This window comes from Leptospira yasudae (assembly GCF_003545925.1).
In the GTDB taxonomy this organism is placed as follows: Bacteria; Spirochaetota; Leptospiria; order Leptospirales; family Leptospiraceae; genus Leptospira; species Leptospira yasudae.
This window is the reverse complement of the sequence record NZ_QHCU01000005.1, coordinates 57,672-115,342: the sequence shown is the minus strand read 5'-3', so window position 1 is coordinate 115,342 and position 57,671 is coordinate 57,672. Positions and strand designations below refer to the sequence as shown.

Sequence of the window (57,671 nt, the reverse complement as noted above, 5' to 3'; positions counted from 1 at the left end):
GCTTGTAAAACTCTCTCGGAGATTCTTCTACGAAAACGTAATTTTTACCTTCCACCGTAATGATGGAAGTGAACGGAACGATGACCGTGTCGCCTTTACGGTCTTCCGGAAAACGGACCGTCGCAAACATACCGGGTTTTAAAACATAGTTTTCGTTTCGAATGAGAATTCTTACTTTAACCGTTCTGGTCATCGGATCCACATTATCACCGAGAGCCTCCGCGGTTCCAACCCAGTTCGCTTCGGGAAAGCTTGAGAATTTGAGTTTTACTTTTTTTCCTTTTTTCAAACTTTGAAGTTGCGATTCCGGAACGTCGCAGATGATCCAAGCGCTCTGAGCTCCGGCTCCTCTGAGTTCGTTCGGATTTAAACCGACCGCTCTCAGTTTTCCTTCGAACTCAGCGAGTTCGGCCGCGTCGTTTTCGGCGTTGGTTTCCGCTTCGATCAAATCCTTTTCCGTAGCGACTCTGTGTTTGAACATATCTTTGATCCGTTCGAGATTCTTTCTCGAACGATTCAAACTATTCTTCGAATGTATGTAGCCGACATAGAGATCGTTCAGATCCGCGGATTCAAAAAGTATGATTTTTTCACTGCCCGACATAGAAGGAGAAGTCGATGCGATCAAACGTGCGGGAGCTTCCACCTCGACGAACTCGCCTTCTTTTCCGATTTGAGAAGTTTTGATGATTTCAAGACCGGGACTGTTCTCCTTAAACTCGATCCATTCCCCTTTGTCATGAACGATCGCTTTGCTTGGAGGCAAGATCGATTGTTTATTTTTTTTGGACAATGCCAAAATCGCGATGGAAACGATTGCGATAACTGCGGCCGCTCCGGTGATTAAAAGTGTTCTTCTGGTAAAATGTATCTTCATGTCTGTTTCCTCACTTTTCTTCCGCGGCCGGTTGGTTGAGTTTCGGGATGAGAACTCCCTGCCCCACGGAGAAATTTACTCCTTCGATCGCATCCATTCGATCGGTCTGCAGTTTCAGCATTTCCACGACGCTGGAACGATAGGTTTCGAAAAAATCCGTAAATTCCAAAATCGTAATATAACGTTTTTCGTAACTGAGAATCATGTCCTTGGAAAGATCCGTGTATTCTCTGGTATACGTGTTTCTGAACTTCTTATAAAGTTCGTCCTTGAGTCTTGCGGTTTCGATCGAAACGGCGACGTCGTTTTCCACTTCCAACAACGTGTTTTTGAGTTCTTGTTTTCTGGAAAGAATGGCTTTTTCGGAAGCTTTGATGTTTCCCTGATTTCTATCGAAGATCGGAATGTTCAACTGAGCGGTGATCCCCCAATAGTTCTGGAACGCGGTTCCCCCTCTGTTGTACATCGGACCGAATGCGAGATCGGGAATCGCGTTCGCGTGCTGCAATTCCAAGTTCGCCTCTTCGAAACGAAGCGCCTGAATCGCTTTCTTCAGATCCGGTCTTTTGTTGCGGGCCACTTCCAAAAGTTCTTCCCTTCTGAGTTTGCCCGGTTCTAGGCTATCGAGTTGATTCTCCGCGATCATCGGAACGATTTTGATGTCCGTGCTTCGGAAGGAATCGTCGTTTAACAAAACTCGTAGGTCCGCTTCCTTTTCCAAAATTCGAATATTCAATTCTTCTCTTTCTTTTTTAAGAAAGAAATACAGGGCTTTCAGACGAAGCACTTCCGCCTGCAGAATCGCCCTTCTTTTATAACCCATTTCCGCGGAAGTGACGGTTCTTCCCAACGCTTCCAGACTTTGATCGTAAAAAGAGATCGCCTGTCTGTAGTAGTAGATCGCGTAGAACTGTCTTCTCAGTTTGCTGATAAGTTCGCGCGCGAGATCGTAGAATTCCTGTTCTCCCATTCTCGCGTTAAGTTCCGCCACGCGAACCCGTTTGCCGATTTTACCGCCGAGCAAAAACAGCTGCTGAATCTGAACGACGGTTTGTCCGGAACGGGTAAAGTCGAAATAACGCTGCGTAGGTTCCGCAAAAATACTCTGATCGATAAAGATGTTCGGGTTCGCATAGAGTCCCGCTTGTTCGATTCCTGCTTTACGGGCGTCGATGTTAAAGCGCGAAGCGAGCAAGAGTAAGTTGTTTCTCCAGAGTTTTTCCTCCGCAGTCTTTAAATCCAAGGTTCTTTCCTTGTCCGGTAAAACCTCGGGAAGTTCGCGTTGGATCGGATTTGAGGATTGGCCCGGCGATTCGGGAATACCCAATCCCGGTTCGGACCCGGTCGCTGAAGGCGCAGTGCCTTCGGACAGAATCGGAACCATCCATAAAAGAAGTAAGAACGTGAAAATCTTTCTCATAGGGTTTCCAGGTTTATTTGTTTACGTAGCGGTGTACGGTTCTCCGTGATCGTTTTCTTTGTCTTTCGCTTGGAATTGGTGCTAAGCACCAAAACGACAAAATACAGTCCTAGCTTTTTAGGTTAAAACCGGGCTTGGTTGAATTCGATTAAACGACGGGAGGCGGTAAGTTTAGAAGTAAAGAAGATAATAAATAGCTAAAGTGATTTTTAGGAGCGATGAACTTTCGAGAAACGTAATGAACTTCGCTCTTGGTAAGTTCGAAAGAACCCGAAAAAACGAGATCCAAGAAGTCATAACGTCCTCTCAGACAAATCGCGAGATCTCTCGCTTCGATTCCGGATTGAAACTCGGTGTGAGTTTTGTGATGAGACTGTGTGTGGATTTTTTTGGCAAGGGAAGAATGGATTTCTCCGCCCCGCACGTCCAGAAAGGCAAGGTCAAAGGTTCCATCTTCCTCGCACGGCAGTACGATAACCGCCGTTAAAAGCAGAATTAGAATCCGATGGATCCACTGGACCTTCATTTGAGTCCACGATTTAAAGGATAGACGTGGCTTACAAACGTTTTTCGGTATTCAATGCCTAAAAAAAGGGCACCAATTGATTCTTTTGGGGTCTAAACTACCTTACGGTGCAACGTGTTCTACACGAACTACCGTACCATTGCGCAACAAAACACGAATCTCTTGATCCGGTCTTGCACCCGGTTTAAACCGGCTGATCGGTCTCGTATAGATAAACGCCTCGATGCTGTTGGTACGGAACTGAACCTGGTCCGGATTTCCTAAGAATTCCTTCACAAAGATCCGATTTTGTCCCTGTAACGTGTCTTTGATCTCGGAACGAAGACGAAGATTCTTTTCAATTTCAGGATCAAGCGCCGGTTCCGCAGTTTGATTCTGTTCGGTTGCGTTTGCGGAAGAATCCGCCGTTTGACCGGAACCGAGAAGTTGTTTGAGAACGAGCTTCTCGCATTTTTCCTTATCGCCGAAGGTTTCCATACAATCCGCGTAGATCTGCTTTGCGGAACCTTTCGGCGGAGGCGTTGTCACACAGAAAGCGAACATTCCCGTCGCGAGAAGAAATGCTCCGGCTTTCCATGCGGCGTGGAAACAACGAAATTTCACCGTTTTCTTCTCCGGCTGGTCTTTCTTTCAGTGCCGCCGCCCGAGCTGGTCGTTACGGTTACCCCCGCTCCGTTGGAACGAACGGTTTTTCCTCCGGTAAGTTCTTCGAACCCTCCGGTAATTTCCTGACCGACTTTTTTATATTCCTTTCTTTCTTCCGGAGGTTTGGAGTTTTCCGAAACTTCCACGCGGAAGAGAAAGTTTACGACTTCGTTTTTGAGATTCTCGATCGCAACGTCGAACATTCTAAAACCTTGAAGTTTATATTCCACGAGAGGATTTCGTTCGCTGTAACCCACGGTCCAAATTCCTTCGCGGAGATGATCCATGGAATAGAGATGTTCCTTCCAACGGTGATCGAGAATATCCAGGAAAATATTTCTTTCCAAAAGTTTCCAAATATCCGGTCCGATCGACTGCGCTCTTCCTTCGTAACGCGCTTTTGCGGCCGCGTTCACTTTTTCGAACAACGCGAGTTGAGGATTTTTGGTCTTCTTAAAATCGTCTTCGCTGATCGCAACGTCCAGATCCAGACCGTCGAGCCATTCTTTCAAAGAATCGAGGTTCCAAGCGGAAGGATTGTTTCCGTCGCAGTGAGTTACGATTTGATTCTCCACCGCTTCTTCGATAAACGTAAGAAGCAAACCGGAGATGTCCTCGTTTTCGAGAACCTCGTTTCTCATTTTGTAGATCACGATTCTCTGACGGTTCATCACGTCGTCGTATTCGAGAAGGTGTTTCCGAATGTCGAAGTTATGACCTTCCACCCTCTTCTGCGCTCTTGCGATCGCGTTGCTCACCATCTTGCTTTCGATCTCTTGACCTTCGGGCATGTTCGCCCATTTCATCAGACCGGAAATCCGATCCGATCCGAAGATCCGCATGAGATCGTCCTGCAGAGAAAGATAAAAACGGCTGGAACCCGGATCACCTTGACGACCCGAACGACCGCGGAGCTGATTATCGATCCGTCTCGCTTCGTGTCTTTCGGTTCCGAGAATGTGAAGACCGCCCGCGGCCAAAACTTCCTCATGGTTCGCTTTCCAGATCTGAACCGATTGTAGAATTTCGGACGCACGTTTTTGTTTTGCGGAAGAATCCATCTTCTGCGCCAGGCCTTCGGCCTTGCTTAAATCCTGTTTGAGAACGGCTTCCTTGAATTGGCGCACGAGATCGTCGTCGTCCTTCCAAGATTCCAAACTTTCTTTATAAAGCTGCGCTCCGCCGAGAACGATGTCTGTTCCTCTTCCCGCCATGTTGGTCGCGATCGTAACGGCGCCCGGCTTTCCGGCGTTCGCAACGATCTCCGCTTCGCGTTCGTGAAACTTCGCGTTTAAGACGTTGTGCTGGATTCCAGCAGCGGCGAGCATCCTCGAAAGCACTTCCGACTTTTCGATGGAAATCGTTCCCACGAGAACCGGTTGTTTTTTCGCGCGGAGATCTCGGATCTCTGCGAGAATCGCGTCGAACTTTTCCTTTTCGGTTCTGTAAACGCGATCGGGAGAATCCTTTCTCTGCACGGTCACGTTAGGCGGAATCACGATAACGTCGAGGTTGTAGATCTTTCTGAATTCCTCCGCTTCCGTATCGGCCGTTCCCGTCATACCCGCGAGTTTGTCGTACATTCTAAAATAGTTCTGGAATGTGATCGAAGCGAGAGTCTGCGATTCTTTCGCGATGGTGACGTTTTCCTTCGCTTCGAGAGCTTGGTGAAGACCGTCCGAATAACGACGTCCCGCCATCAAACGACCGGTGAACTCGTCCACGATGATGACTTCTCCGCCTTGAACGACGTAGTCCACGTCCTTTTGAAAGATCTTGTGCGCCTTCAAAGCCTGGTGAACGTGATGTACGAGATCCACGTTTTCGGGAGCGTATAAGTTTTCGATCCCGAGAATCTCTTCCACGTGGGAAACTCCCTTCTCCGAAAGAAGCACGTTACGCGCCTTTTCGTCGACTTCGAAATCCTCTCCTTCGATTAGCTTAGGAATGATTTTGTTGATGCGAACGTATTTGTCCGTGGTTTCGTCCGAAGAACCGGAAATGATGAGAGGGGTTCTCGCTTCGTCGATCAGGATCGAGTCCACCTCGTCCACGATCGCAAAGAAATGGGATCTTTGAACCTTGTGATCCTTGTGAGAAACCATGTTGTCTCTCAGATAATCAAAACCGAATTCGTTGTTGGTTCCGTATGTTATGTCCGCGGAATAAGCGATCTTTCTTTGTTCGTGATCCATGTCGTGCTGAATCACGCCGACTGTAATACCGAGGAAGTCGTAGATCGGCTTCATCCAGTTCGCGTCCCGCTTTGCGAGATAGTCGTTCACGGTCACCACGTGAACGCCTTTACCCGCAAGTGCGTTGAGATAAACAGCGAGCGTGGAAGTTAAGGTCTTCCCTTCTCCCGTTTTCATCTCCGCAATGTTGCCTCCGTGAAGAGCGATCCCGCCCATCATCTGAACGTCGAAGTGTCTCATCCCCATCGTGCGCAGAGACGCTTCTCTTACCGTGGCAAAGGCTTCGGGAAGAATGGAGTCCAAGGATTCTCCCTTGGAAAGTCGTTCGCGAAAACGAACCGTTTGAGAGGAAAGTTCGGAGTCGTTCATCCCCTTCATTCTTTCTTCCAAAGAATTGATTTCCGAAACGATCGGGATGAGTTTTTTTAAATCTCTTTCGAATTTGCTTCCAAGAATAATTCGGAGAATGCTTTGAATCATATCAATTTTCCGTTTGAGTCGTATTTTAAAATGGCGTTGCCGATTCCGGTTTCACAGATCCAGAATCGCGTCGAAAATTTTGCGACCGGACGTTTCCATCTGAGACCTCAGATGTTCCGTTTCCGGTCCGGGCACCCAGCCCGCCGAGCGGATAAAATCCGCATGAACCCCTTGCCAAACCTTGAGCATAGGAGCCGTCACTTCCAAGTGACACTGAATCCCGAAGATCCGATCCTGATACGAGAACATCTGGTTCGAATACATCTCGCTCTTGAGAAGATGTTTCGCTCCCTGAGGGATCGAAAACACGTCCTCGTGCAGATGAAACGCGGGAAAGGAAGAAGTTCCGTTTAAAACGGAATGCGGTTCTTGGATTTGAACGTCGTAAAAACCGATCTCCGGTCCTTTCTCTCCGCGTTTGACTTCCCCGCCGAGCGCCTTGGAAATAATCTGCGATCCGAGACAGATTCCGATGACCTTTCGATTGGGCATCAATGCCGCATAACGCACCAGATTGAACCAAGGCTCGAAGAAGTGCGCGAGTTCCGGATCGGCGACGGATTGAGGACCGCCTAACAAAACGATCACGTCGAACACGAGATGCGCGTCCGGAAGGGGTTGAACCCTCGGGTCGTATGCGTTGTGATAGGTGACTCTATAATTTCTTTCTTTTAAAGAATCGAGAATGATCCCCGGACCCTCGCAGTCTTTGAAGCGTACGATTAAACTTCTCATGAAGATCCGGCCATCCTTTTGAAAAAGAGCAGTTTCTGATCGACGGAAAGTCTTTGAGGATTCGCCTCTTCGCTGATCGGCCCGATAAAGTTATAATAGAGAACGAATGGTTTCGTTTTAAACAGTAGCGTTTCCGGAGTTCCCGTGATGATGGAGCCGGTTCGGCTTACGCGAAAGGGTTTCTTCATCAAAAGAGTCGGGACTTGAATTCCGTATTTCTGGATTTCTTCCTTCACCAGAGGCACGGCCTTGGTTAAGAGTTCTTCTTCCGACATCGTTTCCGGTTCGTCGAAAAAGAGAGCCGGGTCCACCGCCATATAGAATTGGATCTTCGGATCCTTTTGCATTTCCTGATACAGATAATTCAGCGCGGGAATTTCTTTGATACAAGGCACGCAGTTCGGACCGTAGACGTTTAGGACCAAACGCGGAGCTGCGACTTCGGAAAGTCGGACGGTCTTTCCGTCCAGGGTAACTCCCTGAAAGTCCTGAACTCCGAGATTCGGTTGTTCCGACGGGGCGCAAAAGCTGGAAAAAAGACTAAAAAGTACAAAAAGGAAAATGCGGTTCATCAATGATACATAACTTCCGGTGAAACGAGAAAAAACAGGACGGAAAACGGGTTCCGAATTCATGGATAATACCAGAGGAAAGCTTTCCGTTGGTAAATTCAAGGACAAAAGTTGGAACCCCCGCCCCTGTGTGAGTTCCCACAAACTTTAAATTCAAAGCATCAAAAGTGAATTCCGGCCTGGGTCCAATGAGACATAATTCTCACCGTTTCCAAAGAATTTTTCTAGGCTCTCCAAAAAGAAGTTTCCTCGAAATCGCGCGGATAAGCGGTTGACATCCCTCTCTCCCCTAGTTTCATGGTATTTTGAAGCTTCTTTCCAATCTACCAGGGAATCCGAATGAACCAAAATCCTGAATTTGACATCGTAACTCTTATCGAATTAGCAAAACGCAACAAATATGAAAGAGCAGTTGCCGGATTCCATACGTTGGACCGGATCGAAAGACTCGAACTGCCCAAAAAAATCAAAAGCAGAAAATTAGCCGTTCAGGCGATGTTCGCACTCGCAAGCGAAGAAGTGCAATACCAATACTTCACCAGAGAAGAAAGAATTCAGCTGGATCAAGAAGCCAATCTCAGCAACGCATCCTACTCTAAATTCAACGGACTTTTCGAAGCTCCGCAAGCGCCGATCGCGGAAGAAGACACCGAAGAGGATTTCATTCCGGAAGAAGCGCCTCGTCCGATCCTCGACGGAGATGAAGACGAAGATTCTCTCGACAGCGACGACGATGAGGACGAAGAAGATGACGAGGATGAGGAAGACGAGGACGATGATGATGACGACCTCGAAGACGACGAGGATGAAGAAGAGGAAGAAGAATCCGAAAAGGAAGAGGACTAAGAGGTTCCTTCGCCTATCTACCGTCTCGTTTCCAATCCAAACGGCACCTTAAACTTAGAGGAAACCCGATCGGGTTTCCTTTTTCATTCCCGCTTCAACCCTACTTCCGAAGGAGAAAGAATCTCCGAACAAATTCCCATCCCTGCTTCCCAGCGCGAAACAGTTCTGATCTTCGGATTCGGTTTGGGCTATCACGTGGAATCCTTTCTCAAACGGGTTCCCGAACCGGTAAACGTTCTGATCCTGGAACCCGTCGTCGCATTAAAACCGATCGCAGAAAAATTCTCGGAACGGATTTCCAAGTCTTACGAAGCGGAAGGCCACAAGATTCGGATGATCTTCGGACTTGAGGAATTCTTATCCAAACCCTTGTCCTCTTGGCTTTTCGAAGGGGTGGACAAAGTGACCCCGTTCTTACACCCCGTTTATTCCCGTAAGTTTCAGGATTTGGCGCTGAGTTTTCTGGATTCTCTCAAACAAACCTCCCAAAGCCGGATTTCGCAAAACCAGGCCGCCAAGGATTACTTCCAAAAAATCTGGACCCGCAACTTTGTGCGGAATCTTTCGAGTATATTCAAGAATTCGAATTCTTCCTCGATCGTCGCGGGAGCAAAGAAGGATTTCTTTCGGGATAAGACTCTTTTGTTCACCGGAGCGAGCCCTTCCCTGGAAGACGAAACCAATTGGATCCGAGAACACCGAAATCGATTTCATCTTCTCGCGAGCGACACGTCCCTCGGCTGGCTTTTGGGTTCGGGGATTTTTCCGGACGCGGTGTTGAGCATCGATTCCTCGCGCGGAACCATATTCCATTTTCGGAATATTCTTCCTCCCGAAATTCCGATCCTGACCTGGCTCGGAGGTTCGTCGTATTTGTTCGATCTTCCCAATCCGAAATGGATTTATTTTTCCACCCATCCTCTCGACCAAATTCTCCGTTCTCTCTTTTTTGCGGAAGCGCCTCTGTTGGAAAACCCGTCCTTGAACATGGCGGGGATTGCAGTGTCGTTCGCCAAACAACTTTCTTACGGAAGAATTCTTCTGAAAGGAGTGGACTTTCAACGAAGCGGAGGAAGAACGCATTGCCGTTCCAGCGGATACGAAGCGTTCGACCGATTCTTTCTTTCTCGCAAAGTAGGTTTGTCTCGTCTTCGTTTTCAAAAAACGAAATCCTGGGAACGAAGATTCTCCATTTTGGAACTGCTAAAAAAAGAATCCCCGGAACTTTTTGAGTCCGATTTCGTGTCTGATTCTTCGGCACAGGAAAGCGGATCGATTGCGGACGGTTTGATTGCGGAGAACCCGAAAAAAATCGACTCGGATCAGTGGATTCGATTTTGCATCGCACAGCCGGATTTAGGCGGAAAGAACTATTTCTCGGCCCGGATTCTCAGCATTCCGCTCGTGTGAATCCCCGTTTTGCCGGAATAGTTATTCTCTCGAAATGGATATAACCTCTTGACATTTCCGCGGAAACCGACGCAATTCTCTTTCTGAAGAGACTTTCCGATTCGGGAACGGAGATTATGAATAAAGGTTATATCATTTGTGTCGATGATGAAGTATCGGTACTGGAAACGATCCAGCAGCAGCTTCGAAACGAATTCGGTGACAGCCACGAAATCGAAACCGCGAGCAGCGCGGAAGACGGTTTGGCTCTGATGGAGGAAATCCAAAACTCGGGGTATGTGATCGAAGTGGTGATCGCCGATCAGGTGATGCCCGGCATGAAAGGTTCCCAGTTTTTGGAAGAAGTCCACAAACGGCTTCCCGATTCGATCAAGATCATGCTCACCGGCCAAGCAGGTCTCGATTCCGCGATCCACGCGATCAACTACGGAGGTTTAAGCCGTTATGTGGAAAAACCTTGGAACATCGAAGAACTCACGGGAGACATTCGGTTTTTAATCGAAAAGTTCCGCCAAAATTTAGAGAACCAACACTTAATCAATGAACTCAACAGAAAAATCAAAGAGCTGGAAGAACAGAACCAAAAACTCCAGCACGAAACCTGAAACAACGATCCGTATCTTCGTGAAATACATTCTATTTTTTGCATATTCGATTCTTATTATCTGTGCGGGAACTGCGATCGTTTCCGCTCCTCAACAGACAAAACCCCAAAAACTCTCCGAAGAACAGCTCGTAAAGAAGAAGGAAATCCTTCTTCAGGTTTTGAAATTCGGTACCACGAAAGAAAGAGCCATGGCTCTTCGAGAACTCGAGGATTTTCCACCCGAACATTCCGGCGCCTTGATCGATCAGCTCGGTAAAATTCTGGATAAGGACCCGGATTGGATGATGAGGGTCTACGCGATTCGAACCGTCGCCGAACTGAAACTCACGCAATACGGGGAATCGATTCTCAAGCTGTTAAAAAGCGAACAAGCGGACGTTCAGCGCGAATCGATCTACGCTACTAAAAAATTGAAACTCGAAAAGGCCGCACCGATTCTTTTTGAAATCCTGAAAACCCAAGACTTTACCAAAAATTCCAATCTTACCGTGGGACTTTTGGACGCTCTCGGAGAATTTCCTCCGCAAGACGACGCTTCTTCCTTTTTGCTCGCGCGTTTGGGCGAAAGTTTTAACGATCCGGAAATCCGCGCGCAGATCGCCCTCTTCTTCGGAAAGAGCAAGGATAAAAAGGCGGAAGGTCAGCTTCTCGAGATCTATAAGGATTCGAAAGAACCGATCACTCTGCGAAGCTTTTCCGTAAGTTCATTAGGAAAGATGAAATCGATTTCCTCCATGCCTACCATCAAGGAAGAATTGGAAAAAATTCGAAACCTGAAGAGCAAGAACGAAGTCAAGGACTTTCAACCGCTGAAGATCCATTCCGTCACGGCTCTCGTCTCCATGGGCGACAAGGATATATTAGAAGAATTGTATGCGTATGCGAGAGACGACGATCCGGTCGTTCGACTCAGAGCGATCAAACATCTAACGGACACGGGAGACATGTCCGTTCTGGAAATTTTAGAATACAAGGCGCAAAGAGATCCGAGCGAAAAGGTCAAAAAAGCCGCCAAAGCCGCGATCGAAAAATTGAAAAAAGGAGAATCCGGCGGCGACGTTGATATCAAAGAATCCGATTCTCCGAAGTTCAAACCGGGAAACAAGGAAAGACCGATTCGTTCGGGAGATTCTTCCCCGTTACCCGGAACCTCGAACTCCTCTCCTGAAAGCGGAACCTCTCCTTCTTCCGGAGGCGGAGGCGGAAACGCACCTTCTTCGGGATCGAGCGGAGGCAAATCCGAATCCGAAGATTTAGAGGACTAACCTTGTCTTCCCTTCTTAGCGGAACAAAGACTCTTTGGTTTTTTTTGTTCTGCCTTTGGATCTGGTTCGATCCGATCGCCGCGCAGGAAGTTCATCGTGCGGCCGCCACGTATCGAGCCTCGATCCCCTACTCCGAACCCCGTGTCGCGGACATTAAGGAATCCTTATCTTCTTCCTCGCCCGAGTTTCCCGAAACGTTCAAGCTTTTCTTTCAGGAACTCAAAGGAAATTACGCCGTCTTTTATGATTGGAACGGTGAAACGGTATATTACAAATATCGAATCAATAAATTCGACAAATCGAGATTGCGACAAGTTCGTAAACTCGCGGAAGGAGCCGCCTACGAAGTGCGCGGCAAATGGGAGGGATTGATCGTATTCCAAGTTTCGACGATTCCACTTTTCAAAAAAGCGAATGCGGTCAGCTTAGAGGAAAAAAAGGATCGGTTCTCGATTCCCGTTTACGATCTTGTGGAATTCAGGGAACTCGCTCTGGATGAAATCATTTATTGAAAGACTTCTGAAGTTCAGGTCTCATGCGAAGAATTCATTCGTTGTGTGGATTCTTCTTTTATTATTCTCCGCCTTGTCGCATCGAGAATTGAGTGCGCTCGATCCGTTGGATCCGAATCTTTCGTATCTCAAGGAATCGACTCCGTTCGTTGCGGATCTCGTCAAGATCCGCTTTCCGGAAAAGTGCGAAGTCAGACGGTTGGGAACGCAGAATCACTGGAAAATAATCCCGAGACAGGGAAGAGCTTGGATGATGATTCTCCGCGAATGGGAAGGAACGGTTTCCAAGGAAGAAGCGCTTTCCGCTTTACTGAAAGAATTATTTCCCGAATCGAAGGATATTCCCGTTCCCGATTTACGCGGAATCAAAATCGTCGCGGGTGAAAGAAAAGAAATCGTATCGGGCAACCCTCTCACGGTTCGTTATTATCTCTTGGAACAAAAAGGAAAAATCGTTTCCATCTATCTCGGATTCGATTCCGACAATCAAACGATTTCGGATTACTTCCAAACTCCGAAAAACTTTCTCCGCACTCTCTCGGATTCTTTTTGATCCCTTCCTAGAAATTCACATGAAGAACGGGACTTCCCGGAAAAACCGGAAACACTCCGGGCCTATCGCTTCAGTTGGTTAGAGCGGCAGACTCATAATCTGCGGGTCGAAGGTTCAGAAAAACTCAGCGGATGCCTCTCTATGGATCGGCATCCATCTTCTGGGCCCAAGCGAGTGAAACTTCCATCCACTTAAATCTAATTTACAAATCCAAATCTTTGAATTCACTTTTCTGTAGAAATTCACTTGAAGAATGAGACTTCTTAGAAAAACTGGAGACTCTCAGGGCCTATAGCTCAGTTGGTTAGAGCGGCAGACTCATAATCTGCGGGTCGAAGGTTCAGAAAAACTCAGCGGATGCCTCTCTATGGATCGGCATCCATCTTCTGGGTCCAAGCGAGTGAAACTTCCATTTACCTAAATCTAATTTACAAATCCAAATCGTTGAATTCACTTTTCTGTAGAAATTCACTTGAAGAATGAGACTTCTTAGAAAAACTGGAGACTCTCAGGGCCTATAGCTCAGTTGGTTAGAGCGGCAGACTCATAATCTGCGGGTCGAAGGTTCAAGTCCTTCTGGGCCCAAACGAGTAAAACTTTCCTTAAAACAAAATCCAATCCGCAACTAGAACAAAGTCACCCAGTTGAACTTGAAGATTTCTTGCGAGAGTATTTTGAGCTTTTGTTGCGACCCATAGGGAGCGTAACAAACGCGAAGCGAATCCAGGATGGATGAGCCCGCAAGAAAGACGCCGTGATAGATTCTGACCCGTCGGGAAGAATCTGCTGAGTTTCTGTCTCGCAAGGATGCGAGACTGCGTAACGGCAAGTCCTTCACTTTACTTTACTTTGATACAAGCTACCCGTTTATTAGGCTCAACAAATCTGTAATTAACCAATCTCGAAAAATAGCAATCGCAGATTGACCGATAGAAACGAATCTTTTATTCAATCAAATTTTTTCTACAGGTTGTGGACGATTATTTCGCAAATAAAAGAAAGGAATGTGGGAGTCCCCACAAAATATTAAAGTAGGAACTCCTACAAAGTATAAACTCACAAGGTGGTAGGGATCAAAGCGGAAATACTTCAATGCAACATTTATAACATGAATTTCAAAATTACGGAATTATTTTACGTTGCTTTACAGATTGGAGCGAAGAGCCCTATCCGCAGAGGCGGAACCGCCCAATTTCGCGATCCATAGAAAGGAATTTATGAGTTTAGGGTTATTCCGCAAGTTTTAGGACACGTTGTAAATAACTCGTCAGATTATCCAGCGGTCGGACTTTCCGATCATTTTATATATTCTAGTTTCATGGAATCAAAATTACTCAACTCTCACTTTCTCAAAGAAGTCGATAAATATAAATACGATCTTAAAAAAATCGAAAAGTATTTGAAAGAGGGTGCTGACGTTGGATGCACAACCGGAGAATTCGGAGGTCGATCCGATTGGGACAACACTGCGCTTCACATCGCGGTTAAAAAAGAGAAGTTGGAAATCATTCATCTACTTTTAGAACACGGAGCCGATATCAACGCAAAAAATAGAGAAGGATACACACCTATCTATAAGATTCCTTGGAAACGAAAAGAAGGACTTGTTCTATTCCAATTTTTGCAGGTGCGAGGAGCAGATCTACACACAAAAACCAATTCAAAAATCTCCCTAGTTCATTACTCGGCTCTTCAAGATCACGTTCCTATTCTCAAGCTCCTACTGGAAAACGGATTAGATCCAAACCAACAAACCGATCAAGGCGAAACTCCTTTGCATTGGACCATAAACGACCACTGCTTTCAAAGCGCTCAATTTCTATTGAATTGTGGAGTCGCAATCAACACACAAAATCAGGATGGACGAACCGTTCTCCACGAAGCTGCGCTTAGAGAATATGATAAACTCATAAAGTTATTTTTAGAATTCGGTGCAGATCCCAAACTTAAAGATAATAAAGACAATCAAGCTCGAGATCTCGCCAAAAAAGAAAAAACGATTCGGTTGCTTGATGGAAACATTTCCAATACGGAAGATCCAAAACTCAATTACATGATTGAAAAGTTTTTAGCCGAGCAAAAGGAATCATTCAACTCAATTCGGATCGAAATTCGGAAAAATCTTCAAAAAGAATTTTCCCAGATCAATCGAAAAAATCTAATCCAATCCGTGACCAAACCTCTCTCCGACTTAAAATCGAAATGGGAACGTTTGTATCCGGACGCATTAGTGATCGTTTTTGAATGGGCCGGAAACGCACAGATACCCTTTTCCGCTTATGCGCTTCCGAGAGGATATACTCAGTTTGAAGTAACTCCGGATTCGATCGTTTTTAGAAGAGAGATCGACAACCAGGATTCAGATCAATCTTTCGAAGATGAGGACATGGATGATTATCAGGACGAAGAGAATCCTTTCGGGGATCCTGTTTTTGAGGAGTACGAAACCGGAATCGACTTTTCTGACGCATTCGAAGGAATCGAGGAAATTTTAAATTTAACAGATCGCAATGAATATTGGATCGTCAAAAATCTTTATAACTCTTTTTTAGCGTTTCTTTTAAAGGAAACATTCTCTCAGATTTTTGAACCGGATTCCTTTTGGTTTCTATTCGGCGTTGAACACGACCAAAAACCGTTTCTATTATTTCAGTCTGATTGATACAAAACGGTCAAATCTTCGATTACAAAGTGTGGGCGGTCATAGTCCTGACCGAGCAAGAAACGATATTTTCGCATCTATTTTACATTGTGCTTGAATAGATTATACATCAACGAAGCAACCAATTCATGAACTCTAAGATGAAATCCAAATACAAACTTGGCACCGTTATCGCTCAAAGAGAAATTCGGATTCAGTTCGAAAGCGGGAAATACGAAATCACGATCAAGATCGGCAAACCGATGAGGCATTCGGAACCCGATTTGGATTGGTATTGTCCCTTTCAAATTCTCGGAATCGATCCGGAATCTATCTCTTCCAAGATCTTTACAAGTATCGGTTTCGATGGAGTCGATGCAATCCGGCAAGCGTTCGTATTAGCAGGCGTATTTTTAAGTTCCTATCTTCGAAAGAAACACCCGCAACTCAAACGTTTGCGTCCTAGGGATTTCGATCTTCCTCAAGTAACATCCGGTAGACGGATTCGATGGGAAGAATTCGTGAAACGATTTCGAAAGAAAAATTTCACCATCGAATGGAAATCCGGTTCTTTCGAATCGGAATCTTGGATCGGAGATTCGTCGTTTTAAATACCGAATCCTCACCATTCAAAAATTTGATTTCGTTTAACAATCCGCGCGTGAGCGGTTCGGAAAGCGCGCAGCGTCGTCGAAGACGACGAGCGCGTATGCGCGAGCTTGGAGAGACGCGACCATACAACATGCGATCACTTCGAAATTTTCTGATAGGAACGAATCCATGTTGTATGGGCACGCCCTAACGTTTTTCAAGCGTGATCGATAAAAACGATTCGAACCTTCGACGTAAATTGCAAACGACTCTCAAATATTTGAATCATTTTCGCAGAATATTCGGCTTAAAAAAGGTTCAAAACTGCTTAAATCCAGGTTGGCAGAGGAGATTTTCCCAGCAATTCTGGCATCAGTATGGCTGAACTCCTGGAAAAAAAACCGGCGACCCGCAAACGGCGGGGAAAAAGCGGACTTAACGTAGCGGCTGACGACATCTTCATTTTTCCGATCCCGGACTACACGTATAAGTTTTTGGAAAAAGTATGGTCTTCGTTCGTGAACAAGATCGTCGCTCTGACGTTTACGAACAACCAGCCCATGTTCAACTATGCGGTCTTCGAAGCGATCCAAGACAAGAACCTCAAAATCGTTACCTCCTCCACTCACTTTAAAATGAAAGAGGTCGCGACCCGGATCGGACTCAAAGATATTCAAGAATTTATTAACCGAACTCTTCCGGTTTCCATCCAAGACGCGGACAATCTTTCCGCAAACTTCATCCGCGAAGCGATCATCTCCGTCGAAACCAAAAAACGTCCCGAGGTTGTTTTCAGCAGTCTCAAGGACGAAAAGATTCACCCGAACTTAAGACATCTTCTTTCCGGAACGATGAACTACGCGGCCGGAATTCCTCTCTTCGTAAAAGGAAATCCGATCGGTATGATCTGGGGAATCCGCAGAGACAGAATGACCGACGAACAACGGGAAGAAGTCCGCGAACAGCTGAGTTCCTTTTACGACGTAGTCGACTTCGTCATCGCGCGCGAGATGGACAACAAAGCCGATCCGTACATCGCAAGAAAGAATATCGAAAAAGCGGATCTTCATTCCTACGCGAAACATCTTTATTATACGAGAACCGGGGGCCAACAACACCCGGTCACTTCGATCATCTTCGACTGTCACACCTATAACTGTTCGTATCGTCTGGATGCGAGCTACATCATTCCGTCTAACAACGGTTTTTCGGTCAGCTTAAAACGTTTCGAACCGGAAAAGACGAACGACACGGGCAAGATCCTTCTTTTGATCCCGGGTTTTTTCTGTAGAAGATCGGTGATGGACAAGGTCGCGCGGGAAATGGCTCTCAAATACGGCTATCGAGTATTCTCCATGGATATGCGGGGCCGTTCGAGACAAACCCTTCCTTACAACGGAATCAAGGAAGGTTGGACCATCGACGATTTTATCCAAGAGGATTTTCCGGCCGTTCTCAATTGGATTCGCGAAAGTTTTCCGAAAGAAAAGATCGTGGTCATGGGACACAGCATGGGGGGAATGATTCCCCGCTATTACACCGCCGCCTACGAAACCTTCGTCGCAAAGTATCCGCAGAGCAAGGTTCCTCTTCCCGATCCGAAAGATGCGATTTCCGGAATCATCTCCGTAACTTCTCCGAACTTCGTTTCCGTGGGAACGAACATTCCGGGGATGAACGCGATCAAAACGGGACTCAGCCTTTTACCCGCAAAGTCGATCAGCGATTTTATCTTCGACCTTACGACCTTCTCCCTTCAATCCACTCTTCCGACCGTGGACCTCAATAAATTCTTTAAGTTCTTATTGGGTCTTCATTCCTCTCTGAGAACCGTTTCTTTCGAACTCAGCACGAAGGTGGTGAACCTGAGAGACTTCGTAGGTTACAGACAGATTTCTCCGCCGGAATGGTATTTCCTAATCGAGGATATTTTCTGCGAAGAATCGACGAAGGTGATTCTTCAGTTCATCCGTTCTCAACTGAGCAAGGACCACGCGTTTTTTTCCTTCGACGGTTCGATCAATTACACCGAGCTTCAGAGAAACTTTCAGCTTCCGATCTACTCCGTTTTGGGAACCTTGGACAAGATCGTTCCAGTCGATTCGGTGGAAGAAGAATTGAGAGCGCTCCCGTCTCCGAACAATCAAATCGTAAAATTCGATCAGGGACATTTGGGAATTTTATTTCACATGCCTACGGTCCGGGAAATGTGCGCCGGTTTTCACGACTGGATTCAGAAACTGGATTGATTTCACCGGTAAAGCATTTGACACCAAAGGTGTACAAAGATAGCCTCCAAAGGGAATGGATCTTGTAGAAGCAAAAATTTCAGACATTTCTTTGACCAACGTTGGGTTCGCGGTTTTTCTAAAAACAAAGGACGATTCCGATTCCAGAGTGGTTCCGATTTTTATCGGCCCGCTCGAAACCCATTCCATCACTTCCGTTTTGGACGGAACCAAACCGCCGAGACCGATGACTCACGATTTGATGACCGTACTTCTCACCACTCTCAACGTAAGCATCATAAAAATCTCGATCGAAGAAATCATCGATAACACATTCTACGCGAAAATCACCCTCCGTAAAGACGAAGACGTAATCATATTGGACGCAAGACCGAGCGACTCCATCGCCCTCGCACTCAGAGCGAACGCCCCGATCTATCTCGCCAAAAAAGTGATCGAAGAAGCGGGAATCGAAATGAAGGACGAGGAGATTCCGGGAGAATCCATCGCCCGCGAAAAGATTTCCCAACTTCCGAAAACCCAATTGGAAATCCTTCAGGAATCCCTGAACAACGCGCTGAAAACCGAGGATTACGAAACCGCGGCCAGAATCCGGGATCAGATCAAAAAGTTAATCGAGAATTCCTAATTTACCTGATACAGTTTAGAAAAAGAGGAGAATTAGATTGGAAAAGCTACTGATGGACATTTTAAACGCGGGAATCGCCCTGTTTCAAAACGGAGAAGGAAAACTCAAGCAATCCCTTTCCGAATTGGATGTGATCTACCAAGAGCTCAGAGAAAAGGGAGAAGCGAATCAAAGTCTAAAGGCCAATCAGGTTCGCGAACTTCTCAATAAAACGGTTCAAGACGCCACGGACATTCTTTCCAAAGGCGGGGAAGGCAGACAACAAGCGCTCGCCAAACTTCAGGAGAATTTCATCCGTCTTTCCGCAGAGATCGAAGCTTCGATTCCGGATCAATTCAAGGCTACCGCAAAAAACACTTTAGACGAACTCAAACGTCTCTTAAGTAAAAACCAATAACCGATTCTTTTTTCGAAAATGTTGAGACAAGGCGGGTGGCTTGGAAGACTATTGTCTTCGGGCCATTCTACTTAGCATGAATAAATTATCCTTCGTCCTCTTCTTTACCGTCTTTATAGATATGATGGGATTTTCCGTGATCTTTCCCATCTTTCCCGAAACACTCAAAATCTTTCTCGCTAAGTCCGGCGATCCGGTCTTGGATAAGTTCACCGATCTTACAAGAATTTTAATGGAAGCCTCGTCGGGAGATTGGTCCTTATTCGTCGCTCTCTTCGGTGGAATCGTCGCGAGTCTTTATTCTCTTCTTCAGTTTGCGTTCGCTCCGATCTGGGGAAGAATCTCCGACCGTGTGGGAAGAAAACCGGTTCTCGTATTTACAAGCTTAGGAAGTTTTTTCGGATACGCGGTCTGGTTTTTTTCGGGAAGTTTTTCCCTCTTCGTTTTTTCCAGAGTGATCACCGGAATGATGGGGGGAAATATCTCCGTAGCTTCCGCGGCGATGGCAGACATCACGAGCGAAAAGGATCGTGCGAAAGGAATGGGTTTGATCGGAGCCGGAGTCGGACTCGGTTTTATCGCGGGTCCGCCGACCGGAGGTTTGTTTTCAAAAATCGATCTGAGCTTTTTGGAACTCGCGTTTCCGGACATTTCATTCACCGTGTTTCCCGCTTCCGCTCTCGCGGCAGCTACGATCGCGTTGATCAATCTATTGATGATCGTTTTCTGGTTTAAGGAAACCTTAAACGTAGATCGGGAAGTTCAGGAAAAGAAAAAGATCCATCCGATCATCGGAGTATTCACTTCGAACAACAGAGAAGTGGTTTTGTATTCCCTTCTTTACTTCGTGTTCGTGTTCGCGTTTTCCGGTTTCGAGTTTTCGATCAACTTTTATCTGAGCCAGTTTTTGAATTACAGTCCGATCGCGATCGGTTTGACTTTCGTATATATTGGATTGATCATCGTTTTGATCCAAGGCGGGGTCTTTCGAAGACTTTCCGGCAAGGTAAAGGAAACAAGACTCGTACGAGCGGGCGCCCTCTTCTTGATCGTCGGTTTCGGGCTTCTCTATTTCGTATCGAACTCGTATCAGCTTTTTATATCGCTCACCTTTTTGGCTTCGGGAAGCGCGCTGCTTCACCCTTCCCTTTCCACGTTAGTTTCTCTTGTTTCCGGAAAAGAGGAACAAGGCACGAACTTAGGAATGTTTCGAAGCCTCGCTTCTCTGGGAAGAGGTTTGGCTCCGTTCGCGTTTTGTCTGATTTATTTCAGTTACGGTCCTGCGCTCTCCTTTCTAACCTCTGGAATCATCTGCTCCGTGTTCTTGGCGTTTATCTGGAAATTAAAACAACCCGGTCACGGACATTCCTGATTTTCGAAGCGCCGAGTCTTTCCAATCGCTTTTCAAAACCGATTCAACCTTGTATAGGCGCAAATTATCGGTTTGCCGATTTTCGATTTCGGATTAAAGAATCGTTTTTAATGCGGTGGACAATCTTTCAAAGTGAAGCGATTCTTCGAGCTTGCTTCCGTTTTCGAGTCTCAGCAAAAACGTATCCCGCACCGAACCGGAATCGGTAACCGCCTTAAACGAAAGGATATCGATTCCATACAGAAACAGAAGCTGAGAAATTTCAAAGATGATTCCCGGTCTGTCCTTCATACGGAGATCCATAACGGTACAATCGCTTCCGTGGGAATTGAATAAAAACAATTCGATATTGGATCGATCCTTATTCTTCAGATACTCGGCTTTTTCGGGAAAACGTTCCAGATAACTCATAACCGAAACACCCTGAAAAAACATTTCCTTGAGATCGGAATGAATCGTCTGCAGCATCTCGTCCGTCATCGGAAGACGATCCACATTCTTAATGATAAAGATATCGCTGATGTATCCGTCCTGCGAAGTTTCCGCGACGGCTTCTTCTATGTTCCAGCCTCTCACGAAAAGCGCGGCAGTCACTCGGTAAATGATTCCGATCTCGTTGTTCGAGATATTGACCTTCAGAGCATAGGAATCGTCTCTCGGGATGCAGGAAATATGAACGGAAGATTCTGTAGATGTTTGTATCATTGCGGTTCCCTCGAATACATTCTGTTTACTTCTAAAGCAATCATCCCATAAATCGAAGATCTATGGGATGAAAATCGGAAGATATAAATAAGAATGCAAGAAGTGTGCCGCGTCGATTTAGAGTGCGAACTTCACGCCGACGTTGGCGGAATAAATCTTTTCCGCAACCATTCCTTCCACCAAAACCTTAAAGGTAAGAAGGTTGATTTCAACCCCGCCGATCAAATAGTTCAGACTGTCCTTCGCTCTTGCGTCTCCTTGAGTTCGGATCGAAAGATTTCCGGTCGAAGAAGCGGAATACCCCTGTAAGAATTGCATCGGCAAACCGGCCGCTGCCGCGTCCAAAGTCAATGTAAGAGGACCGCTCACGGCCAAGCTCAAATTGGAACTTCCGCTGTTCTGACTGATTCCCGCTCCTGCAAAAATCGTAAGAAAGTAAAACAAGCGCACGCCGGTTCGAATATCAATCGGTAAGGATTCTGATTTCGCTCTGTAATCCATCGTAAAGTCGGCGTCCCAACGTCCGCTCGCAGGACCGAAGGAAACTTTCGGGATCGAGGTCGGAGAATAACCCAAACTCATTTCTTCGGTTTTACGATGGAATCCAAGTCCGAGACTCAATCCCGTAAAACCGAAAAAGTCCAAACGCGTATAACGTTCTTTAATGAGCTGAAAACGAACCGTCGCGCCGAAAGAATTATAATTTCCCGAAATTCTATATTGGTCCGTTTGGTTGTTGAGATTTCTAAGATCGCCTTGATTCAAATTTCCTTGAAATCCGTGAACGTAGATATTGATTCTATGAAGAAAGGAACGTTTTTCCTCTTCCTGATCGGAAGGACCGTTTCCGGTGAGCCAACCCAGGTTGACTCCCGCCATCAGAGTCGGGCTTAAGGAAGCTCCGCCGTTCGGAAGATTCGGGAGAGTCACCCCCGCATATTGAATTTGAATGTCTTCGTTTTTTACGCCCGCCGCAGAAACCCCGCCTCCGATTTGAAACCGATTGATCGTTCCAGGTCCCATCATCGAGGAGTTGATCGTGGTCAACAAAGCCGCATCCGCCATGGACTTGACGACTTCGTTCAAATACTTGGTCCGAATCTCATTTTCCAGTCCGTTGAACTGGGAAGAAATGCTGCTCGGTATGATCGTACAAGCCTGTCCGGTACAGGTGACTTGTGCGGTTAAGGAACCCGCCGGAACCAGTCCGGCAAAGGATAGAATTAAAATAGGAAGAATTCTTCCTACGCTAAAGTTACGGCAGGTATTCATTTTTATCCCGTTTCATTCGACGGGAACTTTAGGAAATTTATTTCAGAGTCCCAGGCTTCTGCCTATGATCTCCTTCATGATTTCCGTCGTTCCCGCGTAAATTGTCTGGATTCTCGCGTCCAGATACGCTCTGGCAATCGGATACTCCATCATATAACCATAACCGCCGAAGAACTGCAAACACTCATCCGTATGACGTTTTTGCATCTCGGTCGAATACCACTTCACCATCGAAGCCTGTGCGGTATCCGATTTTCCGGCCATAGTATCCAAAGTAACCTTATCGGCGAAAGTTCGGCACATCTCCAGTTCCGTCGCCATCTCAGCCATCTTAAATTTGATATGCTGAAAGGAGCCGATTTTTTTACCGAATGCCTGTCTTTCCTTGATGTATTGAAGGGTTATTTTCTGAACGAGCGCGGTCGCTTCCACGGCAGCCAGTCCGAGGACCAAACGTTCCGTAGCCAACTTCTGCATCAAATATCGAAAGCCTTGTCCTTGTTTACCGATCAGGTTCTCTTTCGGAACGATCACATCGTTGTAATAAAGTTCCGACGTATCCTGCGCTTTCAGACCGAGCTTTTCGAGTCGTCTCCCTCGTTCAAAACCCTTCATACCCTCTTCCACCATGAGGAGGGACATCGTGCCATTATCATGTTTAACAGCCGTAATCACTAAATTTGCCAATTGTCCGTTGGAAATGAAGGTTTTTTGTCCGTTGACCACGTAGTGATCGCTCTTTTCCACCGCGGTAGTCCGAATTCCTTTGAGGTCCGAACCGGCGCCCGGCTCCGTCATCGCGATCGCAAGAATGCTGTCTCCGGAAGCGCACCCCGGTAACCAGCGTTTTTTTTGCGCGTCATCCGCGTAGGAGGAGATATAAGGAGCGATAACGTCGTTGTGTAAGGAAATAAAGAATCCGCTGTTTCCCACTTTTGCGGATTCCTCTATTATGATTACGTTATATAGAAAATCGGCGTCGGATCCGCCGTATTCGGCGGGAATGTTCGGACAAAGAAGTCCGTTAGCGCCCGCTTTTTTCCAAACTTCTTTCGGAACGATTCCTACTTTTTCCCAGGATTCATGATGCGGAGCGACTTCCGTCTCGAAAAATTTTTTAGCCATCTCACGGAACGCTTCGTGTTCTTCCGTGAATTGAAGGACTCTTTCCATTCTAATCTCTCCCTGCGTCTACGAATAGACTGTGTTCATTCTCATGTAAACGCCGGGATTCTTCTTCACGTAATCGATCAGATCATTCTGCTGAATGGAGTATAATTCCGTATCTACTTCAGCTCTAAACGTATAATTCGATACAAAGTTTTTGGAGATGTTGTATATCTCTCCTACGAAGTCCCCGTCGGACAGTTCGGCTAACAAATTTCCGTTCTGATAGACGTTTACTTTTCCATTGCGAATGATATAGGCATCACCGTAAAATTCTTTTTCTCTGACAAGAATTGAACCTGCGTTCACTTTATGCAAGGTCATGATCAATTCCAGCTGTGTAATCTGATGACTGGTCAATCCGCGGAAGTGTCTCGACTCGGCCAACGCTTTCCAAGAGTTGGAATCTCGAATTTCGTTCAGTCTTGTTAGGTTATTTTTCAGATCCGAATTACGAATGAATTGTAAAAACTTATTCTTTTCAATGGTGAGGGCGAGAACATCCGTCTCCGCATATACGTCCGCCGCTCTCGGAAGATCCAATACGAGAGAAGCTTCGCCGAAATATTCGTAGGTTCCGTATCGTTTGATCGGGCCTTCTCCGTCCTGCTTGAGTCCCTCGAACTTTACGTTTCCGGATGCGATGATGTAGAACTTATCACCCGGAGTTCCTTTGCGGATGATCTGATCTCCGCGTTTGTATCGTTCTTCGTTTACGATGAGTAAGAATTCTTTTGCCTTTTCGATCGGGAAGCCGTGAAAGATATCGATCTGCGTCATCACATCCAAGAGGTTATAAGCCTCGATGTGTTTCGGCGGAGTGATTTCCGGATACAACGTGTTCTCGATTCCGAAACGCGCGAGTTTCAGTTTGGTTCCCGCGGGCATATCCTTTCTCGCGATATGATATACGGTGATCTTTTCCTGAATTTCGGGAGGCAGAGACGCGAGATAACTCACTCTCGTATGCAACGGAGGAATTCCCGCTTCGTGGTAGATGATTCTACGTTCCCAAGGAAACTCTTTGAAGAACTTCCAGCGGGATTCGGGAAGAATTCCGGCGGCATACATCTTATCGTGAATTTCGGGCTCGTTCAAATGATCCGACGTGTAGATGAAAGATTGATCCTGGAAGAAGAATTCGAATCCGACCGATGGAATCGAATGAAGCGCATAATGAAAATTAAATTCTCCGCCGTTGATCATCGTGGCTTTTCCGATGATGATCGGCTGGAAGTGAAAGAGTTCCTGCAGTTCTTTTTTCGGAATTTTGGTGAGCGCGGAATACTTTCGCAAGAAGCTGTCCATCACGGTTTCGGTCGCGTGAATCGTGATCTTGTTCTCTTCGAGAATCTTTTGAAAGGTTCCGGCGTCGTGATCCGCGTGACAGTGCGTTAAAATGACGTGGTTGATGAGTTTCGGATTTACGTTCGATTGACGCAGCCACTCGGTCGAATTGACCGGAGGGTCCACCATAATTCCTTGGTGGTTCAACCAGATGATGAAGCCCGAGGTGTTGTCCTCCGGATCGAATCCGTGAGACGGTCCGAGACAAGTGATTCCGATGATCGGAGCTTGAAAGGGTTCGGTCGGTCTTTCCCCGATATCGTATTTGATGTTGAACCCGACTTCGCCGGGAACTTCGATTTTTCTTTCTCCGTCCTCGATGAGAAAGTCTCCGCTTTCCAGCTTGAGAATAATTACGTTTCCATAATATACTTTATTGTCGTTGTCGAAGACCTTGAATTCCACGACGTCTTCGAGTCCCTTGTATCCGCGGAAGTAAGCCATCTCCGCTTTCATATCGGGAAACCCGAAGGATTCTTCCCCGTTGAGATACTCGCTCTTGAGGTTGATGTTGTCCGGTCCCATGAGGGACTCTCTGAGTACGGTGATGAGCTGAACTCTTTGTTCTTCCGTACATACGATAAACGTTTTTTTCTGTCTTAAAAAGAAGTTATAATAAATCGGGAATTCGAGTTCTGCGGTGCTGATTCCCTTTTCAACGTGAAAGAATTTGTTCGGGAGAATAAAGACCAACGGGGTTTTTTTCTCGAACCCCATTGTGTCTTTGATCGTTTCCGGTGGAGAGCCGATTTGAAGGTATCCCTCGGAGGTATCGATCAGATACCCTCCTCTAGGCAATTCCGTATAACCTTTGTATGTTTCTTTCAGCATAGTACGTTAATGGAAGGAAAAAGAATTATTTGTGTCTTTCGATAAAATTCTTAATTTGAGCTTTCGGAAGCGCTCCGATCACCTTATCCACAAGTTGTCCGTCTTTGTATAGCAAGAGTGTCGGGATGGAAGAAATTCCCAAGCTCTGCGCCGTATCTTGGTTATCGTCCACGTTGAGCTTTTTGATTTTTACCGTTCCGTTCATTTCGCTGGAAAGTTCTTCGAGAACGGGAGCAACCATCCTACAAGGGCCGCACCACTCCGCCCAACAATCGATGAGGACCAATCCTCCGGATGTTTCACTCTTAAAATTTGAATCGTTGACTTCTGCCAATGCCATCTTTGATTCAGTCTCCTTTTTTCCTATAATATATATCAGACTCGTTCGGTCTATTTTTTCTTTTTCTTTTTCTCTTTATCCGCTTCTAATGATTCGACTTTCTCTTTGAGAGATTCGATCAATGTTTTTGTCTTTTCCAGATCTTCCGTTTCTCCGTCACCCGTCGTCTGAAGAATCTTACGGTTCACCTCGAGCATCGAGATGGACTTTTTCAGATCCCCTGCGTCTTGGGTGGAAAGGTCGAACTTGGCGCGGTATTCTTGTGCGGCGTAGTTACACAATTCGAGAATCAAATTAAAGTGTTCCTGTCTGATATAATAGTGCGGGTTTTCCAAATCCCTTTCTTTTTCAAAGGCTCGGAAGTCGAATACGTTCTTACACAAAACCGCGATCTTAAAATGAATCTCGGGAAAGCTCCATTTCCATTTGCTGTTGGTTCCGAACGCATCGATCGTTTTGTTAGTTACCTGACGAATCGCTTTGATAAAATTCAATCTTTGTACCGGACTAAATTCGGTAATTTTCGCCAGAAGATCCTTATTTTCCGCCAAACTTCCTTCGAAGTCCGCGCCTACGATCTTCTCCATTACGGAGATCGCGTTGTAAATTTCTTTCCGTCCCGTATTCAGGTAGGTATCGCTTTTGATATCGAGGATCGCCACGCTTAGGTCGTTGACCAAAAGACAGGTGTTGATCGTTTTGATCGCGTTGATCGACAAGGCGATTTGATAATAGGGTTCGAGCTTGGGAACCTTCTTCAGTTGGGACTTAAATAGGTTACTTTCCTTTTTGAGATCGTCTAAGTAAACTTTGAAGTCCGTCAGTTTTTCGGCGAATTCCTGCTTTTGTTCTTTGGTGAGTGCCATACTAAATACAGTTTTTTTCCCAATCGGATTTGCTATTAAGAGTATCGGCCATTTTCAAAGTTCAATGGATATAACCGCCGGGAATCCCCTCGTTTTCAGGGAATTTTCTTTCCTAAGTTACGCCTGCGTATTGACGATTCCGCCGGTGGACGAAACCGGATCGGAAACGAGAATCCCCTCTTGCTTTTCCGGCAAAATCGAAGAAGAAGCCGACCCGGTGGAAACCGGTTCGGGCGTTGCAACGACTTCGGGAGAAGCGGCGCCTGCGGAGGAACTGAGCGAAGATATTTCCATAAAATCAGCTTTCTCACGGATTCTCGAAAAAAGAAACCGTTTTCCGCGTTCCAAGAAGAACCCGTGATCGAACCAAATGTCCTTACTTACTATTTGACAGATAAAAGCAAAGGGAAAGTCTAACAATCAGGCTTTGCTTTCAAAGCTGTTTTTGAGGTATTACTTATGTTAGCACCACTGGCAGTCTTCGGATCACTCGGTTGGACTGAAATTCTACTGATTCTTTTTATCGCTCTTCTACTCTTCGGAGGAAAGAGATTGCCTTCTCTCGCAAAGGATCTCGGAGACGGAATCCGTTCTTTCCGCAAATCCTTAACGGGAGAATCGGACGAACCGTCCCAGCAAATCGGCCAAGAACAATCCGTTCCTAAGGAAGAAGCGAAAACTTCCAAATCCAAAAAATCCAAATCTGCCTGACCATCCGCGGAATGGCCGGAAAGAAAAAATCCAAAACGACCTCTCTCCCTAGTCCGACGCCCTCGAAAGAATCGCTCTCTCGAGATCGGGAAAAGTATATGACCTTGGGGGATCATCTCGAAGAACTTCGGATGGTTCTCATTCGGTCGCTTCTCGTCGTCGCCGTGATTATGGGAATCTCCCTTTTTTTTGGAGAAGAGATCCACAAAATTCTCGCGCAGCCGTATAAGAACGTGTTAGGTCCTCAGGCGACCTTCTATCAGATCAAACTGATGGCTCCGTTCATGATTTATCTCAAGAGTTCGTTTATGATCTCGATCCTCTTGAGCCTTCCGTTCGTTCTGTTTTTTCTCTGGGGATTTATTTCCCCCGCCCTCGATCGCCAAACCGATCGTTACGGGAAATTTTTGATCTTATTCAGCACCCTTCTGTTCTGGTTCGGAGTTTGGCTTTGCTGGACCGAAGCGTTCGAGAATCTTCTTAAGATTTTTCTCATCAACTTTCGTCCGCCCGACATCGAATCCAGACTTCCGATCGACGAATACTACGAAATTTTTTTTAACATCCATTTGATTTTCGGTTTATCTTTTCAGCTTCCTGTTGTACTCATTCTCCTTGGCAGTTTGGGAATCATTCGTTCTTCTTTCCTGCTTTCGAAGTGGAGGGAAGCGATCATCGTTCTGGCGATCGCGGCCGCGGTTCTTTCACCGGGTCCGGATTTGATTTCCATGTTGTTCCTGTTCGTTCCTTTGACGATACTGTTCCTGGTCTCGATCGTTTTGATGAAGGTGATAGAGAGAGAATAAATTGTTAAACAAAATTCCTTCCAAACTCAAGCTTCCCATCGCCGTTTTCGTCCTCAGTTTTCTGTTCTTTTTGATCTATACGGTAGCGGACGACATCATTTTGAAATCTCCTTTGGGTCAAAGCAAGGCGATCTCCCTTTCGATCCGTCTCGCCTTTGCCCTTTCCTTTTCGATGCTTTTGGCCTCTCTCGTATTCTATTCCGTAAAGCTAATATACGCTTCGATGCGTTCTCTTGTGACTCTCGTTCAAGACTGGGGAAGCGACGTCTACGAAGAACATCCCGTCGCCAACCGGGACGACGAAATCGGGGAACTCGTTCGCGCGTTTCGTCTGAAATTCTTTCAACAAAAGGAAATGGAAGACGAACCGACCCAAGAAGCGATGAATGAAAGAACGAGGGAGATCGCCGATTCGGTGCAGCGCGCGTTTTATCGGATTCAACTTCCCAAGATCCGCAATTTGGACGTTTCCCTTTTCCCGAGAATGAGCGGAGACTCTAACTGCGATTATGTGAACGTCATTCCGAGCGCGGACGGCTGCGTGGGGATTCTCGCGGGATTTCCGAGTCCGGGCGTTTTGGAATCCGCGTTCAAAGCGAGACTCGAAGGAATTCTCTCCTTAGCCAACGAAACCTCCGGTGTCCGCGGAGAGGAAATGGTCTTAAAGATCGGAAAAATTCTTTCCAAGATGCCGATTCCGTTCTTAAACCTTTCCCTCTTTTATCTCGTCGCTAAAACGGGAGAATTGGGTTGGATTCATTTTCAAGAGCTGCCCGCTTTCGTGTATAAAAACGAACGGTTAAACGCCTTCGAAAAAACGAAAGTTCGTTACTTCGATTACAAGGCGGTCGAGTTGGATCTCAAAAAGACCACCTTAAAAGCGGGTGAATATTGGATCTTGGTTTCGGACCGGATTTATTCCGCGATCGGAATTCCCTCCGGAGAATTCACGAAACAATTTGAAACCGCTCTTTCCGGAAAGAATTTCGGAAATTCCAGAGACTTGATTTTGGACTGCGGCAGAATCATCGAACGCAGATACGGAAAGAATGTTCTCGAAACTTCCGCCTTTCTAGCCGTTGCGCGAAAGTAATCCTCGATTTATGCGTTCGCAGTTCACAAGAAAATTTACGATTTAGAATATTCAAATTAGATAAAGCAATTCAGCCGAAAGACTCCTTTCATTCTTTGTCCGAACTAGAACAAACCCGCACAAACGAAAAAAGCCCGAACGTTTCCGCCCGGGCTTTTGATTTCCGAAATACTCGAAGAAGTATCGAAACTCTTTCGAAAGAATTTTTCGACTTCCCAATGCTTTTCAGTAAGAATTCTTTCTCTTCTGAATTCTTTACTTAGATCCCCAGTTTTGATAGAGAATCGGACCGAAGGCAGTTACGATCAAAGTCAGAAAAAGAACGATGATCGGAACGATCACGCGCTCGTATCTCGAAAAGAAACTCGCGTGATGAATTTCCGGTTCTTTCTCCAAATACTCGCGTACTACGTGTTTGGTCAAAAGGTGATTGAGCGCCACCGGCGGAGTCAAATATCCCAACTCGAAGGAAACGAGAGCCGTCATCCAAAAGTTCAATGGATGAATTCCGTTCGCCTTCGCGATCGGATACAGCGTAACGGAAACCAAGATCACCGCGCCGTACGGATCCATCAGCATTCCGATGATCACGAGAGCGATCGTCAAAACGATCATCGCGGACAATGGAGAACCTAACTGGCTCGGGAAGAGATTGATCACGTTGGAACGCTCGAACACCCCTCCCATACAAGCCGAAAGCCCCATGAGCATCAAAAGAGCGCCGAGGTGAGAGCCGGTATCATACGAGGTTCTGGAAATCTTCACGACGTCTCGCACGTTCGAAGCGGGATGATGCTCCTTCTGACTCTGTTTGTGATCCCAGTAAATCAAAGCAAGCATCGCGATCGGCAACATATACGGAGCCGTATGTTCGTCGAAATGCGTATTGAGACCGAACACAAGCACGAATACGATCACAACCGCGATCAGAATATACAAACTGAACGGTTTAAAAACGGACCAAGTCGTTTTCATCGCGCCGGATTCCGGCTGAATCTTCCAGGATTCTTTGCGTAAAAACCAGCTTACTGCCAAGAACAAGGTCGTGGAAACCGCGAATACTCTCCAACCCCAGTGAAAGAGTTCGTCCGTGGTCACGTCCAGATTCAAAGAAGCGACGATCACCACCAAAAGACAAGGAGGAAGAACCACTCCCAAACTTCCGCTCATGGCGGTTGCGGCTAACGCTCTTTCCTGCGAGGCGCCCGCTCTTCGGAGTTCCACGAAGATGGTCGCACCTAACGCCAATACGACGATCCCGGAAGCGCCGCTGTAGGCGGTCGGAAGCGCCGCCGCGATCACGACGATCACCGCTAAAAGTTCCGCGGGAAGTTTCCAAGGTTTCAATAGATCGAAGAATCTTCTCCCGAGAGAAGTGTCGCGGAGTAAAATCCCGGTCCAAACGTACAAACCGATCTGTATATACAACGTGGCGTGCGCGGTCAATTTCTGCAGATAGATCGCAAGACCGGCTGGATGATATTCGATCAGAGTAAAATACACTCCGCAGACGACGGCCATCCAACAATACAACGGAATCGCGAGAAGAATCTCGGACATCCTGCTTTTTTGCCGGTCCGCCGGAATATGAGTAAATTCAGAATTTCGAATATTATAAACGTTCAATGCGCTCAGAAAAACGAGCCCCGCGATCCACAAGACTTGGATCTGCGCGTCCACTCCCTTGCTGAACGGCAACATGGACGCTGCGGAAAAAACAAGGATCGCATTCGCGAGAATCTGACTTAACTCCGAAGCGAGTTCTTCCTTTTTGTTTTCGGGGTTTTTGAGAGCGATATGATAACGCCTCGTAGTCGAGACGATCCCGGCGACGAGAAGCAGAATCACCATCGTCATCGGAATATAGTCGATTGCAAAGATCGTGATCGAAGAAAGTTTTCGTTCCGTGCCGCAATAGAGTTTTTGCCCCAGGCTCAACTCCATCGGAGGCAACACGGAAGACTCTGCCGTGTTTTCCTTTTTCGAGGGCGTTTTGGAAGCGGAATCCGTTCCTAAATCCAGTTCTTCCAAAAGCGCTGAATCGGAAGCGCTGACTTCCACCTTCTCCAAGGAATTGATTTCGGACGCGATGCAGTGAATCCGAATCTCCGCATAACGCGGCCAGATGGATTCTCCCAACTCGAGCATTCGAGCCTGGACCAACTGACCGAAACTTTGAATCAAAGGAACAAAAAGAAAGAGCAATACTGCCCAAGATACGATTTTCTTTGCCATGCGTTCTCGTTCTATCTGGTTATTCTAAGGAATCGGAACATTCTTCCGCAGCGGCGTCCGCCTTACAACGAACTCCTTTCATCAGCTTGAGAATGGAAGCGTGATATACGCCCTTGTCTCGGAGTTTAATGCGAACTTCCCTGAATTTCTCGAAGTAACCTTTGACTTCTTCTTTGGGAACTTCGAGCCAATACTTGGCGGGAACTTCTTTTTCCGCCTTTCTGGTTAACTCAAGCATCGTTTCAAACTGAGTCGCCGCCCATTGTCTGGATTGATTTCCGTAATCCGCAGGAAAGTCCGCGGTCTTTCCGACGATTTGAAACGTAAGTTGTCCGATCGGAAACTTTACGATTCCGCCGTTCGGAATAACGCCTTTCATCAATTCGAGAGGTTTAAAACCGACCGCGGGAGAATAACAAGCGTCCGCACGTCCGTTGTTAAAAATTCCGGCAAAGGTAGCGATCTCGGCGGGAACCATGGAAGAACCCACAACGTCGACCATCGTAGTCGCCGCTTGATCGTAGGTCAAAGTCGCGATCTTCTTTCCTGCGAGATCTTTAATGGAACGGAGATTCTTATCTCTCAAAAGAAGATATACCGCACCGCCGGGAAACATCGCCATCGTTTCGTATTCTCCCGCGACGTTCAACTGTCTCGCTTTCGGATTTGCAAGAACGTCGATCGTTCTTTTCAGAAGATCATACGAAGGAAGAGCGCCGATCGCTTCGAGAGAACCGGATTGGGGAACGTAACCGCGAACGCGAAGGCTCGTCAAAAGAGCGAGATTGCACTTGCCCGCTTTGAAATCGGAGTTCGCAACGACTTCGTCCGTGTAAGCCTTCGGTTCGAGACGGATTCCCCAGTTCAGAGCCTGTGCTTGATAACGAAGAGCGGACTTATAGATATCACCGTGTGTTCCGGACGGATCGAAGACGCAGATCGTTTTATTGATCGGATCTGCCGCCGAAAGCGAAGACGCAAGGGCCAACGCAAGAACGGTTAGAATTTGGAAACGGATTCCTTTCATGGATATTCTCCTTACTATTGAATTCTTAGTTAGAATGACTTCGGATCAAAGACCTTTGAGAAGATCGTCGTCTTCTTTCAGATCTCGTTTGCCTTGCGGAAAACTTCCGAGAAGCAACGGACCGCGATGGCCTTTTTCTTTGGTCCAGATTTTATCGGACTCGTGTCTGGAAAGTTGTTCCGCATACGATTCGAGAAGTTGAAACTCGGGATTTCCCTGACCTTTCTCTAAAATTTTCGCGTGTTCCTTTACGGCCTTTTTGATCGCGTCCTGATTTCCTCTTCCGGCTAACGCCTGGATTTGAAAGGCGCGGGAAAGACTGACACCCGCTTTATCGCCTAACGCGACCGCACGGTCCAGTTGCTGAAACGGATCTTTCCCTGCGGGAGTCGCACCCGGAATCGAAAGCCAGATGATCGCTTCGAGAGCGAGGGGAACTCCCCACCATTCTTCCGCGTTCAAGCATTTGGACGCGTTAGACACGATCGACGGGATGTCGGTGGGAACGTTCGCGACGCCTTGTGCGGCCCGGTCATGAAGAATCGCGAGAAGACTCGCGGAAAGACCGATCAAATAATAGAACTGATCTTCTTTGGAAAGAGAAGGACATTTGCCGTTCCATTCTCCGAAATACAGATTAAAACGTTTGTAGGCTTCGCCGTATCGTTTTGCGGCAAGACCGTGGTTGCGGATTTCGATCGCCTGATGATCGGTCGCCTCTTCGCCCTTACCTTTGCGAACTGCGGCGAGATAACGAAGTTCCGCTTCCTGGGCTTCCCGTTCCGCGCACATTCCCGCTCCTAACATCGCGACCAAAATCGGGAGATCCGGACGAGGGGCAACCCGCTCAAACGAACCGATCAAAGGCGCCAAACTGACACCGGCGTTGCAAACCGAGTCCAAATCCTTGGATTGGAGCATAAACGGGATTAGGTGATCTTCTGCGTAGGAAGAAATCGTTCTTCCGGTGACGTTATAAACGAGGGAACAAGAGAGAGCGTTTATTGTAACAATCGTTACAAATAAAAGTAAACCAAACTTCGACTTTCGATTTCTCATTTCAGGCACATTTATCGCTTAAGAGATTTTGATGAAAGTTAATCGCGGCTTCAGATCCGTCCATGATTTTTTTTAGAATGTTCGTTTTATTTTGGGCGAGTCGCGTACTATAGAGAAGGTAGCATTGTAAACATAGAATTCGTTGTAGTTCCTACGATCTTCTGTGAAAAGGGGCGACCCCGCCCTGACGAGCGACCATAGGAGCGAGGCGCTGAGTTCTGGGTGGCGGTGGAGAGGGGGTGGGAAGAATCGGGCAATTTCCCTGTATCAGAAAAACCTCGATCCGGAAAGCAGAATATTTCACTCCTACTTTGTAGGACCTACTACAAAGTAGGAGTCGTCGTTCACTCCGCGGACGGACTTTCTAGGCCCGACTCACCGCGCCGGAACGAATTCGTTCGATCAAACCGAGAGTTTCCGGTTCCGGGTCCACACCGAGTTCCTTTCTCAAGGACTTTTTGAATTCTTCGTATTTCCGAAGAGCCTCGTTTTTCCGATCCAACTGCAAAAGCGCCTCGAAATGAAATCTCCACGCCCTTTCATCCAAATCATCCAAACGAATCCAACTCGCGGAATCTTCCAAAAGACCTTCCATCTCCTTTCGCTCCCCGTCTTTCTCGCACAAGAAACGGAAGATTTCGATCAGACTCTTGCGAATGTATTCTCTTCGGATTTCCGATTCCGGAAAATACAGATCGAACTCGAAAAAGTCTCCGCGATAAAACGCTCTTGCAAAACGAAATTCCTGAATCGCAAGTTCGGTGTCGCCTTTGCGAAGCGCCTTCGCCCCGCCCTCGTAGTGTTTTTCGAATAACTGAAAATCGGTCTGCACCAAATCCTGTCTGAAAAAAAGACGATCTTCCGAAAAGACGAGCGCCTCCGGATTTCCGATGATTCTCCGCAAACGAAAACAAAGCGCGTGCAGACTGTTGAGCGCGTTCTTGTCCGTCATTCCCGGCCAAAGAAGTTCGAGCAATTCCTCTCGATGAATTCCTTTCTCGAAACGAATGAGAAGAATTTTGACGAGCTTCAACATCTTCTTTTTGCTCGAGATTTCCGTCTGTGGAATTCGAACTCCTCCCCGTTCCAATTCCAAGCCGCCGAGCGCTCGGATAAAGATCTGATCTTTTTCGGAATGAGGAGAACCGATCTTGGAATACGCCGCGTGAACTTCCTCTTCCTTCGTTTTGTTTCCTTCCGTTTGTTTTTCGGAGTCGAGTTCGAATTCTTCGGGAGAAGTCAGAGCGTGTTTCAATTCCTCTCTAATTTCTCTTCCCGATTTGTTCAAAGTGAGAAACGAATCCACGGAAAACATCAAAATCAAAAAGCTAAAGTGGGACGTATACGGAAACGGAACGATATCCATCGCGACGAGAATGTCGAGAAATACGTTCGTGCAGAAGACGATCAAACCCACGAGAAGAAATAAATTTCGAAACAAGTTCCGTACAAACTGAGTGATCACCTTAAAGAGAGTCCAGATAATCATCAAAATTCCGGACAAATAAAAATACTGAACGAGCAAAGGCTGGTCCGTTTCGTAGATCACGATTCCCAGCGCGGGGAAGGTTCTCTGGTGCGCGAGCCCGATATGATACGAATTCGGATCCACGAGGATGACGGCGGACAAAAGAACATTGAGAAGAATGTAGAGATAAACGAAATCCTTACTGAAAATTCTACGATAGCTATTTACAAAAAGAATCATCGTCATTCCGAAAATAGGAATAAATGCGTTTTCGAGTCTTTCCCAGATCAAAGCTTCTTGCGCATCGGTCGCATTGATCGTTTTTGTAAAAAACAATAGATAAAAGCCGTAAGAAACCTGTAAAAAAGCGAAATGTAAGAGATATACCTGCTTTCTGTTCTTATAATATAGAAATAGATTGTGGAGCGTTCTATAAGCGAGGATAGTCGCGACTAAATAGCAAGAAATCTGATAGAGCGTTATATTCATTGATTTTCAAATACCTTTTTTATCTTACAACCGTTCAGTTAAATTGTGAATAAAAGCTCATGATTTTTTATCAATCAAAATTCTTTCGCACGTATTAGAATGCAGAGAATCACGATTTTGAAATTAGTTTTTTAGAGAGAAGAGAGTTTTTTTAAGACAAGAAGAAGACAAAAACTTATTTTATGGCATGATCCGAAACTAGAACGGCCTGCAATTTTGCAGGCCTCGTTAACGAACTTGATTCGTTATGATTCGTTAAGGACAGATGATCAGCGAACTTGGATCGCTTGCAGCCGCTCCTATGAATCTCATTCCGCCTAACATATACGGATCCGATGTGGTCTCGGTCGCGAGAGTAAAGAACTGAATCACGTTGCTTCTCGCGTTGATCGCACATGCGGTGTTATTGGTCGGATGCCTCAGTTTCGGAAAGTTGATCTGCGGAGGAAGAGGAACTTCCTTCAAGATGCTGTTCACAAGAGGCACCACAAGCGAAGTGACTAACGGTTCGATCACGCTGTTGATTCCGTCGGGATCGAGTCCGAAGGGATTGTTTGCTATTCCTTCCAAAACCTCCACCGTATAATCCAAGTTATTCGTGGAAAGAATCACCTGAAGCGCATTCAAGTTTTGTAAATTAGGATCGTTGTTCGGATTGGAGAACGTGATGAATTTAAACTCAGCGTCCGCGGCCAAACTGATTCGAACCGCGCCTAACGTGTATGTGTATCCGTTCGGCCTCGTATCCGTTCCGCAATCCGTCAACTCGGCTCCGGTGAGTCCCGTGCAGCTCGCCGGTTTTTTCGCTACGATCTTCAACTGCATCTCGGTAAAATACAAACGCAGCTTCGGAATTCCCGGTCCAGTCATCGGTTTGAATTTTACGCTCGGAGCCAGCACCGGTTCCATCACCATCTCGATATCGTCATAGGGTTTTGCGGCCGGTGCGAGTGCGTTCGATCCGTTTAAACCCTGCAGTTTTTCTCTCCCCGGTGCTAAGATCGTAATGATCGGAGAGGCTTTGAGTAAAGTAGTCGTCAATTGAAAGAGAGGGTTTCCTCCCGAATAGCTGTTGATCGTTTCGATGAAGGACTTATTCATCGTGATGTCGAGTCCTCTTCTTTGCCAAAGATGAAACGCAGCTTGAGAAATAGTATCCGAATGAAGCGACAACAGAAATCCCGGATTGGCGTTACTCTGCGTAAACTGATAGGAAGAAGGAAACGGCGTCGCAGGGTTTCTCGTGATGATCATTCCCGTTTTTGCGGCTTGATTTCTGAGCCCTCTTCCCTGCGGGTCCACGTAGTTGCTTGAAAAGGAAAGATCCAAATTGCTCACGAGTCCTTTGTTCACTCCGTCGTGTTTGATCACGCTGTCCGTTCTGAGCTTCATCTTTACGGTCAAAGGAAAATTACGAAGAGGATCCGGAAGATAACTCGGCAATTGAATCGTAACCCCATCGTCCCGAAGCGCGCCGACCACGGAATTCAACACGTTCGGCGCGATTCTCTGCACGATGTCTTTCAGCATATATTGCGTGATGATCCCTTTTACGTAAGGCACGGTTCCGCCCGCTAGATTCTGAACCGTTCCTCTTCCGATCAAAGGAACGAGAATGTTATCCACCCCTCCTTCGTTGGATCCGGAATATTCCATCGGAGCGGTATACATAAAGTCTTTCGTATCTTCCGCGCCGGAATAAATTCCCATAGGAAGGAAGGTCGGATTGGACCAAGGCAGTACGAAGAAGTTATTCGTTACCGAATCGATGTCCGCATTGCTCGGATTGAGAGGGAACACGGTGTTGTTCACTGCAAACGGACTTCGTACCGCCATCGAAACGGTTCCCGTTCCATCCACCGATAAAACGTTTCTAGCTCTTGCCATTCTCAGAGAAGGAGTGGTTAAGTAAATATTCGGAAGCTGATTGTTGCCTCCGTTCAAACCTGGGTCTACATTCGGATCCCAATTCAAACGCGCGGTCGTCTTGAAATACATCAACGTTCCCGGTGAAATAAAGATCGTATACCAGTCTTCATACCGGGAAACGATAAAGAGATCCACTTCCACATAACGCGAACTCAGATCGAGTCCGAGTCCGGGCGCGGTGTTCGCAGTTCCCGGATTAACGCGCAAGTCGGCGGCGACGTTTCCAAGCTGCGTGCCGGAGGCATTCTTCACAAATGCGGGAAGACGCATATCGGTTACATACACGTCCATCGTCATACTCGCCGCGCCGAGTGAATCCTCAAGAGGCGCGTTATAACGACTGAAAGGTGCGGCCGCTTTCGGCCATTTGTCGAACGCCCATTCTCCCTGATCCTCCGCTCCTTTCGGCTCCACGACCGAAGTCGGATACGTTGGATATGCGGAAGAAGGAACCCAGCAATACCCTCTTCCCTCCGCGCCGGGTTTTGCACCCAACACGGATATAAATTGTTGATTTCGGAATTCGTCGATTCGATGGGTTCCGCCGGAACCGGATTGTCCCGGACGAATACAAGCCTCTCCGATGTTCCACTGACCGTTATCGTAAAATTTCTTTTTGGAATGATCGGGTAATCCTATTAGGAATTCTTGAAATGTTCTCGGGGTTCCGTTAACGTCCTGAACCTTAAACGCTCCGGTCGTAAACTTCTGAATCACCTTTCCCAAAAACGGAAGCATCTGCGCTTCGTCCATCACTCCGTTTGAAATGTTTGCGAGAAGATTGTTCGCGTTGTTTAGATTTCCGTAATTGAAGCTGAAGTATTTTTTATACGTCGGTCCGAACTTGGTCTGTATCTCGTAGTAATACGTGTTTCCTCCGATCGTAGGCGGCACGGAAGAAGTTGAAAGATTCACGCTGATCGCGTTCATCGTGCAAGTCGATCCGGGCAGAGCGCCCGGACAAAGTTTTACCGAAGATCCGCTTCCGCTTTTTCGGAGATAGATCGAATCGATGTAATTCTCGCCCGGGACCGGATTTTGAAACGAGGAATTCACGGTGACGTTCGCGGACGTATCCAACGAAATATCATCGGTTCCGTTGAGCGCCTTGTTCATCGCGCCCTGCACGATCGAATTGTTCAGAGAGTAATTCAATGTCGTTTTAAATTCCTGGCTGTAAGGAAGAAGCGGTTTATTAGAAACCGTGAGTGCGTCTTGACTGATGTTGAGCGTGTATTTTTCTCCGGCTTTGAGTTCTCGGTACGGATTGAGGATCAGTCTTTGTTCGCTTGCCCAGTAAAATTCCACACCGATCCCCGGACCCGCTAAAGGACCGGAGGTTCCGGTCAACGTTATGCTCGCTTCGGTGAGCGAGCGGTTCATCGGTTTGGAAAACTGGATTTCCAGATCCTTATACCGGTTTACGTTTTCGTACGAATTGATGAAGAGATGCGCCTGCGGTCCTGCGTTTCCGAAATTTACGGGAAGAGTGGCAACGTTATTGTCCACGTTGTTGTAAGGAGGAATGACGGAATTGTTCGAAACTTCTCCGCCGGACGGACTTCCTAAGTCGAATAACGCCATCAGATCAAAGCCGGAATCTTTCTTTTTATCCGAGCAATCGACCGTGAGCCAACAGAGAAACAATACGATTGAAATCCATTTGATTCTTTGATTGAGCATCTGCATTCCCTTCCTGTTCCACTTTTTTCTTTTTAAAAACAGGGGTAAGAATACGAAGCCCGTCCGATTTCATACTTATCTCGTACTTATATTCCGGATTTTTTTTCGAATGTTCGAATAAAAAAACTTTTTATAACATTTGTTTTTTAATAAGGAGATTTCTACAATTAACCCATATGCAAAATGGGGAAGATTGATAATTCCCTGTTCCTTGTTTCTGTATGAGTTCCTACAAATGAAAAAGATTACCCTATTTAGAAACGGATCGAAATCGCCGATTCACTTGTTCCGACAAAGAATCCATTTTTGAAAAAGGCTTGCCCTTTCATTCAAATCCGGTGCGGCGTTTCGCAGAACTTCTAAAGGAATTCCACTGAACTTCTTTTCATACGTTTCCTTCAACGGATTTCTTCTTATGCGAGCAAAGGATCGATTCAGAATACGACTTCTATCTTCTTTCTCGATTTGCATAAGAACCTGCTCCAAAGGAAACGCGAGCCTATCACTCCCTATGAGTCGTTCGATGAGGACAGAACCTGGCAGCTCGATCCTTCTAACAAAGTAAACCGGGGTTTCTGGGGACCCGTAAAAAAAAGCCGGTTGAAGTTCAACCGGCGTTAGGATGGTTTGCATCGTTTTGGATCGAACGATGCAAAGCGGCTTTAGAGTTAGAGACTTGAGGGTTATGATTAACGGCTAAAGATCGAAGTGAGATTGTCCCAATACGTAGTCGAATCCTCGTTCTTGTTGAATCGATCCCAGAACACGGTTCCATCCGGAAAGGGCTTTCTTCCCTTTTCCGTGATGTCCGCAAACAGATTCATCAGAACTCCCGCCGTGTAAAGAAGAGAACGGTTTCCCGATCGGCTTTGCATCATATCCGATACGGTCAATCGATCCAAATCGTCGAAGATTTCACGGATCGTATACGGAGTGTTCATGTCGGCTTCGAGATAACTGAAGAATTCTCCCGTTAAGGAAAGTCCCATCAGTACTCCGTTGACACACCTTCCGTAAACGGCGGAGACTTCGATCAACGCGGGCGTGTCGGAAGTCAATAAGGTCGTTACGAGATAGTCTCGATTCCCGGATGAATTTTGGAAGATCGATCCGAGCAAGTTGAGAAGATGTACGATCTCCGTTGGAGTCGGTGTTACGTCCAAAACCAAGTCCATCGAAAAATCGAACATCGGAATCAAGGAATACACCGAATCACGGGAAAGATAATCCCTCAGTCGAACCGCGACCACTCCCATATCGTCCCAAAGAGGATCGTACACGTTCGCCGGTCTTGCATCGGGATACGCCGCGAGATCGGTTCCGAGTTTTTCCAGATACGTCTGCAAGTTGAACTGAACGGAGGTCGGAGTTTCCGACGTGAGTTTGATTTCACCGGCAACGGCAGCAAGTCCCGCAAAGAAAAGATCCGCTCCCGGTTGACGGCTAGGTCTTCCCATTTCCGCAAGCATGTGAACGAGATGAGTGAGAAGTTTTGTCTTGGATACAAGATTCAAAAGTCCGTCTTGAAATCCCCTTTCCTTTTCGATCAACACGGACAAAGGACTGCGAACGGGTTCTTCCGTGATCGGATCGCTTTGACGAAAGAGATATTCCTCCGGCCCCGCAAAACGGTTTCTGAATTTTCCGTTGGGAAGCGCGGTCTTTACGACCGTGATCGTTCTTCCTCCCGAATTCGATTCGAGATCGGTCGTTTGAGTCAAGAGAGGTCGAGTCAACGCAGCGCTGAGTCCGGTCAAAAGTTGAAACGGATTCTTATTGGTCGCCGAATCGGATTGATCCGTTAGAGTTTTTGCAAGGGATACGATCAAGGGAAGAAGTTTGTTTCGTTTCTCCCAATAAGAATTCACCTGAGAAGGCGATACCGCATCCGCCGTCAAAAACGAAAGGCGTTCCATAACAGGAAAATTGAATGCGAATACCGGAGGCAGAACCCCGTATTGAGAACTCGGCGGATAGAAGATATTGTAAACGTTGGAATCTCCGAGGCTGTTGAACGTGATCGAACTCGTTCCGCTCGTTCCGTAATCCCAGGCTTCGAGAAAGAACATGCTGTCGCCCGGAAGCGAAGAAAAATTTTCCTCCAATACCTGCGTCCCCGCTACGCGAAAGTTCGGCTGCGTAGAAGAAGCGCAGCCCGGTTTCCACAAAGAACCGAGTATGTTCCACTTTCCGTTTTGTTTACTCGAACAGCTGCTTCCGTCTTGAAACTGAGGTTTGGCTCCCATCAACCCTTTGAGTCCGTTTGCGATCACGGTTACGAACGCGGCCATCTTGTACGGAACTCCCGGTCCGAGAGAAGCGCGTAAAGGAATCACCGCGACCATTCTTTTTTCGGAAAGAAGCCACTGAAAATTCTTATAAAGAACTTCTTCGTCCGTTTCCAGAGCGCGCTCGCCGGAAGATTTCGCGATTTCCCAAATCGGAATGCTCCATCCTCTCGTTCCGCTTGCGTTCACACCCGAAGCGACCTGCGTAAATTGATTGTTCAGATAACTTGCGTTAGACTCTCTTCCGCCCGGCCCCACCCAACGGCAAAGACTTCCAGCCGTGCAAGTTCCGCTTCCCGTATCCGAAACCTTGATTCGATAATCCGAACTGGACCAGAAAGATTTATAGATGAGATCGTTTCCGTTGGAATCGATGTACGGTTTACCGTCGATCGTGTAAATGTTTCCCGCTTCGTCTCTTCGGTTTTTATTGTAATAAGGGCCTCCGCCGGAAAGAACCGCGTTCACGATGAGTTTCATCATAAACGGAATCGTTTTGGTAAACACGGGATCGTTCGAGGCGGGAACCACGGACGGATCGGGAGATTCAAGAAGAGCCAAGGTAGGAGTGTTGATTCCCATCGTAAACGGAGTCGGTGTCGTCGCGTCTCCGTTCCGATATACGGCTCCGTCGTTCGCACTTTGATTTAAGAAGGCTTTGACTCCTAAGTTTCCGGTCATAGCGGAACCGAGCGCGTAGATGCTGTCTCCTACGGTCAAAACTCCGTTGGTCATAGGACCGCCGTTCACGGAACCGTTCGGTTCCAAACTCATGATCGTGCTATCGGAAGGATTCTCCCAGCGAAAACCGTACGTATCCGCGAGCGTCAGCAGAAACAGCAGTTGTTCCAATGCCGAAATTTTGTATTCGAATCCTCCGTACGCGCGGTCTCTTCCGAGATAATCCAGACGGATCAATTCTCTCAGAGAAAAATCCACATTCTCCGCTTCCATCGGAAACCCTAAGTTAAAAAGATTTTTACTCAGTTCCTTTCCTAAAAGAACGTTCGGATTTTTTGTATAGGTTCCTCCGGCTCCGAGCATGGGCCGTAGATAACGAAACGCTTCGGTCATCACTACGGAAAAATCGGAAGGATAGTTCGCGTCTCTGTAATCGTCGATCCCGGGAGAATCGTGAACGCTTCCTCCGGGTGTATAATACTTTTCTAAATTAACGATGAGATCCTTAAGAGCCGTATCGGAAGATTTGAAATCGCTGAAACCCGCTCTTTGCTGAAACGCGTTTCCTACCTCGGCGATGAGATTGATCATCTGCGTTTTAAGAACTCTGTCCCCGCTCAAAGTAGGATCGATCATTCCCCGGAGAATGGATTCCACTCCGGATCTTGCGTTCGCATTTAAAACCAAAGCCTTATGAAGAACGGTTTCCAAATCCTGAAACAACTCGATCATATCCGGATCTTTCAGAGCGTTGGCAAGCTCTCTATATTTGATTTCCGTTTCCGAGGTGTTGAACGTATTGTAGAGATAGATGAGCGCGGCTTGACTGACCGGTGAAAGATTGCGAACCACCTTCCCCGGATATTTGCGGATTCGTTCGAGCCAAGGAAGAATTCCTTCAAAGGCCCCGGAAGGAGCTTCTTTCAAACGATGAATGAGAGTGTTCGCTTTGAGAAGGGATTCGCGAACCCGAGCTTCCGGCTTTAAAAGCATGTCCGAAGAAACACGCAAAAAACCGGTAATATCCTTACGGGCCGGTTTGCGCATGGAGCTGTCCAACCGCAGGTTGAACTGTTCGGGTTGGAGACTTTGAAATCCCGCTTTTAAGGAGGGATAGTCGTCCAGAAGGTTGAACAGACGCAATCCACCGTCGCTCGTGATATTGTCGTAGAACGTAAGAGCGTCGAATTTTTTCTCTTCCGGTTTACAGGAAAGAAGTTCGAACCCGATCGCTAAAACCGTGATCCATTTCCAAACGAAGCCTTTCATTTCCAATTCTCCATTTCAAATCCGAAAGGAAAGAATAAGGCTGGCGGATATAGTTCCCTTATTTCGGGCTTATATTCCGTTGGAATCGGGAAAAAAATTCAAAAAAAGGGGAAAGGATTCGGGAAGAGTTTTAAATATATCAATCGATATTTAAAACTGCATGGCCGATTCCCTTTGTTTTCCAAAGAATTCGAATGATAACTAGGCATTCGTTTTAAAAGATCAAAGAATCCTTATATTCCAAAAGAGAGCTTTTACTCGTGTATACAAGAGACATAGAACAATTTTGCCACGTTACTCCGCTAAAATCATACCTCGATTCGGTTTTTCTAAGAGTGATTTCGCAAAATATGAGTTTTTCTTGACAATTTTTTGACTATGAATACTCTAAGCGCGACTGGAATCTTTAGCTGCCTTTTCCCGGGTCAGTTGAGAACTTTTGAACAATAGAGCAACCAGGAAAGGTCCTTTCTCTCTCCTATACCCCGATGATGGATTGGTCTCGCCTTAGCTTCTATTCGGTTTTAGAAGCCAGTAATTTTTTGTAAGGACCCTTTCTCATGAACATTTATATAGGCAACCTCGCCTATCAGGCAACCGAAGACGATCTCCGTAAAGCTTTCGAGTCTTTTGGAGAAGTAACCTCTGTACGCATCATCACCGATAAACTTTCCGGCAAATCCCGGGGATTGGCATTTGTGGAAATGGCGAACAAAGACGAAGGAACAGCGGCAATTGACGGCTTAAACGGAACACAAATCCGTGGAAGAGAAATCAAAGTCAACGAAGCGCTTCCTAAAAAACCTTTCCCGGAAAAATCCAGATCCAGATATTGATCTTTGACAAGGGAGAAAGGCACCTGCTTTTCTCCCTTGACAGAACTCCTTCAACTCTGTAGCGTTCGCTATTGTGTTTGAGCTTGCGCTTCTTCCTTTCCCCTCTTCCCCATCCTACTTTCCCCATTGGTTGATTTCTCTCTTTTACGGATTCGGACTTTTCGGAACGGCTTTGGGTTGTCTGATGTTTTTCGGTCAGATCGTTCTTCCGAATAAAAACCGACTCAATTATCTTTTGGGAACTTTATTTCTCGGGATGTCCGTTCTCCAAGGAAGTTCCATCGCGATCCTTTCTTCTTCCGATCCCTCTTTTGTCTGGTTGATTTTGCTTCATATCCCCGCGTTGTATGGCGTCGGGCCTGTTTTATACGGAATTTATAAATCCAGTACGGGAGAATCCTTTCTCGATTCGAAACAAGACGGGTTGCTTCATTCTGTTTTTCCTGTGACCGGAGTTCTTCTTTACTTTGTCGTTCTTTTTGGGATGGAGAATCTTTCCGAAACCATCCGCAGATCTTTTGCGGAAGCCGTATTTCCCAGCCCGTTGGATTGGATTCTTTTGCCCGCTGTGATCGGAATCGGATTTTATGTTTTTCTCGTTCTCAAAAGTTCCCGCGATCTTTGGAGATGGGAGGTTTGGAAATCGGAACCCACAGCGAGAATTCTTTCCTTTTTGGTGGTCATGTCTTTGTTTCACCTAACGCTCGGCGCGTTCTTTTTCGTTACCAAAATTCCCGACTTTCTTATATTCACTTCGGGCGGAATGGGCCTCGCTCTGTGCGCGGCTTATGTAATCGGACATCGATATCCCGGCTTCTTTCAAAAGTTGCAGGAAGTCACACAAGCAACGCGTGAGAAATACGCGCGTTCTCTTTTGGTGGGAATCGATCGCGCGACCTTAAAGGAGAATCTACTTCATCTTATGGAAAAGGATTTTCTTTATCGGGAAGAGGATCTCGGACTCGGAGATCTCGCGGACGAACTCGCGCTTTCCACACACCAGGTTTCCGAATTCTTAAACCAAGAATTGGGAAAGAATTTTTCCGTCTTTGTCAACGACTACCGTGTTTCCGAAGCCTGTAGTCTTTTGACCGCCGAACCGGATAAGAGCATTTTGGACATCGCTTATTCCGTCGGCTTTCGAACCAAGTCCTCGTTCAACCGCGCCTTTCAAAAACATACCGGAGTGACTCCGAGCGAATATCGGTCCTCCAAGTCCGGCTGAAAGAGAACGAGCGTGGGAGTTCCCACAAAAAGAACGTATATTTTTCCGTTGCAGAAAGTTGAAATTTGTGATAGGAAAATTTGTCCGAGACTTCTTCCCGCCACCTCTCCACCACCACCCAACGCGGGCGGGGCTCGCATGTTTTACGAAAGATCGTAGGAACTACGACACTAAACCGGGAAAATCCTCCGCAGAGCGCGGCGCAATTTATCGATTCGGTCGAAACGCACCGTCGGAATCGATAGAATAGGACGACCGAATCCGAAAAAAAGCCTATCATTCGGTCATCACGAGAATTGGAAAGGAGTCACAATGAGCACTCTGACATTGGCGAAAAACGAAATTCTTCCCGAAAGAAAACCCAAGAAATGGCAAACCCTCGCAACCCGCGAACGAAACGTAAAGATCATGCGTTGGATCCGATTTAGAGAACGCAATCTTCGTAAAAAGTTTTCCATCCTGAATCACCAGAACTTTTTAGGCGCGACGATCACGTTCGGTTCGGCCGCGATGATGATAGCGACCGCCGGACTTTATATCGCGGACGTTATCCCCGCGTGGCTTGCAATCGTTGCCAACGCGATCTTCGCTTCCCTTTTACACGAGATCGAACACGATACGATCCACAATCTGTATTTCAAAGACGACGAAAGAATGCAGAATCTTCTTTTTTGGACCGTCTGGATTTTCCGGGGAAACACGGTCAGTCCTTGGTACCGCAGAATGATCCACACTCTGCATCACAAGGTTTCCGGTCATAAGGACGATATCGAAGAAAGACTGATCGGCAACGGAATGAAGGCCGGAATTCTTCGGCTCTTTGCGATGATCGACGGAAACGTTTCCGCCATTCTTAATTTTAGAAAGCTCGTCAAAGACGCGCCCAAGTTCAAACGAAACGAAATCGTTCGTGAAAGCTGGCCTTGGCTCGTTCTCTATTATACGCTTTGGTACAACTTTCTCGGGTTGAACCTGATCCATTACGGAAATCTGTTGCTCGGTTCTCCGATTCATTTGCCCTTTCCCGAACTTCTGGAATCGGCTCGTGCATTTTTAAACACGGCCGCGGTCGTTTATATGATTCCGAATTGGATTCGTCAATCGAGCATTCAGATCGTTTCGTCCAACATGCACTACTACGGAGACGTGAAAGGAATTCACGAACAAACGCAGGTGTTGAACTCTTGGTTGCTTGCTCCTCTTCACCTTTTCTGTTTCAACTTCGGAAGCACGCACGGAATCCATCACTTCGTCGTCAATCAACCGTTTTACATCCGTCAGATGGTGGCGCCCTTCGTTCATCCCGCGATGAAACGATACGGAATTCGTTTTAACGATTTTGAAAGTATGCTGCGCGCCAACCGTTACAACCCGGCGCAATCGCAAGTCGCCTGATTTTTCCGCGACTGTCTTCTCTTCCTTTTTATTTTCGAGGAAGAGAAGACAGTTTACAGTTTCGTAAAAAATTCCTTTCAAAAGAGTTCGGAACGGTTCGATTCCGATCCGCAGAGTTTCTCTTTTTCGGGTTTTGTTCCTCGTAAAAAATCCGATTTTGTTTTCCAAGAACGGGGTTTATCGTCTTTTGGTTGGAGAGAAGCCTCATGTCCTCCGATTCGAAAACCAAGATATTCCTTGAATTCCAGTTCGCGATGATCCTCATCAGCGGAAATATTCTCTTTGCCAAACTCATCGACGAAAGCGTTTGGATGATCACTTTCGGAAGAACCGTGTTTGCAAGCGCGGGTCTGTATCTGTTTTTAAAATGGAGGGACAAACCGCTATTCTTTCCGAGCGCGATCGAAAACAAAGCGGCCTTGGGAGGAGGAATTCTTCTTGCGATTCACTGGGTTTTGTTCTTCGCTTCGGCAAGGCTCGCATCTCCCGCCATCGCGGTTCTTACGCTCTTTACGCATCCGGTCATCACCGTTTTTATCGAACCTCTCTATTATCCCGTAAAACCGAAAGGCAGAGACGTTCTTCTTGCGCTTTTGGTTTTACTCGGAGTCGGCATTCTCATCCCCGAACTCAAAGCGGGAAACGATCTTCACTGGGGAATCATCGCAGGTCTTATATCCGCGCTTTCGTTTTCGTTCCGCAATTTATTGACCAAAAAGTTTTTATCGCATCACGGAAGCGCGCAGGTGATGTGTCTTCAATCCTTTGCAGCGGTATTCGTTTTGGCCCCGGTTTGTTATTTCGAAACGATTCCTACTTCGGTAAAATCCCTCGGTTTGATCTTTTTACTCGGAAGTTTTTTTACCGCGTTCGCGCATACTCTCTACGTAAAATCGATGTTTCAACTCAAACTCAAAACGGCGGGAATTCTTTCCAGCATTCAACCCGTGTATTCGATCCTTCTCGCTTGGCTTCTTTTGGGAGATATTCCCGGTTATCGAGAGATGATCGGCGGAGCCTTGATCCTTGTCGCGGGAACCTTGGAGACGATTCGTTTCGGAAAGGAAGAATAACGTATGAAGTTGGACTTAGCGCTTATCGATTCGAGCGCTCCTTTTTTCGTAAAGGCTCCGGGAAAATCCCAGAACTGGTCCAAGGCGCCGATCGCGCTACTTGAAAAGAATCGGGAATTCAAAAAGAAAACTCATAAAAAGATACGGGAGAATTTCGATTCGTACGTGGAACGAGTGCGTTCCTTCGGCTACAACGCGATCACGATCGACGAACTTTCCTACCTCGCGGACTTTTCCTTTTATCCCGAAGCTCTTCGAAATAAAATCAGATCGTATCAAAAATCCTATCGTAAACTTTTTCAAACCGCAAAGAAGAACGGTCTGAAGGTTTTTCTTACGAGCGACTTTTTGTTTTTCAATTCCTATCTCGAAGAACAAACCAAGGGAGAATTCGATTCCGTTGCGGAACTTTTTGTTTACTGCTTGGAACGTCTCTTTTCCGAGTTCGAAACCGTGGACGGAATCGTATTGCGGATCGGAGAATCGGACGGAGTCGACGTGGATGGGGATTTTAAGAGCAGACTCTTTCTCAAAACCCCCGAGGACGCGAACCGGTTCTTAAAAAGAATTCTTCCTGTCTTCCAAAAACATTCTAAAACGCTAATATTTAGAACCTGGACGATCGGTGCGTATCCGATCGGAGATCTGATCTGGAATCCGGCCACGTACAAAACCGTATTCGACGGGGTTCCCACGGAAAATCTGATCGTATCGATGAAATACGGAGAAGGAGATTTTTTCCGTTATCTTTCGATCAATTCCCTTTTCTTCGAGGATTCACTTCCCAAACTCGTGGAATTTCAGGCGCGGCGCGAATACGAAGGTTTCGGCGAATATCCTTCCTTTGTCGGATGGCAATATCTTTCCTACAAAAAAGAACTCGAAAAAGCCAAGAACCTCGTCGGTTTCAGCGTTTGGTGTCAAACGGGAGGCTGGTCCTCGTTTCGGAATATTACGTTTTTAAAGAATACTTCGTATTGGAACGAACTCAACACATTCGTCTGCGCGGGCCTTTTCCGCAAAAACTGGGGAGTAAAAAAAAGTCTCCGTAAGTTCTACGGGAAAAAGAATCTCAAGGAGTTCGTTCGGTTCCTGCGGCTTTCCGATACGGTGATTCTGAATCTTTTGTACGATCCCGAATTCAGCCCGCTCCCGCTCTATATCCATCGGGTTCGGATTCCTCCTCTGTTGCACGTAACTTGGGATCGGGTCACGGTCAGCGATCATTTCCGGATTCTATATTCCGCTTTTTGCAAGAACCCGGAGGAATCTGTCCGTAAGGGGTACGGGGCGATCGAAAGCCTCCAAGAGATGGGAAGAATCGCGAAACGGATCGGACTCCCCTATGATTTTCGGTTTCACTATGAGACCTTTCAGTTATTCGCCTTTTGCCGGGAACTGATCTATCTTCCCGATCCGGAACGGGAACAATATCTTTTAGAAGAAACGATTCATCTGTGGAATTTATATTCCGAAAATTATCCCGATGCCTATCGGTTTCGGATTCTCCCTCGAAGAAAAATCCCGGGACTTATGTCCAGAGCGTTGTTGAAGATGTTCGTCCGAAAAAGAAAGAACACAAGAATGCTGGATCGGATTTTGTTTCATCCACTTATGCGACGTTTTTATCTTTTCTTATACCAAAGAATCCGTTCGAAACTTCCTTCGTTTATCAATCAGCAAGCGATGCCCGTCTCCGAGCTTCTAAAATAGAATTGAGTTTGACAGATTCCGCCGCGATAAATAAAATTTTGACCTATGAGTGTAAGTGAAAACGGTTTTATTTCGTATTCAAAAAATATGATTCTCTTGAGATCCTTGCAATCCTTCTCCGTAGGGAGCTTTGACTCCAAAACTCTTTGTCTGGGAGTTATGTTCCTTATCACGACCGTACACTGTTCTTACGGGGACAAAAAGATGGCGCCTAACGAGTCCGCAAGCGGCGCAGGACGTTCCGCATACTACGAGGACGAAAGACCGAGCGAAGAGGGCCAAACAACGTCCGCATCCAACCGATCCGTAACTCCCGAAAACGAACCGGCTGCTCCCGCGCGGGGTTGCATTCAAGGAGACTGCACGAACGGAACCGGAACCTACGTCTACGACAACGACGACGAATACCGCGGCTCGTTCACGAACGATCTAAGAAACGGTTCGGGAAGAATCAAATACAAAAACGGAGATCGTTTCGACGGAACGTTCAAGGACGACGTGAAAGACGGAAAAGGCACTTATATCTTTAAAAACGGAGCGATGTTGGAAGGCAACTTCCAAGCGGGAAAGATGATCGGTCCGGGAAAGGTCCGCTTCCCCGATACGAGCATCTATGAGGGAGAATTTCAGGATGAAAAGAATTCTTCCGAAGGGATCTTATATTCCGCCTTCGATCATTCCCGAAAACATTGTAGAATCGAAAACAAGATCGTTCTCTGCGGCGGTCCCGTTGCGGAATCGAGCGATATCAAACCTCTGCACTAAAGCATAGATTTCAACGTTTCAAACGAATTCCTTTTTTGAACGTTTTTCATCCGAAAGCGCACACAAGATCCGTTCTTCGTGTGCGTGTGCGTTTTCGTTTTTCCGATCAGTCTTCCGTCGATCCTCCGGTTCCGATCCGTTTTTGATAGAGTTGAATCCGATCTTCGTCCATGCCGACTAACGTATGCGTAATCTTCATCTCTTTGCCGAGGGTTTCCCCTCCGGTCCGTAACTCGACGACGCGATACCAAATCTCTTTCGCGGGAACGTAAAATGCGTGATTCACGCACAAACATTTGAACTTAAATCCGAGGGAAGCTTCCGCCGGAACCATAGAATGCGGGGCCGCAAAGAAATAAAAATCCCGATCGGACGTATTCTTTACGACCAACACGAAACGCTTTTTCGAACCTGGTTTGAGATAGAGATCGTTCCCGGAAATTTTTTCGGAAACGGGAGCCTCGGATAAAGTCTTCACGTTGCCCGTGGCCCAGAGATCCACGGGTCTTTGCGAAGCTCCTTCATACAGTTCCATTTCCAACGGAAAACTTTTTTTCTCCCAGAGAATTTGGACTTGGATCTGACGCTGGGGATCGGAAGCGAGATTCTCCGCTTGCGTTGCGCCGGAGCCGTCCTTCTCACAAGCGACACAAGCGATCAACAACGGAAGAAGAAGCGCGATTTTGGCGAACCTCGACCTCCTTCCGTTTCTGTTTTCGTTTGCGACTTGGATCGCGGTCGTCGTGTTTTTCAAACAGCCGTTTTTTCGAAGATACAAAGTAAATTCCATTTTTTGAATATTCTCATTCCAGAGACATTTCCAGGGTCTTAAAGTCGAGCTTTCGGTTCGGGCTCGTGTTTTGCACATACACGTTTCCGTTCAACTTTTTGATCGTTACGAAATCCTGAAAGATGATCTCCTTCTTATCGGGATCGTTGTCCGCCATATTGCAATCCCTTCCGCAACCGTTGCAATCCATGTCCCCGTGTTCTTCCACGTAAGAAGATGAGTATTTTCGCATATACCCGAATACTCTCAGTTTAAGCGAATCCGCGGAGGATTCTTTGACTTCGTAATTCCCGATCGCGTAGAACTTGCTCGTTTTATGAAGCGTTCCCGAGCCGCCGTCGCTCAGATCGCGCGTATCCCCTTCCATAAAAAACGAACCGTCCGAACGCATCCGGAGGGACCAATTCGATTCCACTCTTTGCTGATCGGACGTTTCGGTCGTTGTCGGCGCGGTTTCGGAAGAAGCGATGGTTTCCGTGCTTTGAATTTCGGCGGGCAATTCGCTGACTTCCATTCCTCTCAAACCGTGATTTAAAATTCCGTCCAGATCGGGCGGCGTGAATTGAAGGTGATTGGATTGCGCGATGCTCTGCGATCTGTGAATCGGATTGATGAGAACCCAATTCTTATCCAACCCGAATCGGATTTCGCTTAACACAAAACCCTTATACATCTTTCCCGCGTAGATATCGTCCACGGTCAGACGAAGCGAAGTTCCTTCGAAGGTTTTGTCGAGGGCGATCTCTTGCGGACCGAGAACGTCCTGCAATTGAATTTTTTGGGAATACCCGTTGTCTCCCGTAAGAGTCGCGGTCTTCAATCTTCCGTTGGAATAACAGTGTTGATCCGATCTCTGATATCCGTTCCAGATTTTGATCGTATCGAACTTTTGCGGTTCCTTGAATTTAAAATCCAGAGTCACGCCCTTCCCTTTTTTATCCGAAGCCCAAGCGTATTCGTAACGGGAATCGAAGAGGTTCATCACATCGTAAGACTGAACGGGGTTTGCGGTTTCGGAAGCGACCGCCGAACCTTCCACGATCTTCGGAAGTTTTAAGGAGAATTGTTTTTCCTTTTCGTCATAGAAACGGATCTCGCCGATACAAAGTTCCTTGTTCTTACGGAAGTTGATCGTAACCGAACGGGCAAAGACTGCGTTCTCAAAACGAACCAAGGCCTTTTTACCTGCCAGCTCGGCCGCGGCGCTCAGTTCGTCGAAGTTGATGTACGCCGTTACCGCATCGGTGAATTCTCCCTTGCAGGAATCCACTTCCACCTTCTTGAGTTGAAACCCTTCGTCCGGATAAAAATGAAGTTTTACGAATTCGGCTCCGTCTTCCGGTTTCCAGCTTCCGCCGCCTAACGCTGCAAAGGCGAGTTTATCGCTCAGGGAAGTCGAAGTCGCCATGGAAACGCTGAGTTCTTTTTTGCAATCCGCGATTCCTAAGGTCAACAAAAGGACCGACAAAAGCGCACCCGCTCTACGACTCAGGATTCGGCGTTTCGACAAGGATGTACCGAACGGGAATTTACTTTTTAACGAAGAAATGCGATGGGACGAAAGAAGGATACGGTTCATTGAAGAATTCTCCAGGAAAGAATTTTCACGATTCTTCCTATGAATCGATCTCTGTCAAATGCAAAGAAGCGGAAACGGATCGCGCTTATCCCCCCAGGCGGTTTTGGGATGGGAACGGGAAATTCTTGACGTTATGCTCGATTTCTTTTGGATGGTTGTATTGATTTTGAGAATTACTCTCATTATCAAATATATACAAACATAGAGGAAATCATGAAACTGAAATCCGCGTTCCTTCTCTGCATCTTCCTTCTCTTTGCTTGTGGAGAGAAATCCGGTTCTCCCGACCTCACCCCCCTTTCCTTGACGGCGATCGGGGCTTCCGCAGCCTCCGAAAATCAGGATACGGTCCGAATTCTTTCTCCCAAAGAAGGAGAAATCGTAACCGTCTACCAACTCGAGGCCACAATTCAAGCCGACCAAGCCGGAGAATACGAAGTATATCACGAGGGACAAAGGATCGCCTCGGGAAAAGCGGACGCTTCCACCCCGCAGACGACTCCCGTCTTCAAGCCGAAAAACGGAGAGAACACGATCCAAGTTCGGTTTAAAAAATCGGACGGAACGATCCTTCAAAAAGTGGTCCGCGTTCACTTCGGAACCAAACTCAGCGCGGGAGCGGCCCATTCCGGATTTTTAAAAAACGGAGAATTGTATACGGTCGGAAGAAATAACTTCGGCCAGCTCGGAACCGGGACTTCCACCGGAGACGGGATCAACGACGTCGTGACAAAACTGACTTCGATCACGGATATTTCCAGCATTCATTTCAATCAAAACAGTTCGATGGCGATCACAAAAAACGGAAAGGTTTATACTTGGGGAACCAACGCGAACGGTCAGCTCGGAATCGGAAACAATACCACCGATCCCGCCAGCGCCTCCACTGCGGGTCCGAGACAACCTCCTACGGAAGTTCCTGGAATTACGAACGCAGTCATGGGCGCTTACGGATTCGATCACGCTCTCGTTTTGAAATCCGACGGAACCATTGTTGCCTTCGGTTTGAACGGACACGGTCAATTAGGAAACGGCGCGACCGGTCTTACATCCACGACGATCTCTACGAATCCCGTCCCGGTTGTCGGTCTTACCGATGTGATTCAAGTCGTCGCCGGTTCTCAACATTCGGCCGCGCTCACTTCCTCCGGAGAAGTTTATGTTTGGGGAAGAAGTCAATACGGTAACTTAGGCAACGGAGTGATCGGAACCTCAACCGCGGCGCAATCCACTCCTCTCAAAGTGGCCGGGTTATCGGGAATCAAACAAATCGCAAACGGAAGAGATCATATTCTCGCTTTGAAATCGGACGGGAAAGTTTATTCCTGGGGACTCAACGCAAGCGGACAACTCGGAATCGGAGGAACCGGATCTCCGAGCCCTACTCCGACTCCAACACAAGTTTTGAATATTCTAAATGCCGTATCCGTTTGGGCCGGAGGAACGCAGAGTTTCGCAATCCTGAAGGACGGAACCGTAAAAGGCTGGGGAGCGAATAGCACTACCGCAAATCTCGGAATCGGGGAAACAACGACCGCAAAAGTCTATGAACCGAACAACGCGGTCGTAGGAATCAGCGGACTCACCCACTTCGGCTGCGGAGCGACCCACAACTTCGCCCTCCTGGGAAGCGGAGCAATCTACGGCTGGGGTTGGAATTTTAAAGGCTCTCTCGGAAGACCGGACCTCCAAACGAACTGGGGTGCTGCGACTCCCGTGTACATCACACTTCCATAATATTCAGGATTCGGAATGATTTTTCAGGTTTCTTTTGTTTCTTGGTTCCTCGGTCTTTCCCGGTTTTCATCGGGAAGGATTGCGGATCTTTTCCTGGGTCTTTCGATCCTACTTTTTGTTTCAGGCTGCAGCCCCAAGGGAGAATTTTGTTCTTCCGAAGATTGCAAAAACGGAGCCGCAATTCTTGCGTTCGTCGCCGGGAGCGCTCACGACGGGGCGTACGAACCCGGCGAGGAGATGCAGGGCGGCCCCCAAATGACCAGCTACGAATTCGGTCCCACTGCCTTTCGTCAATTTGCGAAGAATGCTCCGCTCAGTTCGATTTCCGAGTTTACTGTGGGTCAAACCGTCTTCGAAGTTCCCTGGACTCCCGGTCTCAATACTACGATCCCGGATCGAGACGGACTCGGTCCCTTCTTTCATACCAATTCCTGCTTAGCCTGTCATGCAGCCAACGGCCGAGCGATGGAAGCGGACGGAGACGTTTTGACAACGAGCCTGGTTCGATTGAGCGTGGGAGACGATTCGCAGAACGTCGAGCCGAATTACGGAGGACAATTCCAACCGAATTCCGTGGGTGGGGTGGCGAAAGAAGGCGATGTGATCGTATCCTATCGAGAAATCGCCGGTAAATTCCAGGATAGCGGAGAATACGTCCTACGTTCACCCACATTACAATTTTCTAATTTAGGATACGGCCCGTTCGCAGCCGACGTCCGGACCTCGATTCGAGTCACACAGCAAGTCATCGGACTCGGACTTCTGGAAGCGATTCCGGAAAGCACGATCCTCTCGTTGGCCGACCCGGACGATAAAGACGGAAACGGAATATCGGGACGTCCGAACTATGTCCGCGCGATCAGCGGAGTCGACGCCTCGCTCGGAAGATTCGGATGGAAAGCGAATAACACCGATTTGATGCGGCAAAACTCCGCGGCTTTTTTAGGAGACTTAGGAATCACGACTCCGATGTTCTCGAACGAAAATTGCACGGGAGCGCAAACCCAATGCCAGTCGGCTGCAAACGGAGGTTCTCCCGAAGTTTCCCAAAGCAGAATGAACGCGATCACAAATTACATGAAACTCGTCGCCGTTCCCGCAAGAAGAAAAGCGGATAACGGAAGCGTTCTCGCCGGGAAGGAAATCTTTTTCAAAGCGGGTTGCAAGAATTGTCATGTACCGAAACTGCAAACGGGCCCCGCGAGTTTTCCGGAACTGTCCAACCAAACGATCCGGCCTTATACCGATCTTTTGTTACACGACATGGGAGAAGGTCTTGCCGACAATCGACCGGACGAATTAGCGAACGGCAGAGAATGGAGAACCCCTCCTCTATGGGGAATCGGTTTGTTCGAAGTCGTAAACGGTCATACGAGATACCTTCACGACGGAAGAGCGAGCAATCTCATCGAAGCGGTTTTGTGGCACGGCGGAGAAGCGGAGGCGAGCCGGAATTACATCCTAAAACTGGATATACGGGACAGAACGCACTTGGTCAATTTTCTCAAGTCGCTTTAAAAATTAATTCGTTAAGCGGACATTCAATCGCACAAACGGACTCAAGCGGGGCTGGTTTTAAAGGCGGATTTCGATTCCAAAAATCGGCAATCGACCGCCCTTAAAAAATGTGCGTTTCGCGCTGTAGCCCGGTTCTTGAGGAAAGCGCGCTTCTCGATGAAGTCGGTTCTTGGAAAAAAACGATTCGATAAAGGCGATTTCCTTCAAGGACTTGCTGCGTAATGAATCAGCGTCTCGAACAGGATTGTAGAACCGAGTTTTAAATTTTCCAGACTGATGTTCTCATCCTTTCCGTGTAAACTCTCCGTGTCCTTTGCCGAAAGAATCGCCGGATTTAAACCGTAACATTTGATCCCGATTCTGCGAAAGCGCGCGTTGTCCGTTTTCCCCGCGGACATAAACGGAGCGGCGACGCTTCCTGGAACTTTCGACGTGGAAACGTTCGCAAGAATCTGAAACAGATCGTCGTCCAAAGGGGAATCGTCCGGTCCGATCTCGTCGAAAACCTCGACCGCAATTTTAAATTTGTTCGCGATGGTTCGGATCTTTTCGATGTATTCCTTCGAATCGACGCCGGGAAGAATGCGAACGTCCAGTTTTCCGAACGCTTCTCCCGAAAGAACGTTGTATCCTTCTCCTTCGAGAGTTTGAATTCCCGTGATCGCCTTCGTATTTCGAGTCATCGCGGAAAGATGTTTGTTCTTCTTTAAAGTGCCCGTAAGCAAAGGTTTGATCAAAGGGTTGGAAGCGTTCTTTAAAAAGAAGGAAGTGGGAAAGGAAGCGACCGATCCGAGTTGATAAAAATAAGCCTTCGTTTCATCCGTGATGTGAATTCCGGAATCGAAGGAAAGAATCTCTTCGTAAAACCGGATCAAATTCAAGGTCGCGTATTCCGTGTTAGGCGCGCTTCCGTGTCCGCTTTCTCCTTTGGCTTTGAGTTTCAGCCAGATATTTCCCTTTTCGGCGTATTGAATGTTGAAGATCGTCGCGCCTTGAATTCCCACGTCTTTGGTCGCAACCCCGCCTTCGTTCAACATCGTATCGAAACCGCGAAATACGTCGGGATGATTCTCCGCCATATAACGCGCTCCTAAAAAGCTTCCGCTCTCTTCGTCCGCGAGCGCCAAAAACATCACCTTTCGCTGAAGTTCGATCTTGGATCGTTTCAATTCCAAAAACGCCATCAACTGCATCACGGCGAGACCCTTCATATCCAAGGCCCCTCTTCCGTAAATTTTTCCGTCCACGATGTT

General features: G+C 47.0%; 45 protein-coding genes, 3 tRNA genes and 1 pseudogene (2 of these 49 cut by a window edge). 26 read left to right on the top strand and 23 right to left on the bottom strand.

The genetic code is table 11. The features are described 5' to 3' along the window. The 7 genes from DLM76_RS14755 to DLM76_RS14725 form a co-directional block, all read right to left on the bottom strand. A protein-coding gene (locus tag DLM76_RS14755) for an efflux RND transporter periplasmic adaptor subunit (protein WP_118956765.1) crosses the window boundary here: on the bottom strand, positions 1-877 show its 5' portion. Its footprint begins 122 nt before the window's first position; the window shows 877 of its 999 coding nt (coding positions 1-877); the start codon lies at positions 875-877; its stop codon lies off the left edge, out of view. A 10-nt stretch (positions 878-887) separates the two neighbouring features. Then, positions 888-2,297, bottom strand: coding sequence for a TolC family protein (locus tag DLM76_RS14750; RefSeq protein ID WP_118956766.1), 1,410 nt, complete (start codon positions 2,295-2,297; stop codon positions 888-890). Positions 2,298-2,445: 148 nt separating this feature from the next. After that, the gene (locus tag DLM76_RS14745; RefSeq protein WP_118965683.1) at positions 2,446-2,823 is read right to left on the bottom strand and encodes a hypothetical protein; all 378 of its coding nucleotides are present in this window, start codon (positions 2,821-2,823) and stop codon (positions 2,446-2,448) included. Between the two features lie 102 nt (positions 2,824-2,925). Next, entirely contained in the window at positions 2,926-3,366 is a 441-nt protein-coding gene (locus tag DLM76_RS14740) for a hypothetical protein (RefSeq protein WP_118956890.1), read from the bottom strand. Positions 3,367-3,422: 56 nt separating this feature from the next. Continuing rightward, complete coding sequence (secA, locus tag DLM76_RS14735; protein WP_118956768.1) at positions 3,423-6,143, bottom strand: preprotein translocase subunit SecA; 2,721 nt, start codon at positions 6,141-6,143, stop codon at positions 3,423-3,425. 51 nt (positions 6,144-6,194) lie between these two features. After that, complete coding sequence (locus DLM76_RS14730; protein ID WP_118965682.1) at positions 6,195-6,878, bottom strand: type 1 glutamine amidotransferase; 684 nt, start codon at positions 6,876-6,878, stop codon at positions 6,195-6,197. After that, on the bottom strand, positions 6,875-7,513 hold the full coding sequence (locus DLM76_RS14725; protein WP_118965681.1) for a TlpA family protein disulfide reductase: 639 nt from the start codon (positions 7,511-7,513) through the stop codon (positions 6,875-6,877). The genes DLM76_RS14730 and DLM76_RS14725 overlap by 4 nt, the downstream gene beginning before the upstream one ends. Before the next feature lie 208 nt (positions 7,514-7,721). Here DLM76_RS14725 and DLM76_RS14720 point away from each other — a divergent pair. From DLM76_RS14720 to DLM76_RS14660, 15 genes and pseudogenes are all read left to right on the top strand, one after another. Next, positions 7,722-8,296, top strand: a pseudogene (locus DLM76_RS14720) (DNA primase). A gap of 165 nt (positions 8,297-8,461) precedes the next feature. Then, positions 8,462-9,706, top strand: coding sequence for a 6-hydroxymethylpterin diphosphokinase MptE-like protein (locus DLM76_RS14715; RefSeq protein WP_167450783.1), 1,245 nt, complete (start codon positions 8,462-8,464; stop codon positions 9,704-9,706). A gap of 116 nt (positions 9,707-9,822) precedes the next feature. Further along, complete coding sequence (locus DLM76_RS14710; protein WP_118956773.1) at positions 9,823-10,311, top strand: response regulator; 489 nt, start codon at positions 9,823-9,825, stop codon at positions 10,309-10,311. Next, positions 10,247-11,578, top strand: coding sequence for a HEAT repeat domain-containing protein (locus DLM76_RS14705; RefSeq protein ID WP_118965678.1), 1,332 nt, complete (start codon positions 10,247-10,249; stop codon positions 11,576-11,578). Before DLM76_RS14710 ends, DLM76_RS14705 begins: the two co-directional genes overlap by 65 nt. A 44-nt stretch (positions 11,579-11,622) precedes the next feature. Then, positions 11,623-12,090, top strand: a complete 468-nt coding sequence (locus DLM76_RS14700) for an LIC_11959 family protein (protein ID WP_241548267.1) — start codon at positions 11,623-11,625, stop codon at positions 12,088-12,090. Next, positions 12,074-12,643, top strand: a complete 570-nt coding sequence (locus tag DLM76_RS14695; protein ID WP_118965676.1) for an acyltransferase — start codon at positions 12,074-12,076, stop codon at positions 12,641-12,643. The genes DLM76_RS14700 and DLM76_RS14695 overlap by 17 nt, the downstream gene beginning before the upstream one ends. Positions 12,644-12,701: 58 nt before the next feature. Further along, positions 12,702-12,812 (top strand) — tRNA-Met (locus DLM76_RS21590). A 116-nt stretch (positions 12,813-12,928) separates the two neighbouring features. Further along, a tRNA-Met gene (locus DLM76_RS21585) sits at positions 12,929-13,038 on the top strand. A 116-nt stretch (positions 13,039-13,154) separates the two neighbouring features. Next, positions 13,155-13,228 (top strand) — tRNA-Ile (locus DLM76_RS14690). Positions 13,229-13,961: 733 nt separating this feature from the next. Next, the gene (locus DLM76_RS14685) at positions 13,962-15,305 is read left to right on the top strand and encodes an ankyrin repeat domain-containing protein (RefSeq protein ID WP_118965675.1); all 1,344 of its coding nucleotides are present in this window, start codon (positions 13,962-13,964) and stop codon (positions 15,303-15,305) included. Positions 15,306-15,433: 128 nt separating this feature from the next. Next, positions 15,434-15,895, top strand: coding sequence for a DUF6968 family protein (locus DLM76_RS14680; protein WP_241548260.1), 462 nt, complete (start codon positions 15,434-15,436; stop codon positions 15,893-15,895). A gap of 357 nt (positions 15,896-16,252) precedes the next feature. Continuing rightward, positions 16,253-18,124, top strand: coding sequence for an alpha/beta hydrolase (locus tag DLM76_RS14675; protein ID WP_118956778.1), 1,872 nt, complete (start codon positions 16,253-16,255; stop codon positions 18,122-18,124). A gap of 55 nt (positions 18,125-18,179) precedes the next feature. Next, positions 18,180-18,752, top strand: coding sequence for a bifunctional nuclease family protein (locus tag DLM76_RS14670; RefSeq protein ID WP_010575028.1), 573 nt, complete (start codon positions 18,180-18,182; stop codon positions 18,750-18,752). A 37-nt stretch (positions 18,753-18,789) separates the two neighbouring features. Continuing rightward, positions 18,790-19,149: a phasin-related domain-containing protein gene (locus tag DLM76_RS14665; RefSeq protein WP_406600485.1), complete on the top strand. Its 360-nt coding sequence runs from the start codon at positions 18,790-18,792 to the stop codon at positions 19,147-19,149. A 76-nt stretch (positions 19,150-19,225) separates the two neighbouring features. After that, positions 19,226-20,521: an MFS transporter gene (locus DLM76_RS14660; RefSeq protein ID WP_118965673.1), complete on the top strand. Its 1,296-nt coding sequence runs from the start codon at positions 19,226-19,228 to the stop codon at positions 20,519-20,521. Positions 20,522-20,614: 93 nt separating this feature from the next. Here DLM76_RS14660 and DLM76_RS14655 read toward each other — a convergent pair whose 3' ends face one another. The 7 genes from DLM76_RS14655 to DLM76_RS21580 all read right to left on the bottom strand — a co-directional run bounded on the left by DLM76_RS14655 (position 20,615) and on the right by DLM76_RS21580 (position 27,343). Continuing rightward, positions 20,615-21,226 carry a hypothetical protein gene (locus DLM76_RS14655; RefSeq protein WP_118956781.1) on the bottom strand — a complete coding sequence of 204 codons (612 nt, stop codon included), beginning with the start codon at positions 21,224-21,226 and terminating at the stop codon, positions 20,615-20,617. 117 nt (positions 21,227-21,343) lie between these two features. Beyond that, a complete protein-coding gene (locus DLM76_RS14650) occupies positions 21,344-22,498 on the bottom strand; it encodes an Lsa36 family surface (lipo)protein (protein ID WP_118965672.1) in 1,155 nt (384 codons plus the stop codon). Positions 22,499-22,540: 42 nt separating this feature from the next. Then, positions 22,541-23,671 carry an acyl-CoA dehydrogenase family protein gene (locus DLM76_RS14645; RefSeq protein ID WP_118956783.1) on the bottom strand — a complete coding sequence of 377 codons (1,131 nt, stop codon included), beginning with the start codon at positions 23,669-23,671 and terminating at the stop codon, positions 22,541-22,543. 18 nt (positions 23,672-23,689) lie between these two features. Further along, positions 23,690-25,843, bottom strand: coding sequence for a cAMP/cGMP-dependent 3',5'-cyclic-AMP/GMP phosphodiesterase (locus tag DLM76_RS14640; protein WP_118956784.1), 2,154 nt, complete (start codon positions 25,841-25,843; stop codon positions 23,690-23,692). 25 nt (positions 25,844-25,868) lie between these two features. Next, positions 25,869-26,183, bottom strand: coding sequence for a thioredoxin (gene trxA, locus DLM76_RS14635; protein ID WP_118956785.1), 315 nt, complete (start codon positions 26,181-26,183; stop codon positions 25,869-25,871). A gap of 50 nt (positions 26,184-26,233) precedes the next feature. Continuing rightward, positions 26,234-27,049 carry a TP0443 family flagellar-associated protein gene (locus DLM76_RS14630; protein ID WP_118965671.1) on the bottom strand — a complete coding sequence of 272 codons (816 nt, stop codon included), beginning with the start codon at positions 27,047-27,049 and terminating at the stop codon, positions 26,234-26,236. Positions 27,050-27,166: 117 nt separating this feature from the next. Continuing rightward, positions 27,167-27,343, bottom strand: a complete 177-nt coding sequence (locus DLM76_RS21580) for a hypothetical protein (RefSeq protein ID WP_158586066.1) — start codon at positions 27,341-27,343, stop codon at positions 27,167-27,169. 165 nt (positions 27,344-27,508) lie between these two features. On the opposite strand from DLM76_RS21580, the gene DLM76_RS14620 reads away from it, so the two are divergent. From DLM76_RS14620 to rktP, 3 genes are read left to right on the top strand one after another with little or no spacing between them, the layout of a single operon-like run. Then, positions 27,509-27,760, top strand: a complete 252-nt coding sequence (locus DLM76_RS14620; protein ID WP_118956788.1) for a Sec-independent protein translocase subunit TatA/TatB — start codon at positions 27,509-27,511, stop codon at positions 27,758-27,760. Between the two features lie 11 nt (positions 27,761-27,771). Next, positions 27,772-28,566 carry a twin-arginine translocase subunit TatC gene (tatC, locus tag DLM76_RS14615; protein ID WP_167450777.1) on the top strand — a complete coding sequence of 265 codons (795 nt, stop codon included), beginning with the start codon at positions 27,772-27,774 and terminating at the stop codon, positions 28,564-28,566. Between the two features lies 1 nt (position 28,567). Further along, on the top strand, positions 28,568-29,659 hold the full coding sequence (gene rktP, locus DLM76_RS14610; protein WP_118965669.1) for an Arg-Lys translocation region protein phosphatase RktP: 1,092 nt from the start codon (positions 28,568-28,570) through the stop codon (positions 29,657-29,659). A gap of 255 nt (positions 29,660-29,914) precedes the next feature. On the opposite strand, the gene DLM76_RS14605 is transcribed toward rktP, so the two are convergent. The 6 genes from DLM76_RS14605 to DLM76_RS14575 all read right to left on the bottom strand — a co-directional run bounded on the left by DLM76_RS14605 (position 29,915) and on the right by DLM76_RS14575 (position 43,787). Continuing rightward, positions 29,915-31,894, bottom strand: coding sequence for a TRAP transporter large permease subunit (locus tag DLM76_RS14605; RefSeq protein ID WP_118965668.1), 1,980 nt, complete (start codon positions 31,892-31,894; stop codon positions 29,915-29,917). 19 nt (positions 31,895-31,913) lie between these two features. Then, positions 31,914-32,921, bottom strand: coding sequence for a putative solute-binding protein (locus tag DLM76_RS14600; protein WP_118965667.1), 1,008 nt, complete (start codon positions 32,919-32,921; stop codon positions 31,914-31,916). Between the two features lie 45 nt (positions 32,922-32,966). Then, complete coding sequence (locus DLM76_RS14595; RefSeq protein ID WP_241548259.1) at positions 32,967-33,842, bottom strand: hypothetical protein; 876 nt, start codon at positions 33,840-33,842, stop codon at positions 32,967-32,969. 502 nt (positions 33,843-34,344) lie between these two features. Beyond that, complete coding sequence (locus DLM76_RS14590) at positions 34,345-35,937, bottom strand: BTAD domain-containing putative transcriptional regulator (protein WP_118965665.1); 1,593 nt, start codon at positions 35,935-35,937, stop codon at positions 34,345-34,347. A 255-nt stretch (positions 35,938-36,192) separates the two neighbouring features. Then, on the bottom strand, positions 36,193-39,555 hold the full coding sequence (locus DLM76_RS14585; protein WP_241548258.1) for an Ig-like domain-containing domain: 3,363 nt from the start codon (positions 39,553-39,555) through the stop codon (positions 36,193-36,195). Positions 39,556-40,238: 683 nt separating this feature from the next. After that, complete coding sequence (locus DLM76_RS14575; RefSeq protein WP_118965662.1) at positions 40,239-43,787, bottom strand: hypothetical protein; 3,549 nt, start codon at positions 43,785-43,787, stop codon at positions 40,239-40,241. Between the two features lie 560 nt (positions 43,788-44,347). On the opposite strand from DLM76_RS14575, the gene rbp reads away from it, so the two are divergent. The 6 genes from rbp to DLM76_RS14540 all read left to right on the top strand — a co-directional run bounded on the left by rbp (position 44,348) and on the right by DLM76_RS14540 (position 50,794). Then, complete coding sequence (gene rbp, locus DLM76_RS14570) at positions 44,348-44,623, top strand: RNA-binding regulator (protein ID WP_118956799.1); 276 nt, start codon at positions 44,348-44,350, stop codon at positions 44,621-44,623. A gap of 73 nt (positions 44,624-44,696) precedes the next feature. Then, positions 44,697-45,848 carry a helix-turn-helix domain-containing protein gene (locus tag DLM76_RS14565; RefSeq protein ID WP_118965661.1) on the top strand — a complete coding sequence of 384 codons (1,152 nt, stop codon included), beginning with the start codon at positions 44,697-44,699 and terminating at the stop codon, positions 45,846-45,848. 312 nt (positions 45,849-46,160) lie between these two features. After that, complete coding sequence (locus DLM76_RS14560) at positions 46,161-47,243, top strand: fatty acid desaturase (RefSeq protein WP_174714591.1); 1,083 nt, start codon at positions 46,161-46,163, stop codon at positions 47,241-47,243. A 206-nt stretch (positions 47,244-47,449) separates the two neighbouring features. Then, positions 47,450-48,316 (top strand): DMT family transporter, encoded by an 867-nt coding sequence (locus DLM76_RS14550; RefSeq protein ID WP_118956802.1) that lies wholly within the window; start codon positions 47,450-47,452, stop codon positions 48,314-48,316. Positions 48,317-48,319: 3 nt separating this feature from the next. Continuing rightward, on the top strand, positions 48,320-50,029 hold the full coding sequence (locus DLM76_RS14545; RefSeq protein WP_118965660.1) for a glycosyl hydrolase family 67: 1,710 nt from the start codon (positions 48,320-48,322) through the stop codon (positions 50,027-50,029). A gap of 45 nt (positions 50,030-50,074) precedes the next feature. Continuing rightward, entirely contained in the window at positions 50,075-50,794 is a 720-nt protein-coding gene (locus DLM76_RS14540; RefSeq protein WP_118965659.1) for an MORN repeat-containing protein, read from the top strand. Between the two features lie 106 nt (positions 50,795-50,900). On the opposite strand, the gene lsa20 is transcribed toward DLM76_RS14540, so the two are convergent. Then, positions 50,901-51,458 (bottom strand): LIC11469 family lipoprotein adhesin Lsa20, encoded by a 558-nt coding sequence (gene lsa20 / locus DLM76_RS14535; RefSeq protein ID WP_429946427.1) that lies wholly within the window; start codon positions 51,456-51,458, stop codon positions 50,901-50,903. A 139-nt stretch (positions 51,459-51,597) separates the two neighbouring features. Beyond that, the gene (locus DLM76_RS14530; protein ID WP_241548256.1) at positions 51,598-53,163 is read right to left on the bottom strand and encodes an NADase-type glycan-binding domain-containing protein; all 1,566 of its coding nucleotides are present in this window, start codon (positions 53,161-53,163) and stop codon (positions 51,598-51,600) included. A gap of 213 nt (positions 53,164-53,376) precedes the next feature. Here DLM76_RS14530 and DLM76_RS14525 point away from each other — a divergent pair, with 213 nt between their 5' ends. Continuing rightward, positions 53,377-54,900 (top strand): RCC1 domain-containing protein, encoded by a 1,524-nt coding sequence (locus tag DLM76_RS14525; RefSeq protein WP_118965658.1) that lies wholly within the window; start codon positions 53,377-53,379, stop codon positions 54,898-54,900. Positions 54,901-54,915: 15 nt separating this feature from the next. Then, on the top strand, positions 54,916-56,418 hold the full coding sequence (locus tag DLM76_RS14520) for a di-heme oxidoreductase family protein (protein WP_118965657.1): 1,503 nt from the start codon (positions 54,916-54,918) through the stop codon (positions 56,416-56,418). Positions 56,419-56,621: 203 nt separating this feature from the next. Here DLM76_RS14520 and DLM76_RS14515 read toward each other — a convergent pair whose 3' ends face one another. After that, positions 56,622-57,671: the 3' portion of a M20/M25/M40 family metallo-hydrolase gene (locus DLM76_RS14515; RefSeq protein WP_118965656.1), read on the bottom strand. Its footprint extends 396 nt past the window's final position; only the last 1,050 of its 1,446 coding nucleotides appear in the window; its start codon lies off the right edge, out of view; its stop codon occupies positions 56,622-56,624.

Excerpts from the sequence above, each read along its gene's own strand:
- DLM76_RS14750 (WP_118956766.1), bottom strand. The coding sequence starts at position 2,297 with ATGAGAAAGATTTTCACGTTCTTACTTCTTTTATGGATGGTTCCGATT.
- DLM76_RS14745 (WP_118965683.1), bottom strand. The coding sequence starts at position 2,823 with ATGAAGGTCCAGTGGATCCATCGGATTCTAATTCTGCTTTTAACGGCG.
- DLM76_RS14740 (WP_118956890.1), bottom strand. The coding sequence starts at position 3,366 with ATGTTCGCTTTCTGTGTGACAACGCCTCCGCCGAAAGGTTCCGCAAAG.
- secA (WP_118956768.1), bottom strand. The coding sequence starts at position 6,143 with ATGATTCAAAGCATTCTCCGAATTATTCTTGGAAGCAAATTCGAAAGA.
- DLM76_RS14730 (WP_118965682.1), bottom strand. The coding sequence starts at position 6,878 with ATGAGAAGTTTAATCGTACGCTTCAAAGACTGCGAGGGTCCGGGGATC.
- DLM76_RS14725 (WP_118965681.1), bottom strand. The coding sequence starts at position 7,513 with ATGAATTCGGAACCCGTTTTCCGTCCTGTTTTTTCTCGTTTCACCGGA.
- DLM76_RS14710 (WP_118956773.1), top strand. The coding sequence starts at position 9,823 with ATGAATAAAGGTTATATCATTTGTGTCGATGATGAAGTATCGGTACTG.
- DLM76_RS14705 (WP_118965678.1), top strand. The coding sequence starts at position 10,247 with ATGAACTCAACAGAAAAATCAAAGAGCTGGAAGAACAGAACCAAAAAC.
- DLM76_RS14695 (WP_118965676.1), top strand. The coding sequence starts at position 12,074 with ATGAAATCATTTATTGAAAGACTTCTGAAGTTCAGGTCTCATGCGAAG.
- DLM76_RS14685 (WP_118965675.1), top strand. The coding sequence starts at position 13,962 with ATGGAATCAAAATTACTCAACTCTCACTTTCTCAAAGAAGTCGATAAA.
- DLM76_RS14680 (WP_241548260.1), top strand. The coding sequence starts at position 15,434 with ATGAACTCTAAGATGAAATCCAAATACAAACTTGGCACCGTTATCGCT.
- DLM76_RS14675 (WP_118956778.1), top strand. The coding sequence starts at position 16,253 with ATGGCTGAACTCCTGGAAAAAAAACCGGCGACCCGCAAACGGCGGGGA.
- DLM76_RS14670 (WP_010575028.1), top strand. The coding sequence starts at position 18,180 with ATGGATCTTGTAGAAGCAAAAATTTCAGACATTTCTTTGACCAACGTT.
- DLM76_RS14660 (WP_118965673.1), top strand. The coding sequence starts at position 19,226 with ATGAATAAATTATCCTTCGTCCTCTTCTTTACCGTCTTTATAGATATG.
- DLM76_RS14655 (WP_118956781.1), bottom strand. The coding sequence starts at position 21,226 with ATGATACAAACATCTACAGAATCTTCCGTTCATATTTCCTGCATCCCG.
- DLM76_RS14650 (WP_118965672.1), bottom strand. The coding sequence starts at position 22,498 with ATGAATACCTGCCGTAACTTTAGCGTAGGAAGAATTCTTCCTATTTTA.
- DLM76_RS14645 (WP_118956783.1), bottom strand. The coding sequence starts at position 23,671 with ATGGAAAGAGTCCTTCAATTCACGGAAGAACACGAAGCGTTCCGTGAG.
- DLM76_RS14640 (WP_118956784.1), bottom strand. The coding sequence starts at position 25,843 with ATGCTGAAAGAAACATACAAAGGTTATACGGAATTGCCTAGAGGAGGG.
- trxA (WP_118956785.1), bottom strand. The coding sequence starts at position 26,183 with ATGGCATTGGCAGAAGTCAACGATTCAAATTTTAAGAGTGAAACATCC.
- DLM76_RS14630 (WP_118965671.1), bottom strand. The coding sequence starts at position 27,049 with ATGGCACTCACCAAAGAACAAAAGCAGGAATTCGCCGAAAAACTGACG.
- DLM76_RS21580 (WP_158586066.1), bottom strand. The coding sequence starts at position 27,343 with ATGGAAATATCTTCGCTCAGTTCCTCCGCAGGCGCCGCTTCTCCCGAA.
- DLM76_RS14620 (WP_118956788.1), top strand. The coding sequence starts at position 27,509 with ATGTTAGCACCACTGGCAGTCTTCGGATCACTCGGTTGGACTGAAATT.
- tatC (WP_167450777.1), top strand. The coding sequence starts at position 27,772 with ATGGCCGGAAAGAAAAAATCCAAAACGACCTCTCTCCCTAGTCCGACG.
- DLM76_RS14605 (WP_118965668.1), bottom strand. The coding sequence starts at position 31,894 with ATGGCAAAGAAAATCGTATCTTGGGCAGTATTGCTCTTTCTTTTTGTT.
- DLM76_RS14600 (WP_118965667.1), bottom strand. The coding sequence starts at position 32,921 with ATGAAAGGAATCCGTTTCCAAATTCTAACCGTTCTTGCGTTGGCCCTT.
- DLM76_RS14595 (WP_241548259.1), bottom strand. The coding sequence starts at position 33,842 with ATGCTCCAATCCAAGGATTTGGACTCGGTTTGCAACGCCGGTGTCAGT.
- DLM76_RS14590 (WP_118965665.1), bottom strand. The coding sequence starts at position 35,937 with ATGAATATAACGCTCTATCAGATTTCTTGCTATTTAGTCGCGACTATC.
- DLM76_RS14585 (WP_241548258.1), bottom strand. The coding sequence starts at position 39,555 with ATGCAGATGCTCAATCAAAGAATCAAATGGATTTCAATCGTATTGTTT.
- DLM76_RS14575 (WP_118965662.1), bottom strand. The coding sequence starts at position 43,787 with ATGAAAGGCTTCGTTTGGAAATGGATCACGGTTTTAGCGATCGGGTTC.
- rbp (WP_118956799.1), top strand. The coding sequence starts at position 44,348 with ATGAACATTTATATAGGCAACCTCGCCTATCAGGCAACCGAAGACGAT.
- DLM76_RS14560 (WP_174714591.1), top strand. The coding sequence starts at position 46,161 with ATGAGCACTCTGACATTGGCGAAAAACGAAATTCTTCCCGAAAGAAAA.
- DLM76_RS14550 (WP_118956802.1), top strand. The coding sequence starts at position 47,450 with ATGTCCTCCGATTCGAAAACCAAGATATTCCTTGAATTCCAGTTCGCG.
- DLM76_RS14545 (WP_118965660.1), top strand. The coding sequence starts at position 48,320 with ATGAAGTTGGACTTAGCGCTTATCGATTCGAGCGCTCCTTTTTTCGTA.
- DLM76_RS14540 (WP_118965659.1), top strand. The coding sequence starts at position 50,075 with ATGAGTGTAAGTGAAAACGGTTTTATTTCGTATTCAAAAAATATGATT.
- DLM76_RS14530 (WP_241548256.1), bottom strand. The coding sequence starts at position 53,163 with ATGAACCGTATCCTTCTTTCGTCCCATCGCATTTCTTCGTTAAAAAGT.
- DLM76_RS14525 (WP_118965658.1), top strand. The coding sequence starts at position 53,377 with ATGAAACTGAAATCCGCGTTCCTTCTCTGCATCTTCCTTCTCTTTGCT.
- DLM76_RS14520 (WP_118965657.1), top strand. The coding sequence starts at position 54,916 with ATGATTTTTCAGGTTTCTTTTGTTTCTTGGTTCCTCGGTCTTTCCCGG.